Here is a 56,224-nt window from a genome sequence, read left to right as displayed (position 1 = left end):
AATTATCGCCCTAATGTGAGCGCGCGCAACCTGCGCACACAGCGTTCCATGGCCGTGCTCATGGTCGTGCGCGATGTCGGCAATCCCTTCTATCTCGACATCATGAAGGGCGTGGAAGCGGCGGCGCGGGAGGCCGGTTATTCCGTGCTCATGGGCAATACCGAGAACAATGCCGAGCGCGAGGTCGAGTATTTCGACATGCTGCGGGACGGCCATGCGGACGGGATGATCCTTATCACCGGAAAACTGCCGGAGCGGGAAGGCTTTCCGCAGGAGCTGGCGGACCTGCCGGTGGTGGTTGCCCTGGAGCCGATCGAGGAGAGCGGGTTTCCGCACGTCATGATCGACAATGCGGGCGCCGCGCGCGAGGCGGTGGCGCATCTGCTCTCGCTCGGCCATACGCGCATCGCCCATATCGCCGGGCCCATCCCCGAGCCGATGGCGGTGCTGCGCCGCGAAGGCTACCGGCAGGCGATGCGTGAAGCAGGCCTTCCCATCCCGCAAGGCTACGAAGCGGTGGGCGACTATCTGCTGCGTTCCGGCGAAACCTGCTGCCGGGAGCTTCTTTCGCTGGCGCAGCCGCCGACTGCCATCTTCGCCGCCAATGACGAAATGGCCTTCGGCGCCATCAACGAATTGCGACGCCTCGGCCTCGCCGTGCCCGAGAAGATATCGGTCGTGGGTTTCGACGACATATTCCTAAGTCAGGCTTTCTATCCGCCGCTTACCACGGTGAGCCAGCCACGGACGGAGATCGGCACGGAAGCCATGCGCCTGCTGCTCAAGGTGCTCGCGGGCGAGGACAGGACCGGGGAGGTGGTCATGATGCCGACCTCCTTCCGCGTAAGGGGCTCGACCGCGCCCGCCGGCTGAGCGCGCCAGGAGAATAGGAGAATGAGAATGACCGGTTTTCCGAAAGAAAAACTTCGCGTCGGCTTCGTCGGGTCGGGCTTTATCGCCCAGTTCCATCTGCGCTCCATGATCGGCGTGCGCAACGTGGAGGTGACGGGCGTGTACAGCCGCAGCGCGGAGCGCCGCGACCGCATCGTTTCCATCGTCGATGAGCTTGGGCTGGGAACCTGCACCGCCCATGAAAGCCTGGAAAGCCTGTTGCGGGCCGAAAATGTCGACGCGATCTGGATCCTGTCGCCCAACCACACGCGCCTCGGAGTCATGCGCAAGCTGCATGAGGAGGTGAAGGGCGGCCGCAGCCAGGTCTTTGCCGTCGCCTGCGAGAAGCCGCTCGCCCGCACGGTGGCCGAAGCGCGCGAGATGGTGCGGCTGGCGGAAGATGCGGGCCTCAACCACGGCTATCTGGAAAACCAGGTCTTCTGCACGCCCGTGCTGCGCGGCAAGGAGATCATCTGGCGGCGCGCGGCCTCCACCACCGGCCGGCCCTATCTCGCCCGCGCGGCGGAGGAGCATTCCGGGCCGCATGAGGCCTGGTTCTGGCAGGGGGACCAGCAGGGCGGCGGCGTGCTCTCCGACATGATGTGCCATAGCGTCGAGGTGGCGCGGCATCTGCTCACCGCGCCGGGCGCGCCGCGCAACTCGCTGAAGGTCAAGGCGGTGAACGGTACGGTCGCCACACTCAAATGGACGCGTCCACACTATGCGGACCTGCTGCGCGATCGCTACGGGGCCGAGGTCGACTACCGCAACCGCCCGTCCGAGGACTTTGCCCGCGGCACCGTCGAATTGGAAGACGAGAATGGCAACGAGCTGATGATCGAGGCCACGACCTCCTGGGCCTATGTCGGCGCCGGGCTACGCATCCAGCTCGAACTGCTTGGGCCGGAATACGCTATGGAGTTCAACTCGCTCGGGACGGGGCTGAAAGTATTCATGTCGCGCGCCGTCACCGGCTCGGAAGGCGAGGACCTGGTCGAAAAGCAGAATGCCGAACAAGGCCTTATGCCGGTGCTGGAGGACGAGGCGGGCGTCTACGGCTATACGGACGAGAACCGTCACATGGTCGAGTGCTTCCGGAAGGGCGAGAGGCCGCTCGAGACTTTCCATGACGGGCTCGCCGTGGTCGAGATCCTCATGGGGCTCTACCGCTCGGCCGAACTCGGCCAGACGGTGCGCTTCCCCGCGCCGGAGCTCGAGGACTATGTCCCGCCGGTGGCCCGACCGCGCCAGTAACCTGCAACACAATGCCCTCCGTCGCCGTCACGCGGAAGCAAGAGCAAAATTCAGCAGAGTTGTCTCTGGACGCCTCTTGAACGGGGGATATCTTGCCGCTATGCGTGTCGCACCAGGCCGGGCCCCTCTGGCAGCCTTCTCCAGGCTGTGATGTCGGACTGGATGTCCTTCGGGTGGCCTGATGCCGGTGGAGTCTGACTGACCCTCTGACGCCCAAGAACTGTGCCACTTATGTGGCCGTGGGCGCTTGGGTACGCGACTCCGCCGCATGGGCACCCAAACAGATCGGGTGCTAAATGAGCGAATTCCTTACCCCTGAAGCCCTCTCCGCACTGCTCCAGGTCATCATGATCGACCTGGTGCTTGCCGGCGACAATGCAATCATCATCGGCCTGGCGGCCGCCGGCCTGCCCAAGGACCAGCGGGCCAAGGCGATCCTGATCGGCATCATCGCCGCCACGGTGCTGCGCATCGGCTTTGCGGCCGTCACGACGCAGCTGTTGCAGATCGTCGGCCTGTTGTTCGCCGGCGGCGTGCTGCTCCTTTGGGTCTGCTGGAAAATGTGGCGCGAACTGCGCTCGGGCGGCCACCACGACGAGCTTGAGGGCACTGAGGCCGTCGCCGGTCAGGACCTGAACAGCGATGGAACCGTCGCCGGCGCGGCGCCGCGCAAGACCTTCGCCCAGGCGGCCTGGCAGATCGTCATCGCGGACGTGTCGATGTCGCTCGACAATGTGCTGGCGGTGGCCGGCGCGGCGCGCGAGCACCCGGGCGTTCTCGTCTTCGGCCTGGTCCTTTCCATCGCGCTCATGGGCCTGGCGGCAAGCTTCATCGCCCGGCTGCTCAACAGGCACAGGTGGATCGCCTATGTGGGCCTCGCCATCATCCTCTATGTCGCGCTGGAGATGATGTATCGCGGCGGCAACGAGTTGCTGGCGCAGCTCAACTGATCGAGGCGGCATGCGGAGCGGGGCGGGGAGGCCGGCAAGGCTCCCCCGCCCGTCCTATCCTTCCAGCACCAGGTCGGCGCCTTTCTGGGCAACCATGATCGTCGGCGCATTCGTGTTGCCGGAGGTGAGATTTGGGAAGACCGAGGCGTCGATCACGCGCAGGCCTTCCGTCCCGTGCACGCGCAGCCTCGCATCGACCACCGCGCCGTCGGGTTCCGCGCCCATCCGGCAGGTACCCGCGGGATGGAAAACGGTACCGCAGCGCTGGCGGAAGTCTTCCAGTATGTCCGCGTCGGACATGGCGCTGAGCACGGGGGGAATGGCCTCGGCTATGAGCTCCCGCATCGCGCTCGTCGCGGCAATGCGCTGCATGAAGCGTCCACCGGCGATCACGTCCTGAACGTCCTTCTCGGTTGCGAGGGAATTGGGCACGATTGAGGGCGGGTCACCGGCTTTCGGCGAGCGGATGTCGATGCGCCCGCGGCTCGTCGGCCGGGTCGGCTGAAAGCAGAGGATGAAGCCTGGATACGGGTCCAGCATCAGCCGCTCGCGCCGGCCGGCGGTCACTTTGGCGTAGGTGATCGGGTTGAAATAAAGCTGCAGGTCCGGCCGTGCCGCTGCCGGGCTGGAACGGACGAAGCCGCCGCACTGGTTGACGCTCAGGGAGAGCGGCCCGCGCCGCGTCAGCACATATCGCAGCCCTGCCATGACCTTGCCGTGCCAGGGATGGAGCAGGTCGTTCAGTGTCGGCTCCCTCGCCTTGAAATAGTAGCTGACGGCCAGATGATCCTGGAGATTGCCGCCGATATTGACGTTATCGAGGACCACGCCGATGCCGAGGCGCTGCAGGAGCGCTCCCGGGCCGAGGCCCGAAAGCTGCAGGATCTGCGGCGAGCCGACCGCCCCGGCGCTCAGGATGACCTCGCGGCGTGCCGACGCGCTCAGAATGCGGCCTGCGCATTCGTACTCGACCCCCGTGGCGCGGCGACCGGAAAAGAGGATGCGCCGCACAAGCGCATCGGTCCGCAGGCGGAGGTTGCGCCTCGTGAGGGCCGGGCGCAGGAATGCGTCAGCCGCAGAGCAGCGAAAGCCGTTGCGCGTGGTGATGCGATAGAAGCCCACCCCTTCCGGCTCCGGACCGTTGAAGTCCTCGCTGATACGAAGGCCGAGCTCTTCCGCCGCGGCGAAATAGTGGCGGCTCAGCGGGTGCATTTCGCGCGAGACATCGGCGACATGGAGCGGCCCGGTCCCTCGGCTCAGCGCGCCGTCCACCATTTTCTCCGAGCGTTCGAAATAGGGCAGCACGTCCTCCCAGCCCCAGCCGGGGTTGCCGGCATCGCGCCAATCGTCGAAGTCGCCGGGAAGGCCGCGGCAATAGACGAGGGCATTGATCGAGCTCGAGCCTCCGACGACGCGTCCGCGCGGCCAATAACCCTGCCGCCCAGCAAGGCCGGCATCGGGCTCGGTCGTAAAGCCCCAGTTCACGCGACGGTCGAGGAAGGTGCGGCCATAGCCGATCGGAACCTTGATCCAGACCCGCCGGTCGGATCCGCCCGCCTCGAGAAGCAGCACTCGGTGAAGGCCGGAGGCGGAAAGGCGGTCGGCTAGTACGCAGCCCGCCGACCCCGCTCCGACAATGATGTAGTCGAACTCCTCCATCCGGCAGCATGCTCCCACTGGCGCAAGGACCCTCGCCGCCGGCACGTTCGGCGGCCCCGTGTCCGGCGATAGCATGCGCGACGGGCGCGGGCGAGACCCGAGGCTTCTCAGACGATGCGATAGACCTGGCCGTTGCCGGCCTCGCGGTAGAAGTCCACGCGTGAGCCGTCCCAGTGATAGTCGATATGGCGGCCCTGGACGGGATTGGCCGCTCCGTCGGGATAGAAGAGGCCGACGCATTCTCCGCCTTCGCGGCGCACGCTCGGATAGACCACGCCCTCCGATCCCGCGGTGCGCAGGCGCGCGCCGAAAGCCTGGGCTTGCGAATAGTCGTCGGGGCTCAGCAGCGGCGCGTAGGCGTCGTCGCCTCCCCTGATATCGTGCAGGCGAGCGTTGATGTCGAGCACGATCTCACGGAACTGCGAGGTCCATCCGGGCGGCTCATTGGTGCGCGCCATGAACCGGGCGTGATGGTGGATCGTCTCGAACAGGGCGACTTCGAAGGTGTTGCCGGCATAGAGCACGCCGAAGGTGCCCGGGCTGAAGCGGCTCGGCCGGTCGGCGCTGACATGGGTGAAGGGCGCCATCAGATAGGTCGCGCCAGGTCCGGCGACCCGGCGCTCGGGCGGCACCAGGTCGAGATTGCCGATGCTCTCCATCAGCCGCGGATTGGTCTTCATCTCGGCAGAGACCAGAAGAGGCCAGTCGGCCGGATCGGCGATATCCTCGAACAGGTCGATCGGCGGAAAGATGCTGCGGATGATCCGCACCGCGCCCTGCCATTCGACATGGGAGACCGGCACGGCGGCAATGTCGATCACCAGGCGCCGCGCTCCCCGTCGAGATAGCGGCGCACCCGCATCAGGTCGGTAAGCTCGCCCCGCAGCATCACCTCGCGCGCCGAGCGGCCGGCAAAGGCTGAGTTGGGCGATCGTATCCAGTCATAGCCGCGCTGCGCCTCGCGGAAGATGATGCGCAGCGCCTTGTGAATGCCCATGATGTTGGAAAGCCGCGCCTTCTGGTCACGGTCGAGCCGACCCATCGCGCCGGCCTTCCAGCGCCGGTAGGTCCGCAGCGGCAGGTCCAGCAGCACCGCCGCCTCCTCGTCCGTCAGGCGCCAAAGCCGGAAGAGGTTGACGGCGGCGCGGAACATGGCGGCGCCTTCGTCGTCCGTGATCGGCTCTGGCGTGAAGTCCGGCGGCACGGTTTCTACTGGCTGCAATCGCGGCATTATTGTATCTCCTTTGGCAGTATATATCGTTGTTGATGCCAAATGGCAAGACAGGCACATCTGCCGATGGGAGCCCAACTGCCCCGCTTCGCCCTCCCGCGTCGGACACCTATATTGGTCGGAGTGAAGGTGAAGCGCGCCACGGGGACGAGGCATGACCAAGCAGACGCAGTTCAACATCTGGTACTGGATCGCTGCCTTTATCGGCCTCTTTATTTTCCAGTATCTCTATACGGCCAGCCAGCAGATCGCGCCCATCGCCTATAGCGAATTCGAGCAGTATCTGCGCGAGGGCAGGATCGCCGAGGTGGCCGTCTCGGACCAGTTCATGCAGGGGCGCTTCAAGGAGCCCCTTTCCAGCGGCCAGACGCAGTTCGTTACCACCCGCGTCGATCCGCAGATCGCCGAGGAGCTGCAGCGCTACGGCGTGCGCTATTCCGGCGAGGTCGAGAGCAGGCTGATCAGCAACATCCTCTCCTGGGTGATCCCCGTCGCGCTCTTCATCGGCGTCTGGATGTTCCTGCTCAGGCGCATGAGCGCTGGCTTCGGCGGCGGGCTGATGCAGATCGGCCGGAGCAAGGCGAAAATCTATGTCGAGCATGATACCGGCGTCCGCTTCGAGGATGTGGCGGGCGTTGACGAGGCAAAGGAAGAGCTGAAGGAGATCGTCGCCTTCCTGAAGAATCCCGGCGAATACGGCAGGCTTGGCGGCCGCATGCCGAAGGGCATCCTGCTCGTAGGTCCCCCCGGCACGGGCAAGACGCTTCTCGCCAAAGCGGTGGCCGGCGAGGCCCGCGTCCCCTTCTTCTCCATCTCCGGCCCCGAATTCGTCGAGATGTTCGTGGGCGTCGGCGCAGCGCGGGTGCGGGACCTCTTCGAGCAGGCGCGTGCAAAGGCCCCGGCCATCATCTTCATCGATGAGCTGGATGCCCTCGGCCGGGCCCGTGGCATCGGCCCGCTCGCCGGCGGCCACGACGAGAAGGAGCAGACCTTGAACCAGCTCCTCGTCGAGATGGACGGATTCGATTCGGCCGCCGGCCTCGTCCTGCTCGGGGCGACGAACAGGCCGGAGATTCTCGATCCGGCCCTTTTGCGCGCCGGCCGCTTCGACCGGCAGATCCTCGTTGACCGGCCGGACCGGATCGGCCGCATCCAGATCCTCAACGTGCATATGAAAAAGGCCAAGCTGGCACCGGACGTGGACGCCGAGAAGGTCGCCGCGCTGACGCCCGGCTTCACCGGCGCGGACCTGGCCAATCTCGTCAACGAGGCGACGCTGCTTGCCACGAGGCGGGGTGCGGACGCGGTCAGCATGGAAGGACTTCAACAACGCGGTGGAGCGTATCATCGCGGGGCTCGAAAAGCGCAACCGGCTGCTCAATCCGCGCGAGCGCGAGATCGTCGCCTATCACGAAATGGGTCATGCGCTGGTGGCGCTGGCGCTGCCGGGCGTCGATCCCGTCCACAAAGTGTCGATCATCCCGCGCGGCGTCGGCGCGCTCGGCTATACGATCCAGCGGCCGACGGAAGACCGCTTCCTGATGACGCGCGAGGAGCTGGAGAACAAGATGGCCGTCCTTCTCGGCGGCCGGGCGGCGGAATGGATCGTCTTCGGTCATCTGTCCACCGGCGCGGCCGACGATCTCGCCAAGGTCACCGACATCGCCCGCGCAATGGTCACGCGCTACGGGATGTCGGAGAAGCTGGGTCACGTGGCCCTGGAAAAGGACCAGCGGAGCTTCCTGACGCCCAATCCAATGGCCGGCGGCCCGCGCGAGCGCGATTTCTCCGACGAGACCGCGGCCACCGTGGACGAGGAGGTGCGGCGCATCGTGGACAGCGCCTTCGCCCGCACGGTCGAGCTCCTGCGCGAGCGCCGCCCGGTGCTCGATGCCACGGCGCAGAGGCTGCTGGACAAGGAGACACTGGACGAGGCGGATCTCAAGGAACTGACCGGCGTCAGGCCGAAATCGCCTGCGGACCGGGTTTTCGCCGCAAGTCCGTCCGCCTAGTACCCGAGCTTCTTCGCCCAAGCTTGCCGGTCCAACCTCTTGAATTCTAGGCATTTCTTCCTATCTCATCGGTGTCGGCGCCCATGAGGGGCCGACATACGGGACACATGTCCCGGACGCTTCGTATCCATGTTGCTCAAAGGAGGATGTGGACTATGAGGACTCTGGACTTCTCTCCCCTGTTCCGGTCGAGCATCGGCTTCGATCGGGTCTTCGACCTGCTTGAACGCGCCAGCACTGTCGAGCCCATCGACAACTGGCCGCCCTACGACATCGTCAAGACCGGTGATGACAGCTACTAGGTCAAGATGGCCGTGGCGGGCTTCATGCCCGACGAGCTGGACATCACCTACCAACCCAACATGCTGGTCGTGAGCGGCAGCAAATCGGCCGAGGATAGCGGCGACTATGTCCATCGCGGCATCGCCACCCGCTCCTTCGTCCGCCGCTTCGAACTGGCCGACTATGTCGAGGTGGTGAATGCCAGCCTGAACAACGGCCTGCTGATCATCGACCTGAAGCGGGAACTCCCCGAGGAGATGAAGCCGCGGCGCATCCAGGTGCAGCTCGCGGACGCTCTCCCCGCTTCCAACAAGACGATGCAGATCGAGGGCCAGAAGCAGGCTGCCTGACCCTGCTCGGCAGATCATGGCGGCGCCGGCCAGGCCGGCGTCCGCCTGGCAGATACCGGAAAGGAGGAACGACCATGACCATTCGTGATCTCATACCGTGGGGGCGCGGCAACAGCCAGACGCCCGCCGTCAATCCCTTCCTGGACCTGCACAGGGAGGTGAACCGCCTGTTCGACGAGGCATTCCGCGGCTTCAACATGCCGACTTCCTTCGGCAGCTTGTCGTCCTTCGCGACCTGGCCGTCCCTCGAGGTGAGCGAGACCGACCGCGACATCAAGATCACCGCCGAGGTGCCCGGGCTCGACGAGAAGGACATCGAAGTCCTGCTCCAGGACGGCGTGCTGGCGCTGCGCGGCGAGAAGCGGGCGGAGACCGAGGATAAGGACCGCCAGTTCAGCGAGCGCTTCTATGGGCGCTTCGAGCGGCGCATTCCACTTGGCGTCGAGATCGATGAGGACAGGGTGAATGCCCATTTCAAGAACGGCCTGCTCACCGTGACGCTGCCCAAGAGTGAGCGCGCGCAGAGCAAGGCAAAGCGCATCGCGATCAACGGCAGAAGCTGACTTTGCTGGGCCGGCCGTCACTGGCCGCGCCCGGTCCTTGATCGCAGGAGAGCGCAGATGATCGTGAAGAATTTTGCGGTCCCGGCTCCCGCTTCGGCGGCGAATGACAACCAGCCGGCAGCGCCGGCCCTTTCCATGGGACGCTCGCTGTTCGCGGAAGACGCGGTCGCACGCATCTGGAAGCCGGCCCGGTCGGTGATGACCTTGGCGCGCGGCGGGACCGGCGGGTGGCGCCTTACCTTCGAGCGGCGCACGCCGCCCTTCGTCGAGCCGCTGATGGGATGGACGGGCGGACGCGACACGCTCGTGCAGGTGGAATTGAGCTTCCCCACGCTCAACGCGGCCATCGCCTATGCCGAGCGGCAGGGGCTTGCCTATTCGGTGCTCGGCAGAGCTGACCGGCGGCCGGCCCAATCGCCCGCGATCCGTCCGCGGAAGGCATTGCAGATTGAAACCTCACTCCCTGCCTTGGCCGAGGTTGCAAGCCGCACGGCGGAACCGGCCGCGCCGGAGGACCTGCCGCGCCGGGCCGCCTGAGGAGGTGCAGCATGAACGTGTTCCTGCCTTTCGAATGCGAGCGGTTCATGGGCAACCGCTTCCTGCTGGCGGTGGCCGCCGCCGCGCGCACGCGCGCGCTCAATCGCGGCGCGGAGCCGCTCGTTTCGGCTGACGGCTCTACGAATGTGGAGATCGCCATGCGGGAGATCGCAGCGGGCAGCTGGCGGGAGGAGGAACTCCATGACCTCCTGACCGGCCGCGCGCAGGCCGAGGACAAGCCCGACAGCCTGCCCGTTTCGGACGATTTTGCAGAGCTTCGCGGCGGCGGAAAGGCTGCCGCCGCGATCGCTTCCCATTGAGGGAGGCGCTTGTCAGACTGGAAAGGAGACGAACCATGTGGAAGAACGTGACGAATAGCTCGATGGACATGGTCCTCGATGCTGCCAAGGTGATTGCCGGCCTTTGCCTCGCGCTCAGCCCGTGGATGGTCGGTTTCACCGGCACGGCGGCAGCCGCCTGGAACGCCTGGGTCATCGGCGCGATCATCGCGATCCTCGCCATCTGGGCGCTGGCGGCTTTCGATCCGTGGCAGGAATGGCTGAGCCTCGTGGCCGGCATCTGGGCGATCGCCGCGCCGTGGGCGCTCGGCTTCTCAGACCTCAGCGGGGCCGCAATGACCCATGTCGTGATCGGCGCGATCGTGGCCATCCTCGCGGGGGCCGAACTCTGGCACTCGCATGACCGCACCGTCTCGACGGCCTGAGCGGTCCGCCAGCGGAGTGCCGGCCAGTCCGGCACTCCCGCCGGTTCCCTGCGGGAAAGTATCTTCAGCTCCGGTAGCTCTCCCGCGCCACCGCCGAATAGGGGCAGGGCGCGACGGTGGCGCGCACTTCCATCTGCACATGGCGCTCGACGACGGGCCGTGGCGTGCCGCCGTCCTCCTCACCCCAGGTCAGGACGACCTTGGTGCCGGGTTCGGCATGGCGCTCGTCGATCATGGCGAGCGATAGCCAGGCGCGCTCATTGGCATTGTAGCCGGAATAGGTGGAGAGGCCGACGATCTCGCCACCGATCGACACCTTGTCATAGGGCAGGGTGGCATAGTGGGAGGCCGGCATCTCCAGATATTTGCCCGGTTCGCCCTTGCCGAGGAGGCAGATGCGGATGACGTCCTCGTCGTTCCAGACGAGGGTCACCTTCCTGCGGTGCGGCCCCTTCGCCTTCTCCTCCAGCGCCGCGCGGCCGATGAAATCATGGTCGAACTTCACCACATGGCCGTAGCCCAGGTCCCAGGGCGTGAGATAATAGTCCTCCACATTGTCCGAATAGAAGCTGCCGCCGAGCGAGGACATGGCTTCGAAGCCGTCGGCCGGCAGCCATTCCCGATAGGCCTTCATCTTGTCGCCGGAATAGATCGCCGGCATGGGCGAAGGTATCCAGCCCGCTTCCAGCACGCTGGTGGAATAGGCGCGGAAGCCGGAAGGCCGCAGCCCGAACTCGGCGCCCGCCTCCAGCACGGCCGCGCGGATCTCCGGCCCTTCCTCGGAAGGCCCCCAGAACTCCAGCCCCGGCTCGCCGGCCATGCCGTGCTTCAGGCAGCGCACCTTGCGACCGGCGATGCTGATCTCGCCCATGCCAAAGAATTTCATCTCCGGGAGCGGTCCGCCATTCAGCTTCTCAAGGATTTTCCAGGCGTTCGGCCCCTGGAGCTGGTAGCGGTAGGTCCTGCGGCCCCTCCGGTTGGCGACGGCGCGCTCGTCGCGGTCCACCGCCACGTCATAGCCGCCGGTCCTGGCCTGGAACTCCACCCAGTTCATCACCGGCGGCCGGCCGACCAGGCTCGCCCGGTCCTCCGCAAGGCAGAAAAGGATGGCGTCGCCGATCACATAGCCGTCATGGCTGCAGGGGACATACTGCTTCGCCTTGTTGGGGCCGAAGTTCCTGAAGCTGTTGACGCCGAGGTCGGAAAGGAGGCGCAGCAGATCCGGCCCCTCGAAATACACGTCCGTCATGTGGACGGACTGGTCGAAGAGGACGGCGGTTTCGCGCCAGGCCTTCTGCTCGTCGCGCCAGTTGGAGAATTCCGCCTGTATAGGATAGACATAGGCGCCCATCTGCGAACTGCGCATCATCCGCACCGGGGAGCCTGCCTCCGCGATCTTCTGCTCGAGGTTATCCGCGGCCATTCTTTCCTCCCGGACTTGCCGTCGCCAGCCATCCCGCTACGGTGCAGATCCTGGTCGCAGATGGCGGCGAATCCGCCAGCGGAAAGGTGGCGTCGCAATCCGCGGGCGAATTGACCGTTTCCTCGTTTTCACGTACTTGAAATTACATGATGATGAAAGACAAGTCCTCCGCCTCTGTCAAGTCGGCGGCCCGCGCGATGGATATCCTTGAGCAGGTCTCTCGCCGCGGCGCGGCCACGGCGCGCGAGATCAGCCGCGCGACGGGCATTCCCGAAAGCAGTCTTTCCTATCTCCTCACCACGCTCGTCAGCCGCAACTGGCTCGCTCCCGCTCCCGACCGCTCCTATGTCATCGGGCCGGCGCTGGCGCGGGTGGCGTCCGGCAATCCGCCGAGCCTTACCGAGCGAAGGGCTGCCATGGTGCGCGCCGTCGCGCGCGCGACCGGCGAGACGGCCTCGCTCTTCATCCGGCGCGATAACGACGTCGAGGTGGTCGAAGTCGAATTGTCGAGCCACGCATTGCGCTTCACCCCACAGCGGGGGATGCGCGTGCCCATGTACAGCTTCGCCTCCGGAAAGGCGCTGCTGGCCGCCATGCCGAGGGATGAGCTCGACGCCTATCTTGCGAAGGTGCCGCGCACGCGCTTCACGCCGCATACGCTGGCCGACGAACAGAAGCTGCGCTACGACCTGCGCCTTACGGCAGCGCGCGGCTATGCGCTGTCGCGGGAGGAACACACGATCGGCGTCATGGGCATCGGCGTGGCGCTGGATACCCAATACAGCGTCAGCGTCGCCATCCCGTCCCCCCGCTTCGAGCAATCCACCGAGAAAACGGTCTCGGGAGAGATCAACCGCATCATCGATGAGATGAGCTGCCGGGAAACCGAGGCGGCCTAGGGCCTTCTCAACCTGGTTCTTCCGGCGGGCGCACAGCTCTGCCGTGCCGCGCTTGACAGGGCGCCTTCCACTGTGTTTCATGAGTGTGGAATTACATATACATGAAATTGCACTCCACCTGGGAGGAAGCGTCGAATGGCAAAGCGCAGTCTCGAGGACCTGCTGCGGGAGAGCGGCAATCCGGCAAAACTTCTCCGCAACCAGAAGACCGGACCGAACGTCTATCCGGGCGTCCCGCCTGAATTCACCAACTGGCGTGACGAGCAGGCGGCCTGGCAGAAGACCTGCGTCTTGTTCAACCAGTCCTACCACATGGCGGATCTGGCGGTGGAAGGGCCGGATGCGCTGAAGCTCCTGTCGCATCTGGGCATCAACAGCTTTGCCAATTTCACCGTCGACAAGGCCAAGCAGTTCGTTCCATGCAGCTATGACGGATACGTCATCGGCGACGTGATCCTGTTCCATCTGGCCGAGAACAGCTTCAACCTCGTCGGCCGCATCCCCGCGCTGAACTGGGTCCGCTTCCATGCGGAGACCGGCGGCTACGACGTCAAGGTGGAGCTCGACGAGCGGTCGGCCGCGCGGCCCGATCCGTTCAACCGCAAGTCCTACCGCTTCCAGGTGCAGGGGCCGAACGCGGTCAAGGTGGTGGAAAAGGCGACGGGCCGTCCGGCGCCGGAACTGAAATTCTTCAACATGACGACCATCGAGATCGCCGGCAAGAAGGTGCGGGCGCTGCGCCACGGCATGGCAGGCCAGCCGGGCTACGAGCTCTTTGGCCCCTGGGCGGAAGGCGAGGCCGTGCGCGAGGCGCTCGTGAAGGCCGGCGAGGAATTCGGGCTGCTGCAGGTGGGCGGCCGCGCCTATTCCTCCAACACGCTGGAATCCGGGTGGGTCCCATCGCCGCTTCCCGCCGTCTACACGGGCGAGAGCATGAAGGCTTTCCGCGAGTGGCTGACGGAAGACAGCTACGAGGCCAAGGCCTCGATCGGTGGCAGCTTCGCCTCCGGCAATATCGAGGATTACTACCTGACGCCCTGGGATCTGGGTTACGGCCATGTGCTGAAATTCGATCACGACTTCATCGGACGCGAGGCGCTCGAAGCGCGCGCCAAGCAGCCGCACCGCAAGAAGGTGACGCTCGCGCTGGAGAACGAGGACGTCATCCGCGTCTTCGCCTCGCAGCTGGAAAAGGGCGACGGGCGCGGCAAGTTCATGGAATTCCCGTCCGCGGTCTATTCCATGCACCCTTATGACAAGGTGATCACCGGCAACGGCAAGACCGTCGGCATCTCCACCTGGGTCGGCTACAGCTCGAACGAGCGCAAGATGCTGACGCTGGCTATCCTCGAGGAGGAGTATGCCCAGCCGGGCCAGGAAGTGATCTTCGTGTGGGGCGAGGAGAATGGCGGCACGGCCAAGCCGACCGTCGAGCCGCACAGGCAGATGGAGATTCGCGCCATCGTGAGCCCGGTCCCCTATGTGGAGACCGTTCGCAAGACCTATGTCGAGGGTGGCTGGCGCGCGGCAGGCGGCCCGAGCGCATAGCAAAACGCCGTCCAGGCCGGAGGGCGTCGGTCCCTTCGGCCGGCGCGGGCGTCGCAACCCGAAAAGAAACCGTCGTGTCTCGCCGTGCTCCACGAGGGCGGACGCAGGCACCTTGCTCTCTCAAGCTTCTGGAGATGTTGATGACATTGTTTGCGCGGAGCATAGGAAGGGGCGAACAGCCCGCCGGCGAGGCCGCCGGCTTGCTCAAGGGATACTCGATTGAGATCACCGCGAAGGACGGGAAGGGCCTGGAGGAAGCTGCACCGCTTCTGGTGCCCGGAACCTCCGTATCGGTCACCTTCCTGCCCGGCGAGGAGGTCGACGCACGTGTCGCAGCCGCCGCGAAGGTGCGCCAGCTTGGCTTCCGGCCCGTCTCCCACGTTTCCGCCCGGCGCCTAAAATCCGAGGCGGAACTCAAGGGCTTCCTGTCTCGGCTGAAAAACGAGGCGGGGATCGACAGCGCCTTTGTAGTGGCGGGCGACCCGCCGCAGCCCGAAGGTCCCTATGAGGACGCGCTTGCCATCATAAGGACGGGCCTGCTTGCGGAGCACGGGATCAGGCGCGTCGGCATCTCCGGATATCCGGAAGGCCATCCGGACATCTCCGAAGAGAAGCTCTGGGCGGCGGTCAAGGAGAAGCACCGCATCCTCGGGGGCCTTGGCCACGAGTGCGAGATCACGACGCAGTTCGGCTTCGATGCCGAGCCGGTCTTCACCTGGCTCGAGCGGCTGCGCGAGGAAGGCGTCGACTCCAATGTGCGCATCGGCGTGGCGGGCCCCGCGAGCGTGAAGACGCTGCTGCGCTTTGCGGCGCGCTGCGGCGTCGGCGCCTCCGCCAAGGTGATGTCGAAATACGGCCTGTCGATCACGAAACTGCTCAACACCGCCGGTCCCGACCCGATCATCCATGATCTCGCCGCCGGGCTCGATCCGAAGGTGCACGGAAGCGTGACGCTCCATTTCTACCCGTTCGGGGGCGTCAAGGCGACGGCGGAGTGGATCAGGAATTTCGCCGCGCAGCACGGATAAACGGCCATGACCTCCTTTGTGCTCACCGCATTCTGCCGCGATCGGCCCGGGATCGTCTCGGCAGTCTCGACGGCGATCTTCGAGGGCGGCGGGGACATCCAGGACCTGCAGCAGTTCGGTGACACCCCGACCGGTCAGTTCTTCACGCGCATCCTCTTCAGGGGCGGCGGCCAGCATGAGGAAAACTTCCGCGCGGCCCTCTCGCCGGTCGCCGAGCGGTTCGGAATGACATGGTCGCTGAGGGACCACGATGCGCGGCGCCGCGTGCTGATCCTCGTGTCGCGCTTCGACCACTGCCTTGTCGACCTGCTCTATCGCTGGCGCTCGGGCGAACTCGCCATGGACGTGGCGGGCATTGTCTCAAATTATCCGCGCGAGACCTACAGCAACATCATGCTCAGCGACCTGCCCTTCTGGCATCTGCCGATCATGAAGGAGACGAAGGCTGAGCAGGAGCAAGAACTCAAGCGCGTGATCGAGGAGACCGGGGCAGACCTCATCGTGCTCGCCCGCTACATGCAGATCCTATCCGACGAGATGGCGGCGGAGCTCAGCGGCCGCTGCATCAACATCCACCATTCCTTCCTGCCGGGCTTCAAGGGCGCAAAGCCCTACCATCAGGCCTTCGAGCGCGGGGTGAAGCTGATCGGGGCCACGGCCCATTACGTCACCGGCGATCTCGACGAGGGTCCGATCATCGAACAGGATGTCGAGCGGATCAGCCATCTCGACACGCCGGACGACCTCGTGCGCAAGGGACGCGACATCGAACGGCGTGTGCTCGCCCGCGCCGTGCGCTATCATCTCGACGACCGGGTGCTTATCAACGGCAGCAAGACCATCGTCTTTCCGGAATAACGACGCGGGCTGCCGGGTCGGGGAGGGCAGGCCATGCATATCGCATTCATCGGGTTCGGAGAGGCGGCGCGCGCTTTCGCCGGAACGCTGCGCGAAAAGGACTCAACTCTCACTTTCTCCGCTTATGATATCCTACTCGGGACGGAGAAGGAGGCCGGCATCCTCGCCGCCGCCGAACAGGCCGGCGTGAGGATGGAGCCTACGGTCGCCGAAGCGGTCGCAGCGGCCGACTGGGTGATCGCCGCCGTGACCGCGGCTTCCAGCCTGGCGGCCGCCAAGTCGGTAGATCAGGCGCTTCGCCCTGGCCAAGTCTATATCGACATCAATTCGGTTTCCGCAGGGGTGAAGCGGCAGACCGCGGCACTCCTCGCCCCCAGGGGCGCCGTCTATGTGGACATGGCCGTCATGTCGCCGGTCCATCCGCGCGGCCACCGCTCGCCGGTCCTGGTAGCGGGCGAGTTCGATCGAGATCTGCTGGATCTCTTCGCGAAGCTCGGCTTCGATTTAGAGTTCGTAGGCGCCGAAACGGGCATGGCCGCCACGATCAAGATGGTGCGCAGCCTGTTCGTGAAGGGGCTGGAGGCCATCACCGTCCAGGCCATGGTGGCTGCGCACAGGGCGGGGTGCCTGGACCGCGTTTTCGCCTCGCTCGCCAAGTCCTTCCCGCAGTTCGAATGGGAGCGCTTCGTCGGCTACCAGTTCGAGCGCGTGGCGACGCACGGGGTCAGGCGCGCAGCGGAGATGCGCGAGTCGGCGCTCGCCATGAGGGAACTCGGCCTGCCGGAAGGGGAGGCGCTGGCCGCGGCGATCGCCGAGCTGCAGAGTGCCGTGGGAGAAAGGCAGCTTCCCATCCGCGCCGGCAAGGAGCCCGCCGAACTGGCGGCCCTGGTCTCCGAGGCGCTCGGCGAGCGCGAGGGGTGAGCGATCCGCATCAGTCCGGACCGAGGCCACATCAGCCATGATTTCCAAGGGTCTGAGCTGAGGTTGCTATAGGCATCTGTAGGAGAAACTTATCCCGGCGGCAGAGTTCGAATTGGCCGAGCAGCAGGCTCGGGACTAACAATCCGGAAGGACTGCAGGGGGCTGAACGGCCGACCGGCAGCGCCGCTGTTTGGGAGGAATTGATGAACGCTCTTCTGAAGCATTCGATCGGTTTGCTCATGCTGGCTTCGAGCATCTCGGCGCCGGCGGTCGCAATGGCCGAGGAACTGTCGCTCGCGCATTTCGTTGCGCCGAGCCACGTCGTCACGGCTTCGGTCGTGGAGCCGCTCGCCAAAGGCGTGGAGGCCGACAGCGGCGGCGATCTGACCATCCGCGTCTATCCGGCCGGCGAACTGGGCGCCGGGCCCATGGAGCAGTATGTGCGCGCCGTCCAGGGCGTCGCCGACATCACCTGGGGCCTCGCCGGCTACACCTCCTCGCAATTTCCCAAATCCATGATTGTCGAGATGCCCGGCGCCATCCCCGAGGGCGTGACCGGCTACGACATGCTCTGGAACGCCTTCGAGCAGCATCTCGCCGGCGAATTCCCCGGCACGCGCCCGCTGGCGCTCTGGGTTTCCGAACCCAGCATCTTCATCATGAAGGACCGCGAGATCCGCAAACCCGAGGATCTCAGGGGCTTGCGCATCCGTGTTTCCGGCTCCGTGCCTGGCGCGCTGGTGGAGGCGCTCGGCGCCACGCCGGTGCAGATGCCGGCGGGCGAGATGTACAACGCCCTGCAGACCGGGCTGATCGACGGCATCGTCACCGGCGCCAGCGCGATCAACGATTTCAAGCTGGACGAGGTGGCGAACTCCTACACGGTGGGGGCGCCGCTCGGCCATATCCTGTTCTATCTGGTGATGAACCAGGCGCGCTATGACGGGCTTAGCGACGAGCACAAGGCCATCCTGGACAAGCATACCGGACGCGGCCTTTCGCAGAAGGGTGAGGAAGGGTGGAACGCCTCCGCCGAGCGCACGATGGAGACTGTGCGCGCGGACACCAACAACAACGTGATCGACCTGACGGAGGAGGAGATCGCCCCGTTCAAGGAGATCGCCGACAATCTGCGCGAGAAGCTGATCGCCGATATGGACGCCCAGGAGATCCTCGACGCAATGGTGGCGAAGAACTGAGCCGGCCCGGCCAAGCGATCCGATGATGGCCTTGCGCAAGCTCGTGGACAGGCTGATCGGCCTGGCCAACATCCTGGGGAGCGCCGCGCTGGCGCTCGTCACGGCCATCATCCTGTTTGACGTGATCGGGCGCTATTTCGGCGCGCCGCTGCGCGGAGCGCAGGATCTCGGCCAGATGGGGATGGTGATCATCGTGTTCGGTGGCATGGCCTATTGCAGCCGCCAGGGCGGGCATATCGCCATCGACATCTTCGAGAACTCCTTCCCGCCGCGCCTTAATCAGGCGATCGATATCGCCGTGGCCTTCCTTGGCGCCGTGCTGTTCGCCGCCATCGCCTGGAAAGTGATCCAGTCGGCGCAGCTTTCGCTGATGCTCAACCTCGCCACCAACATCATCCACCTTCCAAAAGCCTGGTTCCAGTGGGCGCTCGCCGCCTTCTCGGTCCTCACCTCGCTAACCATGCTGCTGCGCGGCATCGAGCTCATCCTCGTCGGCGGCATCCGCGAGGAGCGCAAGGAGGCGATGCTGTGAGCACGACGGCCATCGGCCTCCTGGGCCTTGTTGTCCTTTTCGTGCTGTTCGCGCTGCGCGTGCCGGTCGCCTTCGCCATGTTCACGGTTGGGCTCGTTGGCGTCTCCATTCTCTCCAGCCCTAGCAACGCCTTGAACCTGCTGGCGAGCGAAACCTTCACGCTCGCCTCCAGCGCCGAACTGATCGTGGTGCCGCTCTTCATCCTGATGGGCAATGTGGCGACAGAGAGCGGCATGAGCCGCCGGCTCTATGATGCGGCCTATGCGCTGATCGGCTCCATCAAGGGCGGCCTCGCCTCCGCCACCATCATTGGCTGCGGCGGCTTTGCCGCGCTCTGCGGGTCGTCGGTCGCGTCGGCGCTGACAATGGGGCGCGTCTCGCTCGGGGAAATGGAGCGGTTCAACTACAGCCCGAAGCTGTCGACGGGCGCGGTGGCCGCGGGCGGCACCCTCGGCATCCTGATCCCGCCCTCGACCGGCTTCGTCGTCTACGCCATCCTCACGCAGCAATCGATCGGGCGTCTTTTCCTGGCGGGCGTCCTGCCCGGTCTGATGCTGCTCGTCATGTTCATCATCCTGATCACGGCGCTGTCCTATCTGTGGCCCGATTACGGCCCGCCGGGCCCGCGCACGAGCCTCAAGCAGAAGTCGGCGGCGCTGGCGGGCGCCATCCCGATCCTGATCATCGTGCTTTTGACCATCGGCGGCATCTATCTTGGCTTCTTCTCGCCTGTGGAGGCGGCGGCGGTCGGCGCGGGGCTGGTGATCCTCTTCGGTGTCCTGACCGGGCAGCTGAAACCCGACGCGCTTTATCGAGCGCTGCGCGATTCCATCGTCACCACGGCCACGGTGATGCTGATCCTGATCTCGGCACACCTGCTGAACCCGTTCCTCGCGCTGAGCCGCATACCGCATGAGGTGGCCGGATTCCTGACCGGGCTCGATATCGGCACGACGGCGGTGCTCGCCCTCATCCTGGCCTGCTACATGGTGCTGGGGCTCTTCCTCGAGGGCTTCGCCATGCTGGTGCTGACCATGCCCATCTTCTTTCCGGCGGTCATGGCACTCGGCTTCGACCCGATCTGGTTCGGCGTCCTCGTCGTCATCACGCTGGAAATGGGGCTGATCAGCCCGCCGGTGGGCGTCAATGTGTTCATCGTCAAGTCTGTGGCGCCCAATGTGCCGCTGCGCGACATCTTTATCGGCGTGGCGCCATTCTGGTTCGTGATGCTGCTTGCCGTCATCATCCTGGTGCTCTTCCCGCAGATCGCGCTCTATCTGCCCAACACGATGATCGGATAGGAGGGCGAATTGGCCAAACGACCGTTCTTCCGCGCGGACCAGGTGGGCAGTCTCCTCCGCCCGCCTTCGGTGCAGGCCGCGCGCCGCCGCTGGCGTAACGGCGAGATCGGCCGCGACGAATTGCGCGCTGCCGAAAACGAGGCGATCGGCGAGATGGTGCGCCGGCAGGAGGAGATCGGGCTCCTCTCCGTCACCGACGGCGAGGTGCGGCGCGAGAATTGGTGGATCGATTTCGCGCGGGCAATCCCCGGCATCTCGATCGAGCAGCCGGCGGTGTCGGAGAGCTTTGCGGGCAACCGGCACGTGCCGCTCAATGTGACGGCGCGGGAGCGCATCGTCTGGCGGGAGCCGGTGATGGCGGCGGATTTCCGCGACCTGGCCGCGCTCACCAAGGTGACGCCGAAGATCACCATCCCTTCGCCGAGCCGGCTGCATTTCCATGCCGGGGACGGCGTGGCCGATCCGGCCGCCTATCCGGACATCGACGCCTTCTGGTCCGATGTCGTCGCTTTCTACCGGGCCGAGATACGCGCGCTGGAGGAGGCCGGCTGCCGCTATATCCAGCTCGACGATCCGGTGATGAGCTATTTCGTCGATCCCCGCCACCGGGCGCATATGCAGGAGAGGGGGCTTGACCCCGACACCACGCTGTCTCGCTATGTGGAGGTGATCAACCAGGCGATCGCCGAACGGCGGGACGACACGCTCCTGTCGCTGCATATCTGCCGCGGCAATGCACGTTCCAGCTGGGTGGCGAGCGGCGGCTACGACGCCATCGCCGACCTTGTCTTCCCGACGCTCAAGGTGGATGCGCTCTTCCTCGAGTTCGACGACGACCGCTCGGGCGATTTCGGCCCGCTGAAGAAGACGGACGGCCAGAAGATCATGCTCGGACTGCTCACCACCAAGACGGGGGCGCTGGAGGACCGCGACCTGATCCTGCGTCGGATCGACGAGGCGAGCGCCGTCATGCCGCTGGAATGGCTGGCCGTCAGCCCGCAATGCGGCTTCGCTTCGACGGAGGAGGGCAATGTGCTCACCGAAGAAGATCAGTGGAAGAAGCTGAAGCTATGCGTGGATCTGGCGTGCGAGGTCTGGGGCCGCATCGACGGATGACCCGCGCCCGGCGGCGCAGGACGTGATTGCGGACAAGAAGAAGGAAAAAGACGATGGCTGAACCCTGCTTCGACGTAGCCCATCTTGGCCATGTGGAGGTGCTGACGAACAAGTTCGACGAGAGCCTGAACTTCTTCGTCAACATCTACGGCATGACCGAGAGCGGGCGCGACGAGAACTCCGCTTATCTGCGCGGCTGGGACGACTACGAATTCCATTCGCTGAAGCTGACCCGTTCCGACACCACCGGCATGGGCCACGTGTCCTACCGCGCGTCCTCGCCGCAAGCGCTGGAGCGCCGGGTCGCCGCGATCGAGAAGATGGGGCTCGGGATCGGCTGGGTGGACGGTGACCTCGGCCACGGCCGCGCCTATCGCTTCAAGAGCCCGGACGGCCATGTCTTTGAGCTCTATTACGACACCAATCTCTATGTGGCCCCGCCGCATGAGCGGCCGGCGCTGAAGAATGTGGCGCAGCGCTATCACGGGCGCGGCGCCTGCGTGCGGCGCATCGACCATATCAACCTGCTCGCCAGAGACGTCGCCGCGATCCGCGACTTCATGCTCGAGGCGCTCGGCAGCCGCATCACCGAGCAGGTGGTGCTCGACAATGGCCGGCTTGCCGGCTGCTGGTTCACCGTCAACAACAAGAGCTACGACCTTGCCTGCACGGAAGACCATTACGGCGCTTCCGGCCGCTTCCACCACCTCACTTACGCGGTTGATACGCGGGAGGAGATCCTGCGCGCGGCCGATATCTATCTGGAGAACGGCGTCTTCATCGAATCAGGCCCGCACAAGCACGCGATCCAGCAGACCTTCTTCCTTTACGCATACGAGCCGGCCGGCAACCGGGTCGAGATCGCCAATGCCGGCGCGCGGCTGATCCTCAGGCCCGACTGGCAGCCGATCACCTGGACCGAGGCCGAGCGCAGGAAAGGGCAGGCCTGGGGCATGAAGACGATCGAGACATTCCACACGCATGGGACGCCGCCCTTCGACCCGGCGACGCAGTCCTGAGGAGCACAGCGATGAGCAACAAGACGGCCCTGGTCATCAGCGCCCATTCGGCGGATTTCGTCTGGCGCTGCGGCGGCGCCATCGCCCTGCACCAGAAAAAGGGCGTGGACGTCACCGTGGTCTGCCTCTCCTTCGGCGAGCGCGGCGAGAGCGCCAAGCTCTGGAAGAGCTCCGGCGCGACGCTGGAAGGCGTGAAGGCGGCACGGCGCGGCGAGGCGGAGAGTGCCGCCAAGGCGCTCGGGGTGCACGACATCCAGTTCTTCGATCTCGGCGACTACCCGCTGGAGATGGACCGCGAGGCGAAATACCGGCTGGTGGACGTGATCCGGAAGGTGCAGCCGGCCTTCATGCTCTCCCATTCCATGGAGGACCCCTACAACACCGATCACCCTTACGCGACGAGGATGGCGCTCGAATGCCGCATGATCGCGCAGGCCTGGGGCCACAATCCGGGCGAGAAGGTGCTCGGCGCGCCGCAGCTCTATCTCTTCGAGCCGCATCAGACCGAGCAGTGCAACTGGAAGCCGGACACCATCCTCGACATCACAGAAGTGTGGGAGCAAAAGCGCGCCGCCATCGAATGCATGGAAGGCCAGCAGCACCTGTGGGAATACTACACCAATGTGGCGGAGAACCGGGCCAACCAGTTCCGCCGCAATTCCGGCGGGCAGGCGGGCGGCCGCGAGGCCAAATATGCCGAGGCCTTCCAGTCCATCTTCCCGCGAACCGTGGATGAACTGTGATGGGTGTCGTCGTCCAGAACATCGCGCGCGCCGAGCCGGACGTGATCGCCGGTCTCGCCGAATGCGGCGTTGCGACGGTGCATGAGGCGCAGGGGCGCACCGGGCTTCTCGCCTCCTATATGCGGCCGATCTATTCGGGCGCGCGGATCGCCGGATCGGCGGTGACCATCTCGGCGCCACCCGGCGACAACTGGATGCTGCATGTGGCAATCGAGCAGGTGAAGGATGGAGATATCCTGGTGCTTGCGCCCACCTCGCCGTCGGACGCCGGCTATTTCGGCGACCTTTTGGCCACATCGGCCATGGCGCGCGGCTGCAAGGGCCTCGTCATCGATGCCGGTGTCCGCGACATCGCCGATCTTACGAAAATGCGCTTTCCCGTCTGGTCGCACTATGTCTGCGCCCAGGGGACGGTGAAGGAGACGCTAGGCTCGGTCAATGTTCCGGTTGTCTGCGCCGGCGCGCTTGTCAATCCGGGCGACGTGATCGTCGCCGACGATGACGGCGTCTGCGTCGTGCCGCGCGAGAAGGCGGCCGAGGTGTTGAAAGCCTCACAGGCGCGCGTCGCGAACGAGGAAGCCAAGCGCCAGCGCCTAGCGGCCGGCGAACTCGGCCTCGATATCTACAAGATGCGCGAAAGGCTGAAGGAAAAGGGCCTGAAATATGTCTGAGGGCATTCGCGCGATGTGGATGCGGGGAGGAACCTCGAAAGGAGGCTATTTCCTCGCCTCCGACCTGCCGCAGGAGCCGCAACAGCGCGACGCGCTGCTGCTGCGCATCATGGGCTCGCCCGACCCGCGCCAGATCGACGGGCTGGGGGGCGCCAACCCGCTCACCTCCAAGGTGGCCGTGGTGAAGCCCTCGGAGCGGGAAGGCGTCGACGTGGATTTCCTCTTTCTGCAGGTTTTCGTGGACCAGGCGATCGTCACGGACTCGCAGAATTGTGGCAACATCCTCGCCGGCGTCGGCCCTTTCGCCATCGAGCGGGGGCTCGTGCCGGCAAAGCCTGGCAAGACCGATATCCGCATCTTCATGGAGAACACCAGTCAGATCGCGGTCGCGACGGTAGACACCCCCGGGGGCACGGTCAATTACGCGGGCGACGCGCGCATAGACGGCGTGCCCGGCAGCGCGGCGCCCATTCCCATCGTCTTCCAAGATACTGCCGGCTCCTCCTGCGGAGCGCTCCTGCCTTCGGGCAAGCCGGTCGATGTGATCGACGGCGTCGAGGTGACGCTGATCGACAACGGCATGCCCTGCGTCATCCTCGATGTGGCCGATTTCGGCGTCTCCGGAGAGGAGTCGCCGAAGGAGCTCGAGTCGAATGCGGAGCTCAAGGCAAGGCTCGAATCCATCCGCCTCAAGGCAGGGCCGATGATGAATCTCGGCAAGGTGGCGGAAAAATCCGTGCCGAAGATGGTGCTGGTCAGCCCGGCGCGGCAGGGCGGCGTGATCTCGACGCGCAGCTTCATCCCGCATCGCGTTCATGACGCGATCGGCGTCTTCGGCGCGGTGAGCGTCGCGACCGCCTGCCTGCTCTCGGGCGGGCCGGCGGTGAAATACGCCAAAGTTCCGGACGGCCGCACCAAATCCATGTCGGTCGAGCACCCGACCGGCGAATTCACCGTGATCGCCAATCTCGACGAGAGGGGCGAGGTTCAGTCCGCCGGCGTGCTGCGGACGGCGCGCAAGCTTGCGGACGGTTTCGTCTTTCCGTGAGCGGGCGGTGCCGGAACTAGTTCAGCGCGTGGAGCAGGCGCTTCCCGAATTCTCCGATGCCGTCGTAGATTACGGCATGCAGTCTTATCCCAATCTGCGCCACATCCGTCTTTTCGATGCGGCGGTCGTGCTCGGCTCGCTCTCCCGGGCCGCCGAAGCGGTCCACATCTCCCAGCCGGCCGCCTCGCAGGCCATCTCGAAGCTGGAGGCGCTGTTCGGCGGATTGCTGCTCAACCGGCAGGGCGCCGGCGTCTTCCCCACCGAGCGGGGCGCGATCCTTGCGCGGCGCGCGCGGCGGAGCCTTGAGCTTCTGCGCGAGGCGAGCGTCAGCCTTGCCCGCCAGTCGCGCATCGGCAAGGGCCTGGCGGCTGACCTGCTGGAGGTCCATGCGACGATCGCGCAGCTGAGGGCGCTCGCCGCCTTCGCCGATGCCGGCAGCTTCCTGGCCGCTGCGCGCCTTCTCGGGCAGGCGGAGCCGTCCGTCCAGCGGGCTGCCCGGCAATTGGAGAGGGTCGGCGCCGTGCCGCTGTTCGACGGCGCCTACCGCTCGCTGCGCCTCACGCCCTCGGGCGCGATGCTGGCGAGCCGGGCGCACCTGATCCTGAGGGAGCTCGACAGCGCCCGCGAGGAGGTGCGCGAATATGAGGGCTTGTTCGATGGGAGGGTGGTGATCGGCACACTTCCCCTGGTGCGGACCAGGATCATCCCGGCCGCAGTCGCAAAACTCTGCAGTTTGCGCCCGCAGGCAAGCGTGGAAATCCTGGACGGGGACTATGACAGCCTTGCGGGGGCGCTGCTGACCGGAAAAATAGATCTCCTGGTCGGCGCACTGCGGCGGCAGACCGTCGAAAAAGGACTCGTCCAGGAGACGCTGTTCAGCGACGGCGTGTCGATCATAGCCCGTGCGGACCACCCGCTGCTCGCCAAGCGGAGGATCACGCATCGGGACCTGGCCGACTATCCGTGGGTCCTGCCGCGCGAGGGCACGCCCACGCGCGCGATCTTCAACGCGCTGGCAGAACAATTCCCTGCGGAATGGAGGTCGAAGGGAACGATCGTCACGGGATCCCTGGTGGCGATCAGGGGCATATTGCTGCAGACGGACCGCCTGACGATCCTCTCGCGGCAGCAGATCGAGTATGACGAGCGCGCCGGTCTCCTCAGCGTTGTCTCCTTCGCGCTTCCCCATTCGGAGCGGCCAATCGGCATGACCCGGCGCAGCAACTGGGAGCCGACGGCGCTGCAGCGGGATTTCATTGAGGCGCTGCGCGAGGCATCATGCATCTGAAGTTTCACATACGTGAAGGGTAATCTCCGCCGGCTCGAAGGCGTGCGTGGATGATGAGCTCAGTCGTAAGAGCGCCGCCGCTATTTCGGCGCCATCCGAATGGCTCCGTCGAGCCGGATCGTCTCGCCGTTCAGCATCTGGTTCTCGACGACATGGCAGGCAAGGGCCGCAAATTCCTCCGGATCGCCAAGGCGCGGCGGGAAGGGCACCTGCGCGCCCAGGGATTGTTGCGCCTCCTCCGGCAGTTCGTCGAGCATCGGCGTGCGGAAAATACCCGGCGCGATGCTGACGACGCGGATGCCCGAGCGGGCGAGGTCGCGGGCGATCGGCAGCGTCATGGCGACGATCCCGCCCTTGCTCGCCGAATAGGCGGCCTGGCCGATCTGGCCGTCGAAGGCGGCTACGGACGCGGTGTTGACGATCACTCCGCGCTCGCCGCCATCCAGCGGGTCGGCATCCTGCGCCTGCGCCGCGAAAAGCCGGACCATGTTGAAGGTGCCGACCAGGTTCACCTCGACCGTCCTGCGGAAGAGATCCAGCGGGTGGGCGCCGTTCTTCCCCACCGTGCGCCCGGCAGTCGCAATCCCCGCGCAGTTGACGAGGATGCGCGGCGTGCCCAGGTCAGCCTCAATGTGGGCGAAGGCTGCCTCGCCCTGTTCGGCATTCGACACCTCACACGCAATCGCGATGCCGCCGATCTTCCCGGCGGTTTCCTCGGCGCGCGCTGCATTGAGGTCGAGCACCGCCACTCGCGCGCCGCGCGCTGCGAGCGCGCGCGCCGTGGCCGCGCCGAGCCCCGATCCGCCGCCTGTGACGACCGCCACCACGCCTTCGGGTTTCATTCTATCTCCTCAGCCCAGCCAGCCGCGTGCCGCGGCTCAGATCTCTATCACACGGTCGGATCCCGAATAGACCTCCTCCACCCACTCGTTCCGGTGGCGCAGGATGGCGCGCTGGTTGATCGAGCCCTTGTCGGTCATCTCGCCCTTGTCGAGGGAGGGGGGCGGATCGACCAGGATCACGCGGCGCACGAGGGTGGAGGATCCGGTGCTCTTGGCAGCCAGGGTCCTCAGCTTTTCCTGGAAATGTGCGCGCACGGCGGGATGGGCGAAGAGTGCGAGAGGTTCGGATGGCGCGTCAACGCCGGCAAGCCGCGCCAGAATCGCGTAGTCCGGGAATACAAGGGCAGCGATGAAAGGCCGGTCGGCCCCGGCCATCGCCACGTCGCGCACGGCTTCCCCAAAGTGGTTGATGAACTGCGTCCTGAGCGCGCCGGTGCTCACCCAGGTGCCTGTGTCGAGCTTGAAATTCTCCGCCGTCCGCCCGTCAAAGAAGAAGCCGGCCGTCATGTCGTCCGGGTCGGCGAAGCGGAGCGCGTCGCCGAAGCGGTAATAGCCTTCTTCGTCGAAAGCGTCGGCCGTGAGGGCAGGGGCGTTCCAATAGCCCGGTGTGATGTTGGGGCCCTTCACCCGAGCGTCGAGCTTGCCGTCCATGGGGACCAGCTTCAGCGAGACGCCGTGGCACGGCAGGCCCACATTGCCAGCCTTCTCCTGCGGCCAGGTGCACATCAGCGCGGCAGGCGCCGTTTCGGTAGCCCCGAGGCCCGTCGCCAGCAGGATGCGCTCGCCGGTCGTCTCCTCGGCAATCCGCTCCAGCGCATCCCAGGTATGCTGCGCCATGCCCGCGCCCGCATACCAGAGCATCTTGAGGTCCTTGAAGAAGTTCTGCCGAACCTTCTCGTCGGCCTCCAGATGCGGGATCAGCGCCTCGAAGCCCTTCGGCACGTTGAAATACCAGGTGGGCGAAATCTCCTTGAGATTGCGCACAGTCTTGGCGATCTCCCCGGGTGTGGGGCGGCCGTCGTCGATATAGAGCGTGCCGCCGTTGAAGAGCGGCATGTAGAAGACCTTGTTGCCGCCCGCCGTATGGTGCCAGGGAGCCCAGTCGAGCAGGACCGGCGGCTCGTCCTTGAAATAGATGAAGGTCTCGCGCGTCATGATCTGGTTTGAGCAGATCATGCGGTTGGTGTTGATCACCGCCTTGGGCGAGCCAGTGGAGCCGGAGGTGAAGAGGAATTTGGCGATCGTATCGCCGGAAACGCTGCGATAGGCCTCGTCCACTGCCGGTGTGGGCTCCGTCGTCAGCGCCCGCGCGAACTCTTCCTCGGGTCCCCGCGCGCCGCGCGTGAAGAGCCGAGGCGTGTCCGAGGCGACCGCCTCGATGGCCGGCGCGAACTGCTTCGCCTCGCAGGCGAAGATCAGGCCCGGGCGGATCGCCTGGAAGGTGTCGCGCAGCCGCGCGTAGTCCGTGGAGATCAGCGAATAAGCCGGAGAGATCGCCGCGTAGGGAATGCCGGAATAGGCGCAGGCGAGGCTGAGCAGCGCATGCTCCAGATCGTTGCCGGACAGGATAGCCAGCGGCGCGTCGACCGAGAGGCCGCGATCGATCAGGAACTGTCCCAGCCGCCGCGCCTTGGCGAGCGCGTCGGCATAGGTGAGCCGGCGCCATCCGCCGTCCGGCGCGCGTTCGGCATAAAGGGTTCGCTCCGGCGCCCGCTCCGCCCAATGGACCAGCATGTCGGCAATTCGCTCGGGATAGGGCGGGAGCGGCTCGGCCTGCTCCAGATAGAGGACGCCACCTTCCCCGTGCCGCACCACGATGTTCGGCTCCCAGAACCGCACGGGCCGATAGCGTGCCGTCGGTTTGGACGCCGGTGCGAGCGCCGCCTGGTCCATCGCTTGTCCTCCCCTGGAAAGCCGCCGCAATTCTAGCCGTCGCGAGACATCCTTGACAGCCATGATCGGGTTCGTTCAAAAAGTAATAATTGAATGTCGTACAGTGTCAATTTGCATAGTTGGCGCTCCAGAGGGCAGGCATGGCACTGGTAAGCTACGAACTCGCCGACGACATCGCGGTCCTGACGCTCTCCCGACCGGAGAAGCGGAACGCGATGAGCGATGCCATGCTCACCGATCTCGCGGTGGCCGTGGATCGGGCCGCGCGCGAGGCAAAGGCGGCGGTGCTTAGGGGCGAAGGAAAGCATTTTTGCGCGGGGCTGGACCTTGCCGAGCATGTGGAGAAAACGGTGATGCAAGGCATCGCCGGCTCGCGCGAGTGGCATGCCGTGTTCACCCGCATCCAGCGCGGGGCCATCCCCTATTTCGTCGCGCTCCACGGGGCCGTCGTCGGCGGCGGGCTGGAGCTTGCGGCGGCTGCGCATGTGCGGGTCGCCGACGCGAACACCTATTTCGCCCTGCCGGAAGGCCAGCGCGGCATCTTCGTCGGCGGCGGCGGGTCGGTCAATGTCAGCCGCCTGATGGGCGTCTCGCGCATGATGGATCTGATGCTGACGGGACGCGTGCTTTCAGCCGACGAGGCCGAGCGCTACGGCATCGTCAACTACCTCGCCGAGCCGGGAGGGACATTCGAGAAGGCGATGGAGCTTGCGCGCATCGCGGCCAGAAACGCGCCCCTGTCGAACTATGCCATCATCAACGCGCTGCAGCGCATCCATGACAGCGGCTATGACGAGGGGCTCTTCTTCGAGTCGATGATCGCGTCGCTGACGCAGGTGACGCCCGAAGCCCATGAGAGGCTGCGCGCCTTCCTGGAAAAAAAGGCCGCCCGGCTGGCCATCCCTGAAGCGGAGTCCTGACATGTCGCTGGCACGGGCGATCCAGACGGGACCGGTCGAACAGGCGGACGGCAAGGCCGGGCTCTCCTTCGGACCGTTCGAGCGCTCGGTGGGCTTCCTCCTGCGCATCGCCCAGCTCACCGTCTTCGAGCGCACTTTTGCCGAGCTGCAGCGCCGGGACGTGAAGATCGGCGAATTCACCATCCTGCTGGCGATCTCGGAAAATCCGGGCGTGCGGCAGGGCGTCATCGCCGACGTGTTGAAGATCAAGTGGCCGAACATGACCAAGCTCGTGCGTTCCCTGGAAGAGCGCGGGCTGGTGGAGCGCTTCGTGCCGCCGCACGACCGCCGCTCGGTGGAACTGCGGGTGACTGCCGCCGGGCGCGAACTGGTCGACGCCTTCGTGCCGCTGATGCAGGACGCCGACCAGCGGGCGCTCGCCATGCTCTCGGACGAGGAGTATGTGCAGTTCCAGCTTCTGCTCCGGAAGGCAGCGGGATGGCCGCCCCTATGAAAACCGCTGCCGCAATCGCGAGGGTGCCATGTTCGATCCTGATGCGCTGATCGCCATCGATTTCCACACCCACGCGGAAGAACCGTGCGGCACGCATGCCGATGACGGCTATGACGACTTTCAGGCGGCGATGCACACCTATTTCCGCTCGCCCTTCAAGCATCCGCCGACCATACCGGAGACGGCTGCCTATTACCGCGAGCGCAAGATCGGTGCGGTGATCTTCCCGGTGGACGCCGAGCGGGAGAGCGGCTATCGCCGCTACAACAACGAGGAGATGGCCGAGCTCGCGGCGGAGCACCGCGACGTCCTGATCCCCTTCGCCAGCATCGATCCAGCCAAGGGCAAGATGGGGGCGCGCGAGGCGCGGCGGCTGGTCGAGCATTTCGGCATACGCGGCTTCAAGTTCCACCCGACCTTTCAGGGATTTTACCCCAACGACCGCAGCGCCTATGTGCTCTACGAGGCGATCGCCGAGGCGGGCGTGCCGGCGCTCTTCCACACCGGGCAAACGGGCGTTGGCGCGGGCATGCGTGGCGGCAACAATATGCGCCTCAAATATTCCAACCCCATCTATCTGGACGATGTCGCCGCCGATTTTCCGGACATGCAGATCATCATGGCGCATCCCTCCTTCCCCTGGCAGGAGGAGGCACTGGCGGTGGCCACGCACAAGCACAATGTGTGGATCGACCTTTCCGGATGGTCGCCAAAATATTTCCCGCCGATCCTCGTGCGCTACGCCAATTCGCTGCTGAAGGACCGCGTGCTGTTCGGCTCCGACTGGCCGGCGATCCTGCCGGACCGCTGGCTCGCGGATTTCGAGAAGCTCGACATCAAGCCCGAAGTAAGGCCGCTCATTCTGAAGGAGAACGCCCGCCGGCTATTGAAGATCTGAAAAGGCCGTCGGGAGGTTGGCCTTCAATAACACGTGCGATCAGGGGATCGCGCATAAAGGAGGAGACGTCATGAAATCAGTACTAGCAACCGCCGCACTGGCACTTACCCTATGCGTATCCGGCTTCGCGGCTGAAGCACGCGACCTGAGGCTTGCTCCCGGCGCGCCGCCGGCCCACCCGGCCCATACGCCACTTTATTCCACGCTTATCGAAGAGCTGCCCAAGGAGACGAACGGCTCGCTGACCGGGACCATGCTGGGAACGGAGGTCGTCAATATCGGCGGCATGAAAGGGGCGCTGCAATCGGGTGTGGCCGAGGTCGGCAACCTGCTGCCGCTCTATTTCCCCGGCGACCTGCCCAATTCGGCACTGGTGGGCGATCTCGCCTTTCTTGGCCGCAACCCGCATGTGATGGGCGCGGCGACGACCGAATACATCGCCACCTGCGAGGACTGCCAGGCCGAGTTCGCCAAACTGGGCGCCGTCTTCCTGGGTGCAGGTTCCTCGGACGTCTACGTCCTGCTCACCACCAAGCCGGTGCGCACGCGGGCCGATCTGCAGGGGATCCGGCTCAGAAGCGGCGGTGCGCCTTTCGCCCGCTGGGCGGAATATGTCGGCGCCTCGCCGGCGAGCATCCCCGTCAGCGATACGTTCGAAAGCATGTCGCAGGGCGTCATCGACGGAAGCATGGGTTCGATCTCCGATCTCGTCTCCTATCGGCTCGTGGACCTCGCCCGTTATGTCATCGAGCTGCCGCTCGGCACGTATCACGCGACCTCCAACTTCACCGTGAATTCCGACACCTGGAAGGCGCTGACGGCCGAGGAGCGGCGCGGCTTCGTCCGGGCGGCGAACAAGGCCAATGCCGCCTTCACCCAGAACTGGGGCTTGGACAGGCCCAGCAAGTCGCGCGAGGCGGCGAGAGAGGCGGGGCTCGAGTTCATCCAGCCGGAACAGGAGCTGGTCGATCTCACCGCCGCATTCGTGGAGGAAGACTTGAAGGCCGCCGCCGGGATCGCCGAAAGCCAGTACGGGATCAGCGACGCCGAAGCCAAGATTGCCCGCTTCCGCGAACTCGTCGAGAAATGGACCGGCCTCGTGGACAAAGCCGGAAACGATCCGCAGGCCATCGCCGAGGTTGTCCAGGCGGAGGTCTGGGACAAAGTCGACTACGAAAAATACGGGATGTAGGCGCCGCGCGGCGCGGAGTTCCCCCGCGCCGCTACCCTCTTGCGGAAGAAATCTCGATGCGCGCGCGTATCCTCACCCTTGCCCGCCATCTCACCGACTTCCTGGCGCTTGTTGGCGCCGTGGGCGTGCTCGCCATGCTCGTCCACGTCACCGCCGACGTCGCGGGGCGGCAGCTCTTCTCGCGCGGCTTGCCGGCGACGGTGGAGATCGTATCGCGCTATTATATGCTGCTCATCGCCTTCCTGCCGCTCGCCTGGACGGAGCGGCGGGACGAGATGATCAGCGTCGACATCCTCGAGAGCCTGTTCAAGGGGCCTTTGGACCGGGTCAACCGGGCCTTGGTGCATCTCCTCAGCCTCGCCGCCTTTCTGTTCCTGGCCTACACAACCTGGTTTGCCGCCATGCGGGAATATGAGGCCAAGAGCTTCGTCCTGTCGCTGAGCGTCGCCATACCCGTCTGGCCGGGTTTTTTCATATTGCCCGTGGCTTTCGCGCTGGGCAGCCTCGTCTCGGTCCTTAAACTTTATCTCTGCCTGGCCGGGCTGGACGATACCCAGGAAGCCAAGGCCTTCACGGAAAAGAGCGAACAGGGATCGGCACCGTGAGCGTCACGACCGGGTTTTTGGGGATAGGTGCGCTTCTCGTCCTCCTGGCTCTGCGGGTGCCGGTCGCCGTGGCGCTGATCATCGTTTCCTTCGCCGGCATCTGGCTGATGCTTGGCTTCACGCCGGCGGTCGGGATTCTCACCACCACGCCCTATGATTTCATTGCCAGCTGGACGCTCTCCGCCGTTCCGATGTTCCTTCTGATGGGCTTCGTGGCCTATCACGCCGGGCTCACGACGAGCCTGTTCGGCGCCGCCGACAGGCTGCTGCGGCGCGTGCCTGGCGGGCTGGGTATGGCCGGCGTGCTTGGCTGCACCGGCTTTGCCGCCGTCTGCGGGTCGAGCCTTGCCTGCGCGGCCGCGATGGGGCGGATCGCCATACCCGAGATGATCAAGGCCGGCTACCGCCCGAGCTTTGCGACGGGAACGCTGGCGGCGGGCGGCACAATCGGCGCGCTGATCCCGCCCTCCATCCTCATGATCATCTATGGCGTGTTCGCCGAAACTTCCGTGACGAAGGTGTTTCTGGGCGGCATCTCGGTCGGCGTGCTGACGGCCGTGGCGTACTGCCTGCTCATCTACAGCGTCGCCAAGCTGCGTCCCGACATCATCCCCCCGGCGCCGAAGGACCTTCAGCCCTCTTCGCAGGTGAGCCTGTTCAGGGCCGTGTGGCCGCTCCTGGCGCTCATCCTGCTCGTCTTCGGCGGCCTGTTCAGCGGCTTGTTCACGGCCACAGAAGCGGGGGCGATCGGTGCGGCAGGAGCCATCGTCATCGGCCTCGCCGTGCGCGAACTGAGCTGGCCCCGCTTCCGCCTGGCGCTGCTCGAAACCGTCGGCACCTCGGTCTCGCTCTTCATCATCGGCGTCGGCGCGGTGATGTTCACCCGCTTCCTGGGGCTTAGCGGCGCGGCCGGCTTCATCAGCGCCGCAATCAACGCCTGGGATCTCAACTATGTGGAGCTGATGACGATGATCGTCATCCTCTACCTGATCCTCGGCATGTTCATGGAGCCCTTCGGGGCCATGCTGGTCACGCTTCCCGTGCTCCTGCCGCTGCTCAATGCGGCATCCATAAACCTCGTCTGGTTCGGCGTGCTCCTGGTGAAGCTGCTCGAGGTCGGCATGATCACGCCGCCGCTCGGCATGAATGTCTTCGTCATCCGCAACGTCGCCGCGAGATATGCCAGCCTCAACGACGTGTTCCGCGGCGTGACCTTCTTCATCCTGGCAGACCTGGTGATCATCGTCCTCCTCATCGCCTTCCCCGAGCTGGTGATGGCGATCGCGGACCTGCGGGCGCACTGAACGCCTACGCTGGGCGGGGGTGGTGGTGCCCCGTTCCATTTTCTGACCTGCCGGCTCTCTCTCTCCGCACGAAAGGGACCGGCTGTGGTGATGAGCGCGCGCTTAGTCCTCCATCGGTGTATTTTACCTTCCGGGGGGGCATTGCATGCTGCAAACAACATATTGTATGCAATGTCAGGCGAAGGATCGGAGCCATGTGGTCGCAAGCGCGTCTTGGAAAGCGGCTGGAATTTTCCACATTCGTGGCGGACCTGATCCAGGCGCTCACGGATCGTCGCTGGCCCTCGCTCAGCCTGCCCGGCAAGGCCAAGGAGGCCGATCTCGGCGCGATGTGCGAGATCCTGCTGTCGCGCCGGGGAGAGGCCTCGGGCGTGGCGCTCGCCTCGATCATAATCGACACCTATGCAAAGGCCGATCCGGAAGCGCAGCATGCCTTCCTCCAGACGCTGCTACGGCGCTTCGACGTCGACCAGGGGGCGCTCGCGCAAGCCATTCACGCCTATGGCGAGGAGCAGGGGCCGGAAAGCGCCGGCAGGCTGCACAAGGCTGCCGAGCCGATGCGTCAGGAGCTTTTCCGTCGGCTGAACATGGCGCCGGGCGGGACGCTGGCGCTGGTGCGCATGCGCGAGCATCTGCTTCAGCGCCTGGACGAGGAGCCGGAACTTGCGGCGGTCGACGCCGACTTCGTCCATCTTTTCACCTCCTGGTTCAACCGTGGCTTCCTGACCCTGCAGGCGATCGATTGGCGCACCCCGGCCAGCATCCTCGAAAAGATCATCCGCTACGAGGCGGTGCACGAAATCACCGACTGGGATGAGTTGCGCCGGCGGGTGCAGCCGGTCGACCGCCGCTGCTTCGGCTTCTTCCATCCGCAGATGCCGGACGAGCCGCTGATCTTCGTCGAGGTGGCGCTTGCACGGGAGATCGCCACCTCGATGGACAGTTTGCTCTATGCGGAGCGGACGCCGATCCCCGCCGAAACGGCGGCGACGGCGGTCTTTTACTCAATCTCCAACTGTCAGGTGGGGCTGAAGGGCATTTCCTTCGGCAACCTCCTGATCAAGCAGGTGGTCACCGACCTTCAGCAGGAATTGCCGAACTTGCGGACGTTCGTCACACTGTCGCCCGTCCCGGGCTTTGCCGACTGGCTCGGCGGAGAACTGGCCAGACCTTCGTCGCGGCTGATCGGCAATGGCGACCGGGATGTTCTCGCCGCGGCCGATCTCCTCGACCCTGCAGCGCAGGATGCGGATGTCCGCGCCGCACTGCTGCGGGGGGCCGCCGCCTATCTCCTTCATGCAAAGCGCGGCGACGGCCGGCCCCTCGACCCGGTCTCCCGCTTCCATCTGGGCAATGGCGCCCGGCTTGAGCGCATCAACCTTTTGGCCAACAGGTCCGCATCGGCCATGAAGCAGTCCTTCGGCATCATGGTGAATTATCTCTACGACCCAAGGGCGATCGAGGAGAACCACGAGCGCTTCGCCGAGAACGGGGAGGTGATCGCCTCGCCGGAGGTGCGCCGGCTCATCCAGCTCGGCATTGTCGAAATCGAGAAAGCATAGCCCATGGCGGACAATCTATTCTCGCATCTGATCTCGAATGCTGACGCCGACCGCACCGCCCTCATAATCCCGGGCGGGGGCGTGGTGAGCTATCGCGACCTCGACCGGATGTCGGCGCGCCATGCCAACGCGCTCGGCGCGCTTGGCGTGAAGCGGGGCGACCGGGTGGCCGTGCAGGCGGAAAAATCCCTGGGCGCCGTGCTGCTCTATCTCGGCGCGCTGCGCCTGGGGGCGGTCTACCTGCCGCTCAACACCGCCTACACGACGGCGGAGACTTCCTATTTCCTGTCGGACGCGGAGCCGGCGCTCTTCGTCTGCGATCCCGCTCGCGAAGGAGCCGCCCGGGACCTTTGCCGCGACGGGCGGACAACGGTGGCAAGCCTCGGCGGGAGCCTTGATCCTGTCGTCGACGAACAGGAGGACCGCTTCGAAACCGCAGCGGTTTCGGCGAGCGATCTGGCGGCGATCCTCTACACCTCCGGAACGACCGGGCGCTCCAAGGGAGCGATGCTCACCCATGGCAACCTTCTCTCCAATGTGGCGGCGCTGAAGGAGTGCTGGCGATACACAGCCGAGGACACCCTGATCCACGCGCTGCCGATCTTCCACACGCATGGCCTGTTCGTGGCCCTCAACCTGACCTTCTTCTCCAAGGCTTCCGCCATCCTGCTGCCGAAATTCGATCCCGACGCGATCATGCAGGCACTGCCATCCGCCACCGTTCTGATGGGCGTCCCCACCTTCTATACGCGGCTCCTTTCCCATCCCCGCCTGACGGCGGAGGCCTGCCGGCATATGCGAGTATTCATCTCGGGCTCCGCGCCACTCCGCGCGGAGACCCACGAGGGATGGCGGCGGCGCACCGGCCACGCCATCCTGGAGCGCTACGGCATGACCGAAACGAATATGAACACCTCCAATCCCTATGACGGCGAGCGCCGCGCGGGCACCGTCGGCTTTCCGCTGCCGGGGGTGAGCGTGCGCATCGTCGACCCAGCGACGAACGTGCCGGCGGGCACGGACCAGATCGGCATGATCCAGGTCAAGGGCCCCAACGTCTTCAAGGGCTATTGGCGCATGCCCGAGAAAACCGCAGCCGAATTCACCCCGGACGGCTTTTTCATTACCGGCGATGTGGGAAAGGTCGACGGCGACGGCTACATCCACATCATCGGGCGCCAGAAGGACTTGGTGATCACCGGCGGATATAATGTCTATCCGAAGGAGATCGAGACCGAGATCGATGCCGTTCCGGGCGTGGCTGAAAGCGCCGTCTTCGGCGTCGAGGACGCGGATATGGGCGAGCGCGTCATTGCCGCCGTCGTGCCGGACGGCAGCCGCGATATCAAGGCGGAGGACATCGAGGCGCATCTCTCGGAGCGCCTCGCCCGCTACAAGCGGCCGAGCGACATCATTTTCCTTACGGAACTGCCCCGCAACACGATGGGCAAGGTGCAGAAGGACGTGCTGCGCCGGCACTATGCGGAAGGATGGGCGCCGGTCGCGGCACGCCCGAATGCCAGGGAGGTCGAGAATGCTCGCTGAACAGGAACGCGTATCCACCAGTTCGAAGATCACGGTGCTCGACCCGCGCGGCTACCCGCCTGCGGTTACCGGCAAGACTCCCGCCCCGCGTCTCGGCACGCTCGACGGCAAGACCATCTATCTCGTCGACAGCCGCTTCGACGACTCCATCGAACTCCTGAAGCAGATCGAGATCTGGTTCCGGGAGTTCATGCCCGGCGTGAAGACCAAGATCGTCCAGATGGCGAGCACCTATGCCAAGGACGATCCGCAGCTCTGGGAAGAAATTCGCGCCAACGGACACGGCGCCATCCTGGGAGTCGGCCATTGCAGCACCTGCGCGCCCGCCGTCTGCACCCACGCGATCACGCTGGAGACGAAATACGGCGTGCCGACCGTAGCCGTGCACACGGACAAGTTCGAGAAAGTGGTGAAATCGGTCACCCGCATGGGCGGGCTGCCGCAGCTTCCCCTGGTCTTTGTGCCCCAGCCGGTCATGGGCAAGAGCCCGGCGGAGCTGCGCGACTATGTCATGGGAACCGATCCCGTCCGCGGCGCACCGGTCATGCGGGAGATCGTTGAGGGTATGACGGTGGGGCTGGTGCAGACCACCTCGGCGGACCTGGTCGCCTCGAAGTCACCGACCGACCGCCTCCTTCCGCCCGACACGGAAGAGAACCTGCACGAGCTTTTCCTGCGCAACAACTGGACCGACAAGCTGCCGATCGTCCTGCCCACGGAAAAGCGCGTGGCGGAGATGCTGAAGGGCACGAGCCGCCGTCCCGACGAGATCGTCGGCAAGATGCAGCCGACGGCCAATCGCGGGGCCTGGAGCTATACGGTCGAGAAGGTGGCGGTGAACGCCGTCATGGCCGGCGCGCGGCCGGAATATTTCCCGGTCATCCTAGCCCTTGCCGCAACCCAGGTGAGCGCGCGGGGAAGCACGTCGAGCTCCGGCGCCGCCATGGCCGTGGTCAATGGACCGATCCGGCACCAGATCGGCATGAACACGGGCATCGGCGCTCTCGGGCCCTACAACCACGCCAATGCGACGATCGGCCGGGCCTACGGCCTCCTGTCGCAGAATCTGCAGGGCGGGTCCGTGCCCGGCGAGACCTTCATGGGCTCGCTCGGCAACAACTACGCCTATAACAGCGTGACCTTCGCCGAGAACGAGGAGCGCTCCCCCTGGGAGCCGTTGCATGTGCAGAAGGGCTTTGAGGCGGACACCAGCACCGTCAGCGTCTTCTTCGGCTGCCGCTCGACCACCTTCTCTCTCGGCCTGCGCGAGAAGCATTGGCGCGAGCATGTGCGGGACATGCTGCTCGGCACGGACGCCGTGACTGCGCCGGTGCTGCTGCTCGACCCGATCGCCGCGCGTCAGTTCGTGGAGCGCGGCGGCTTCAGCAAAAAGGCCGACCTCATCGCCTGGCTGCATGAGACGGCGCAGATGCCGGGCAGCCGTTACTGGGACCTGCAGCTCATCCAGAACTATGTCTACCCGCGCGCCACTTTCGGCGAGGAACCGATGGCGGGCGAGCTGAAGAAGGGCCCGGACGCGATGGTGCACATCTTCCGGCTGCCGGAGATCAATGTGATCGTCGTGGGCGGCGAGAGCAACGGCTACTGGCAGATCATGGGCGCCCGTTACCAGACCACCATCTCCGTGGACGAGTGGCGCTAGGAGAGGACGATGCGGGAGTTCGACGTAGCGGTGATCGGCGCCGGCGTTGCCGGCCTGACGGCGGCGGCGACTGCCGCGCGCCACGGCGTGCGGGTGGCCGTGATCGAGAAAATGGGAGCCGGCGGGCAGATCATGACCGTCGAGCGGATCGAGAATTTTCCAGGTGCCGCCGAACCGATCGCCGGCTTCGAGCTTGGACCTGTCATGCAGGAGCAGGCCGAGCAGGCTGGCGCCGAGTTCATCCTCGACACGGTCGAGGGGCTCGCGCTGGACGGCCCCGTGCCCGTACTGAAATGCGGCGAAGGGGAGATCGCCGCACGCAGCCTGATCATCGCCGCCGGGTCAAACCGCAGGAAACTCGGCGTTCCCGGCGAGGAGGAATTCGCGGGGAGGGGCGTTTCCCACTGCGCTTCCTGCGACGGGCCGCTCTACCGGGGTATGACCGTGGCGGTTATCGGCGGCGGCGATTCGGCTTTCGACGAGGCGCGCGTGCTCGCGGCACATGCGGGCAAGGTCCTCATCATCCACAGGGGTGAAAAGCTTCGGGCGGCAAGGCCCCTGGTGGACGCCGTGTCCGGCCTTGCCAATGTGAAGATCTGCCTCGGCACGACAGTCGAGGAAATCATCGGCGAGGACGTCGTCAGGGCGCTATCGCTGCGGGAGGGCGCATCGGGAGCGTCCCGGAGAGAGCCGGTCGATGGGGTCTTTGTCTATGTGGGCCTGGAGCCTAACATCGGATTCCTTGGCGGGCAGCTCGAGCTCTCGGAGCATGGGCGGATCGTCACCGACCGCTTCATGCAGACCTCGGCGCCGGGCATCTTCGCAGCGGGGGATATCCGGCAGGGCTCGGCCGCTCTCCTCGCAGAGGCGGCGGGCGATGGAGCCACGGCGGCCGTTGCCGCCCTCAGGCATCTCGGCGCACGGTTTGAGTCCCTCGATGCTGCGGAGTAGAGCTTGCTCGCGGGGTCGGCGGTCGATCCCGGGCAACGAAATGGAAAGCCGATGAAACAGAGCAGAGCCGCGCTCCTGCGCGACGCCATCGAGGAAGACATCGTCACCGGTGTCTACAAGCCGGGCGAACGTCTCGATGAGACCAGCCTCGCCGCCCGCTACAAGGTTTCGCGCACCCCCATCCGCGAGGCGCTGACGCAGCTCGGCGTCATGGGCGTCGTGAAAATCCAGCCGCACCGGGGCGCCTTCGTGAACCAGATCACGCTGCCCGAGATGATCGGCATGTTCGAGGTGATGGCCGAGCTTGAAGGCATGTGCGCACGCCTCGCGGCGCGCCGCATAACGGCGCGCCAGCTCGACGAGCTTGTCGCTGCGCAGGCGGATTGCCAGGCGGCGCTCGGCAAGGGCGATTCGGACGACTACTACTATGCCAACGAGCGCTTCCATCTGCTGCTCTACGCGGCGAGCGGCAACAGCTTCCTCGCGAATATGGCGACCACGCTGCACAAGCGCCTGAAGCCGTATCGCCGGCTCCAGCTGCGCGTCCCCGGGCGGCTGGAAAAGTCGGCTGCCGAACACGAGACGGTCATCCAGGCCCTCAGGGCCCGGGACGCGGCAAAGGCGGAAGACCTCATCGAGAAGCACATCCTCGTCCAGGGTGATATGTTCAGCGACTTCCTGTCGGCCATGAGTTCTTTGTCGATCGACGATGGCCGGATCGCTGCGGAGGCTTGATCCGGCCGGGAAATCTGCGCATGCAAATGCGCAAGCATTGCATACAATTCGGGAGTGCTGTATGCAATTTGCGACGGAACACAGACCTTGGGAGGAAGGAAATGTTGAGGAACGTCCTGGCAGCGGCCGCTTTGGCCATGTCTCCGTTCTGCGCCCACGCGCAGCAGGCGGAGCTTACGGATTCGGAGCGGCAGCTCTATGAGGCGGCGAAGGCCGAAGGCGAGGTGATCTGGTACACCTCGCAGTTCACCACCGAGATGTCGGAAGCTGCCTGCGGGCTCTTCATGGAGCGCTACGAGGGGATCAAATGCAGCCCCGTGCGGGCTACCGGCGGCGTGACCTTTCAGCGCGTCATGCAGGAGGTGCAGGCAGGCGCGGTGCAGGGCGACGTCTTCAGCACCAACGACCAGTCGGACCTGATCGAGCTCAAGAAGCTCAACGCGCTGGAAAAGTTCATGCCGCAGAGCGCGGAAGCCATGTCGCCGGTTCTGAAGCCGATGAACGACAGCGATGGTTACTTCTTCGTCTCGAGCGTCTCTCCCTACGGCATCGCCTACAACACCAATCTGGTTTCCGCCGAAGAGGCGCCGAAGAGCTGGGCCGACCTTAACGATCCCAAATGGAAGGACCAGATCGCCATCGCCCATCCGAGCTTCTCCGGCAGCGCCGGGCTCTGGACGCTGGCGATGAGCGACCGTTTCGGCTGGGAGTATTTCGACACGCTTGCCGAGCTCAACCCACAGATCGGCCGGTCCATCGCGGATGGCTACAATCTGATCGTCTCGGGTGAACGGAAGGTCGCCGTCACGGCGATCGCGCTGTCGCGTCAGGGCGAGGCGGAGGGGCAGCCGGTCGCAACCGTGGTGCCCGAGGAAGGCCTCATGTTGCCGCCGAGCGGTACCGCGGTTCTTGCCGGAGCCCCGCACCCGAACGCGGCCAAGCTCTTCGCGGAGTTCATGCTGAGCCAGGAATACTCGGAATGGCTCGTCAGCCTCAAGCGCTACCCGCTGCGCTCGGGCGTGCAACCGGCGGAAGGCATCGACCCGCTCGATACCGGCAAGGTCATCACCGTGCCGGCCGAAGAGGCAATGCAAGGCCTCGTGGACATCCAGGAGAAGTTCCGCGAGACCTTCGGCATCTGAACGACCTCGCAACACTGAGGGGCTGGCCCGCGCCGGCCCCTTTCTGCAGAGGATCGAGGCCGCCAAGACCATGTCATCCGTTCTGAGTTCGTCATCACATACGGAGATCGGCACCGCCGAACCCGCCGCGCGTGTCGCATGGTTCCGCCGGCTGCAGCCAAGCACGTTCCTCTGGATCGTCCTGGCGATCATCCTTGCCCTCCTGATCGTCGCGCCGGTCGGGATGCTGGTGACGAAAAGCTTCACCGATCCGGTGACGGGCGGCTTCACAGTCCAGAACTATATCGACGCGTACGGGAAGGCACGGCACGTCCAGGCGCTGGTCAATACCCTCTATATGAGTGCGGCGGTCGTGGTGCTGTCGCTGCTCTTCGGAGTCCCTCTCGCCTGGGCCTGTACGCGGACCGACATGCCGTTCCGCAACATCATCCGTCTTGGCATCTTCGGCGCCTTCGTCATGCCGCCCTATCTCGGCGGCGTCGGCTGGATCCTGCTCGCCGGCCCCAATTCCGGATGGATCAACGTGGCGTGGGAGTCGCTCACCGGGTCCCCCGAGCCGCTCGTGAACATCTTCACCTTCTCCGGCCTGGTGCTGGTGATGGCGATCAACACCTATTTCACCATCTTCATCCTGGTGAGCGCTGCCTTCGAGATGATCAACTCGGAGATGGAGGATGCGGCGAACATCCTTGGCGCCGGCCCGTTCACCACGGCCATGAAGGTGACGCTGCCGCTCGTCCTGCCTTCGATTCTGGGTAGCGCGCTGCTGACCTTCCTGATTTCAATCGCCCTTTACGGCGTGCCGGCGCTCATCTCGATCCCCGCCCGGTTTCCAGTCGTTGTCATACAGCTCACCGAGTTCTTCAGCTTCCCGCTCCGCGTCGAGGTTGCCGCCGCCTATTCGATCCCGCTGCTGCTCATCACTGCCGGATTGATGGCGTTGCAGCGGAAGATCCTCGCCCGGAAAGGCTATACCGCGGTGAGCGGAAAGGGCGGGGAGCGGCGCATCGTCAAGCTCGGCAGGTGGCGCTGGGTGGTGTTCGGCTATAGCTTTTTGGTTGTCGTCATCTCCGTCATTCTGCCGCTCCTGGTGCTCATGATGGCAGCGTTCAGCCGCTCGTGGGTCGGCGGCCTCTCCCTCGACAATCTGACGCTGCAGAATTTCCACTACGTGCTTTTCGAGCATTCGAGCTCGCAGCAGGCGCTCGTCACCAGCCTCGTCACGGGGGCGGCCGCGGCCACCGCCGCAATCCTCCTTGCGCTCGCCATTGCGTATGTCGTGCAGCGAAAACTCCTGCCCATGAGCGAGGTGCTGGGCTTCCTGGCCATGTCGCCTTTCGTCATTCCCGGCATTGTTCTTGCGATCGGCTTCTATGCCGTCTACGCGCTGCCGCCGGTCGGGCTCTACGGCACCTATCTTCTCCTGATCCTCGCCTTCACCACGCGTTTCCTGCCGATCGCCTATACGACGAGCCAGGCGGGCGTGCGCGCGATCCATCCGGAGATGGAGGAGGCCGTGCGGATCCTCGGGGGCGGCAGGCTAACGGCGATCCGCAAGGTCGTGGGCCCGCTTCTGAAGCGCACGCTGGCCAGCGGATGGCTGCTCATCTTCGTGCCGGCGGCGCAGGAGCTTTCGACGGCCGTCTTCCTGGTCGGGCCGAACACGCGCGTCGTGTCCGTGGTGCTGCTCGACATGAGCGAGGAAGGGCTGCTCGAACGCCTCTCGGCGCTCGGCAGCGTCCTGCTCCTGATCATCGTCGGGGTGATGGCCATCGGCGTCCGCTTCCTTGGGCGCGACTTCATGTTGAGGAGGACGTGATGGAAGGGCTCGTGCTGAGCGGCCTCGGCCGCAAATTCGGCGAGGTCGACGCGGTCATCGACGTCGACCTCTCGCTCAAGCCCGGAGAGTTCGTCTCCCTGCTTGGTCCGTCCGGCTGCGGCAAGACGACGACACTGCGCATGATCGCCGGCTTCATCGACCCGACCAGCGGCACGATCTCCCTCGACGGGAAGGTGCTGTCGGCGCCGAGCGGTTCGCTGCCGCCGGAAAAGCGCGGCATGTCCATGATCTTCCAGAGCTATGCAATCTGGCCGAACATGACTGTGGAGGAGAATGTCGCCTTCGGGCTCAAGCTGAGAAAGCTTCCCTCGGAGGAGATCAGGCGCCGCGTCGGGGAGATCCTGGAGGTGGTGCGGCTAGGCGCCCTTTCCGGGCGCTATCCAGCGGAGCTGTCGGGCGGCCAGCAGCAGCGCGTCGCCCTGGCGAGGGCCGTGGTCGTCCGCCCGGCCGTCCTGCTTTTGGACGAACCGCTCTCAAATCTCGACGCGAATCTGCGCGAGGAGATGCGCTTCGAGATCCGCCGCATCCATGACGAGTTCCGGATTACCTCGGTTTATGTCACGCACGACCAGGGCGAGGCCATGGTCACCTCCGACCGCATAGCGGTGATGAACCAGGGCCGGATCGAGCAGGTGGACGAACCCTACAAGCTCTATACGAAGCCCAGGACGCGGTTCGTGGCCAGCTTCATCGGCCGCACGAACTTCCTGAGCGGCCGGAAGGAAAGCAGTTCGGTCATATTCGAGGGCTTTTCCCTCCCGAGCGACATTCTCGGCCTGCCGCCATCCTCCGGAAAAGAGATATCGGTGTCCATCCGGCCGCAGTCGCTGCGGCTTTGCGGAAAGGAGCCGGACGCTCCCGACCAGGTGAAGCTCAAGGGCAGGGTGGTGGAACGGGCATTCCTGGGCGAGACCTGGGACTATGTGTTCGCAGGAGAAAACAGCCTGCGGCTGCGGGTCGTTGCGCCGCCCGCCGACGTGTTCGAGATCGGCTCGGAGGCATGGGTGCAGATGGACCCGCACCAGGTCGTACCGATCTCGTAGATACCCCGCTTTATCGCTTCTGCGAGCTGGCGCGGACCACCACCCGCGGCTTCACCATGAAATGCTGCGCCTCACCGCGCCCCTTGATGCGCTCGATCAGGAGCCGCGCGCATTGCAGGCCCAGCGTCTCCCCGGATTGGTCGACGCTGGTGAGGTCGTTCTGCGCGAGATCGCATAGAAACGTGTTGTCATAGCCGACCACCGCCAGGTCGTCCGGGATGGACAGGCCGAGTTCGGTCGCCACACTGATCACCTCCAGCGCCACGAAATCGGTCCAGCAGAACAACGCCTCCGGCCGGTTCGGACCCTCGAGCATATGCCGCGCAGTGGTCTGGATCTCGCGCAGCGTCTGGGCGGCGCGGACGACATTGATGTGCTGCTTGAGCCCGAGCCCGGCCATGGCGCGCCTGTAGCCCGTCTCGCGGCGCCCGTTCACCGTCGCCTCGACCGACCCGGCGCGGTCAAAAGCAAGGCTCAGCATGGCGATCCTGGCAAAGCTCTGTTCCGCCAGATGCCGAACCACCAGTTCTGCGCCGAGCTCGTCGTCATTGTTCACCGTGTCGAACTCCGTGGCATTCGGCTGATGCTGGCCGACGACGACAATCGGGATGCGGCGGGCGAGGTCGGCGAGGGGCGCGCCGGTAAGGTGGGGCGCCACGAGAATGAGCCCGTCCATCTGCCGGTCCATCATGGATTCGATCAGCCCCGCCTCGATGGCGCTTGTGGAATGGCTGATGCCGACAAGCGGCTGATATTGCGTGCGCTCCAGGGCGGCATTGATACCCGCCATGAGGTCGGTGAAGAACGGGTTGCGGATGTCGGAAAGGGTCACGCCGAGCGTATAGGTCTGCCCGCGCATGCCGCGCGCCGCCGCCAGGGGACGGTAGCCCAGCCGTTCCATCGAGTCGCGGACCTTTGCCCGCAGCGCATCGCTGACCCCATAGGCCTCGCGCAGGACCTTGGACACGGCGGCAACCGAAACGCCGGCGTCGCGCGCGACATCCCTGATGGTCACGCGTTGGGCTCTTCTGCCGTTTCCCGACAGGTCCAAGATGAATCCTCCTTTGCTACGCTCCCCAGCCTGACCCTGCAGTTTTCCGGTTGTCAAATGGATGGAAATGTAGAACGATACACATAGCACTCTAAGTCGCGGTCGGAGGAGGATCGGCGGATGAACGACGTCGCACGCGCCCGTTCGGAGGTCGCGGGATCGAGCCGCTGGTCGGCGCAGATGATCCGGCCGCTGGCGGACAAGGGAGTCGGCACGCCCTCCTCTTTCCTGCGCAAGGATTTTTCTCTCGATGCAGTGAGGGGCGACGAGGTGCTGAGGATCAGCGCGCTCGGCCTTTACTGCTGCTTCATCAACGGCAGGCGTGTGGGCGATGATCTGCTCACCCCGGGCTGGACGGTCTACGACAAGCGCCTCTCCTACCAGTCCTATGTGGTGGGCGACCTCCTTCTTCAGGGCGATAACCGCATCGAGATCTGGCTCGCCGACGGCTGGATGCGCTCGCAGATGATGTGGCGTGATCTCGCCATCTACAACACCTGGGGCGACAAGATCGGGGCCATTGCCGAATTGCGCGGCGAGGGCGGCGGCTCGGTCCTGCTGCGAACGGACCCCAGCTGGCAGAGCGGCGAACTGCCGGTGCGCAGATCCGGCATCTATTTCGGCGAGATCTATGATGCGCGCGTGACTCCTGAGGCGTCGGCCGGCAGCGAGACGCTCCCCTTCGACACCTCGATCCTCATCCCGCACGAGACGCGGCCGGTGCGCGAGCGCGCGGCCCTGCCGGTGGTAAAGTCCTGGGAGGACGAGGAAGGCCGCATCATCTACGACTTCGGCCAGAACAGCGCGGGCTATGTCAGCTTCAAGGTGAGGGGCGAGGCCGGAGCCCGCGTGCTCGTCGAGCATTCAGAGATCCTGGACGGCGAGGGCCGTTTCAACAACGCCAATTTCCGCACGGCAGCTGCCCGGCTCGAATACACGCTGAAAGGCGGGGCTGAGGAGTCCTACCGTCCGCTCTTCACCTTCCAGGGCTTCCGCTACGCACGCGTCACGCTTGATGGCCGGGCGGAGATCATTGAGATCGAGTCGATCCCCATCACATCCGTCGGCGAGCCCGCCGGCAGTTTCACTTCCGGCCATCCGCTGGTGAACCGCCTGGTGGAGAACACGATCTGGTCGCAGCGCGCCAATTTCATCGAGGTGCCCACGGACTGTCCGCAGCGCGACGAGCGCCTGGGCTGGACCGGCGATGCCCAGGTCTTCGCCGGCGCCGCCTGCTACCTGCACGAATGCCAAAGCTTCTTCCGCAAGTATCTGCGCGACGTCATGGCGGACCAGCGGCCGGACGGCGCCGTCCCGCATGTCTCGCCGGACCCGACGCGCCTCAATCCGGAGAATTTCCCCAACTTCGCCGGCTCGACCGGCTGGGGCGACGCGATCGCCATCATTCCCTGGCAACTCTGGCTGCACTACCGAGACCGCGCGATGCTGGAGGAGGCGCTTCCGGCCATGGTCCGCTGGGTGGACTATGTCTGGTCGATCAGCGACGGGCCGATCGTCATGCCGCCGCGCGAGCGGCACATGCGCGGCTTCACCTTCGGCGATTGGCTGCAGCCGAGCGGGCCCACGGAAAAGCCCTGGCCCACCATCGGCGACGACGCCGCCGCCACGATCTATCTCTACATCGCCTCCGAACTGACCGGCAGGATCGCCGGCATGCTTGGCGAGGCCGAGACGGCCAGGCGCATGGGAAGCATGGCTGAGGAGGTGAAGAAGGCATTCGCCAGCGAATTCGTGACGGCCACGGGCCGGCTCGTCTATGACGACCAGACCTCCTATGCGCTTGCGTTCCTGCACGACCTCATCCCCGAAGAGCATCGCGAGGCGGCGAAGCGCTATTTCAAGGCGACCATCGCGCGTGCCGAAGGGCGCGTCGGCACCGGCTTCATCGGCACGCCGGCGCTGCTTCCGGCCCTGGTCAAGATCGGCGAGCGGGAGCTTGCGGCCAGGGTGTTCCTGCAGGAGGAGGTGCCCGGCTGGCTCTATCAGGTGAAGATGGGCGCCACCACCATCTGGGAGCGCTGGGACGCCATCAAGCCGGACGGCACGATCTTCGAGCCGAAGATGAACTCCTACAATCACTATGCCTATGGCGCCGTATGCCAGTGGCTGTTCGAGGGCGTGGCCGGCTTCCGGCCCGATCCCGAGCAGCCGGGCTTCAGGCGCATCATCTTCGAGCCGGTGATCATCCCGGCGCTGTCTCCGGTCGCCGCCCATCACGACACGTTGGCGGGCCGGGTGACCGCATCCTGGGAGGTGAAGGGCGACCGGGTCACCTACTCGGTCACCGTACCGGAAGGGGCCGCGGGCACGCTGCGCCTGCCGCCCGATTATGCCGACATCCTCGTGGACGGAACCCCGCTCCGGCACGGAGGAACGGGAAGCGCCGGCCATGAGCTTGCGCCCGGAGCCCATACGATCACGTTCCGGCTGGCGCGAGGGGAGGAGTAAGGGCCGCCCGTCGGCGGAAGCTTGCGTCCCGGACGGGAGGTCCGGAAGAACAGGGAGGGAACCACGATGAGAATGAGTTTTCGGCCGCTGCTGGCCGGGATCGCCGCGGGAGTCTTCGCCGCGAGCCTTTCGGCGGCAGCCCATGCACAAACTGAGTTGACGCTGCTCACCTCCAGCTCGCCGAACAGCTTGAAGCTGGCGGAAGGGCTGGTCGAGGCCTTCGAGGCCGCCAATCCGGACATCAATATCGAGATCGAGACCCGGCCGGGCGGAGCGGAGGGCGACAATACCGTCAAGACACGGCTCGCCACCGGCTCGATGACGGACATCTTCTACTACAATTCCGGTTCGCTCTTTCAGGCCATCAACCCGCAGAACAATCTCGTCGACCTGACCGACGAGCCGTGGCAAGCCGACATCCACGAGAATTTCAAGGCGGTGGTTACCTCGGGCGGCCGCGTCTACGGCGTCCCGGCCGAGACCGCGATGGCTGGCGGCATCTTCTACAACCGCAAGATCTACGAGCAGTTGGGCCTCCAGGTCCCGAAGACCTGGGACGAATTCATGGCCAACAACGAAAAGATCAAGGCCGCGGGGACCACGCCGGTCATCCAGACCTATCGCGATACCTGGACTTCGCAGCTCCTGCTGCTTGCCGACTACTACAATGTGCAGTCGGTCGAGCCGGATTTCGCGGAGCGCTACACGAACAACCAGGCCAAATTCGCTTCCACGCCGGCCGCGATGAAGGGGTTCGAGCGCCTCGAGGCGGTCCACAAGGCCGGCTATATGAACGAGGATTTCGGCGCGGCGGGGTACCAGGACGGCTTGCGCATGCTCGTCGAAGGCGGGGGCGCGCACTACCCGATGCTGACCTTCGCCATCGGCGCGATCCGCGCCACCTATCCGGAAAAGCTCGGCGATGTCGGCTTCTTCGCCCAGCCCGGGGACGACGCGGAGAAGAACGGGCTGACCGTGTGGATGCCGGCCTCCTTCTATATCCCCGCGGCGAGCCCGAACGTGGACGCGGCCAAGAAATTCCTCGCCTTCGTGGCGAGCCCCGCCGGATGCGAAGCGAACCTCAAGGCCCTCGGCGCGACCGGGCCCTTCCTCATCAAGGGCTGCACCCTTCCCGCCGACGTGCCGCCGTCCGTCAAGGACATGCTGCCCTATTTCGAGGAGGGCGGGCGGAACGCGCCGGCGCTCGAATTCGTCTCGCCGATAAAGGGTCCCGCGCTCGAGCAGATTACGGTGGAAGTCGGCTCGGGCATTCGGCCCGCCGCCGAGGCGGCTGCCCTTTATGACGAGGACGTGCGCAAGCAGGCCCAGCAGCTCGGCCTCAAGGGCTGGTAGCGAAAAGCCGGCCAGCCCGGACGACAAGTCCGGGCGGCCGGGACGGAGGCGACGACAATGGCCGTGATCACCGGAACGGCGCCGCGCTCCATGCCTTCCGCCGCGCGGCGCAATATCCAGTCCTTCTATCCGGCATGGTTCTATCTGCCGGCGGCGATCATCTACGGCATCCTCTACCTGCTGCCGACCTTTTCCTCCGTCTATTTCAGCCTCACGCGCTGGACGCTCTTCGATTCCACCTTCATCGGACTTGAGAACTTCGCCCAGTTCTTCCGCGAGCCGTTCCTGATCAAGGGGCTGGTCAACACGGTGATCTTCGCCGTCGTGACCTCCGGTTCGAAGGTCGTGCTCGGCCTCCTGCTTGCCGTTCTCCTGACCTCGAATGTAGTGGCGCGCGGCCTCCTGCGCTCCATCGTCTTCTTTCCGGTGCTGGTGTCGACCGTGGGTGTCGGCATCACCTTCGTGGCCATGATGCATCCGACGGAGGGCGTCATCAACGAAGGGCTGGAGCTCCTCGGAATCGACGGGCCGGGATGGCTCACCAACCCGCGCCTGGCGATCTTCTCCGTCGCTATTGTCGATATCTGGAAGGGTGTGGGGCTGGCCACCGTCATCTTCATGGCCGGCATAGCGGCCATCCCGCAGGACTATTACGATGCCGCCCATGTGGACGGGACCTCTCCCTTCCAGAGCTTCCGCTACATCACCCTGCCGCTCAGCCGGCCTGCCACGGTGACGGTCATCACGCTCAGCTTCATCGGCGGCCTGCGCACCTTTGAGCTGATCTGGACCATGACGCGGGGCGGGCCGGGCTTCTCCTCCGACGTGATCGCATCGGTGATCTACAAACAGTACCAGGCAGGCTTCTATGGCCTGTCCACGGCCGGCAATGTCGTGCTCTTCATCCTCATCGCCGTACTCGCGGTGCCGCTCTCCATCTACCTCAACCGCAAGGAGGGGCATGAATGAGGGGAGCGACACGTTACGCGGTCAGCGCTGCCGCCTATCTGATCGCCACCTTTGTCTTCATCGTGCCGTTTGCATTCATCGTGCTCACCGCGGTGAAGGACCAGCGGCAGTCCTCGGTGCTCGATTTCTCGTGGCCGACGGAATTCCACGTCTGGGACAATCTCGTTGAGGTGATCACCACCCGCAACTGGATGGTGGTGACCGCCTTCATCAACTCCACCATCCTGACCGTTTCGAGCGTCGCCCTGCTGGTGGTGTTCTCGGCAATGGTCGGCTTTGTCCTGCAGCGGCGCAAATCCCCCTGGAACGGGCTGATCAACTTCCTGATCCTGGCCGGGCTGATGATGCCGCCGGCCGTAGTGCCGACCATCTGGCTCATGCAGGGGATCGGCCTCTTCGGCAAGCTCTACGGCCTCGTCCTCATCGAGGTGGCCTACCACCTTTCCTTCTGCGTGCTGCTCTACCGCGCCTTCATCGCCACGATCCCGCGGGAGCTGGACGAAGCGGCGATCATCGACGGCGCGGGTCCGCTCGGCGTCTTCTTCCGGATCGTATTGCCGCTGCTCTGGCCGGTCACCGCCACGGTCATCGTCGTGCAGTCCGTCGCCATCTTCAACGATTTCGTCAATCCGCTCTACTACCTACCCGGCAACAAGAATGCGACCATCCAGCTCACGCTCTACAATTTCCAGAGCCAGTATCAGACCGCCTACAATCTTCTCTTCATGAACATCGTGCTGATCACCATTCCCCCGCTTTTGGTCTTCCTCTTCTTCAACCGCCAGATCATCGCTGGTATGACCGCGGGTTCCGTGAAGGGCTAAAGGCCTTCTTCCAAGCAGGATCTTTCATAGGGCATGGGCATGCAGCGATTTGCGAACAAGACAGTCCTCGTGACCGGAGGCGGCAGGGATATCGGCCGGGCCTGCGCGCTGCGCTTCGCCGAGGAGGGCGCCCGCGTCGCGCTCAGCTATAACCGCGCCGAGGAAAGCGCCAGAGCCGTCGTTGCCGAGATCGAGGCGGCGGGCGGCACCGCGCGGGCGTTCCGGGCGGATCTGACGCGCAAGGCCGATGCCGACGCCCTGGTTGCGGCCGTGAAGGAGGAGTTCGGCACGATCGACGCGTTCGTGCACGTCACCGGCGGGCTGGTGGGGCGGAAGACGATACCGGAAATGGACGAGACCTTCTGGCACGAGGTGCTGGATCTCAATCTGACCTCGCTCTTCCTCGCCACCCAGGCGGTCCTGCCGATGCTTTCGCATGGCGGAGCGATCGTGACGTTCTCCTCGCAGGCAGGCAGGGACGGCGGGGGGCCCGGCGCGGTCGCCTATGCCACATCGAAGGGCGGCGTCATGACCTTCACGCGCGGCCTTGCCAAGGAACTTGGCATGCGCGCCCGGGTCAACTGCGTCTGCCCGGGCATGATCGCCACCACCTTCCACGACACTTTCACCAAACCCGAAGTGCGCGAGCGCGTGGCGGCATCGGCGCCGCTCAAGCGGGAAGGGCACTCGGAGGATGTCGCTGCGCTCGTCGCCTTCCTCGCCTCGGACGACGCCGCCTATATCACCGGCGCCTGTTTCGACATCAATGGTGGCGTGCTCTTCTCCTGATCGCGCGCCGGGTGGGGAGGGCGGTCAGCGGGCCGCCCAGTTCGCGCCGCGCCGGAAGATGGTGCGCATTTCCGGCACCGAGAATTCCGCCGCCCGATGGCCAAGCGAGGAATAGAAGACACGGCCATGCCCGTGCCTGCGCTTCCAGACCACCGGCATGACGACGCCCTCAATCCACCAGGCATGCTCCCCCGAGAAGGTGGTCGTGGCGAGCACCTCGTTGGCCGGGTCGACATGCATGTAATATTGCTCGGACGTGTAGGGAAATGAACTGATCCCCTCCATGATCGGGTCGTCCGGCTGCGTGATGTCCACCCGGTAATCGATGATGTTGCCGGGATGGGCCACCCACTGGCCTCCGACGATGAACTGGTATTCCACGCTGTCGCGGAAGGCGTCGCCCGCCCCGCCGTGATAGCCGGCAAGACCGACCCCGCTTTCGATAGCCGCCGACAGGTTCTTCACCTCCTCCTTCTCGATCTTCGACATGGTCATGATCGGGATGATCAGGCTCAGATCGTGGATCGAGGGGTCGGCGAAGGCTTCGGTGCTGTGCTCGAGATAGACGGTGAAGCCGTCCTCCTCCAGCATGCCCTTGATGATGTGGGCGCATTCCTCCGGGTCGTGCCCGCTCCATCCGCCCCAGACGATCAGCGCTTCGCGCATGAAGTTCCTCCTTTTGCTTACCTGGCGATGCGCCCGTCGACGAGCGAGGCGCGTAGCGGCTCCGGCCGCTCGACGGTGGTCGTCATGCTTACGGTCCTGCCCGTCCCGGCCGCGGTGTGGAACGCCTCCATCACCTCCAGCACATGGAGCGCCAGCGCGCCGTTGGCGCGGTGCGGCCGGCCGGAGCGGATGGCGTGCGCCATGTCCGCCACGCCCAGCGAGCGGTAATTGCCATCGTCATAAGGCTCTGTGGTGGGGACCGGTTCGAAGGTGCCGCCCTTCTTCAGAAGCTCCACCTTGCCGCCGAAATGGTTCGGGTCGGGCACGACCAGCGTGCCCTCGGTGCCGTAGATTTCGAGCGGCAGATGCGCGTGGCCGGCGACGTCGAAGCTCATGGTGATCTGCACCACGGCGCCGCATGCGAAGGCCATCACCCCCGCCACATGGGTCGGCACATGAACGGGAATGCGCTCGCCCTTGCGTGGCTCGCTGGTGATGACGCGCTCGCGCCGCAGCATGGTGGCAAATCCGGCCACCTGCTTCACGGGACCGAGCAGGTTTACGAGATCGGTGATGTAGTAGGGGCCCATGTCGAGCATCGGGCCGCCGCCCACCTCGTAGTAGAAGGCGGGGCTGGGGTGCCACCGCTCGTGGCCGGGGCACATGAAGAAGGCCGTGCCGCCCACCGCCTGTCCCAGCACGCCGGAATCCACCAATGCGCGCGCCGTCTGGTGCGAGCCGCCGAGGAAAGTGTCGGGCGCCGCGCCGATACGCAGGTTGCGGCGCTCCGCCTCCTCGGCAAGCTTTTTGCCTTCCGCGAAATTGATGCCGAGCGGCTTTTCCGAATAGGTGTGCTTGCCCGCCGCAAGCGCCATCAGCCCCACCTCCACATGCGCTTTCGGCACGGTCAGGTTGACGATGATCTCGATGGCGGGGTCGGAGAAGAGTTCGTCGATCTCCCTCGCCTTGAGCCCGAATTCGGCCGCCTTCGCTTCGGCGGCGGCGCGGTTGAGGTCGGCAAGACCCCGGATGTCCAGGATCGGGAAGGAGGCCATGGCTTTCAGATAGGCGCTGGAAATGTTCCCGCAGCCGACGATGCCGATGCCAACTTTCTCCATCCTTTCCTCCCCGTGCGTTGGTCTAAAGGGCCGGGCCCGTGGTGCTCCAGGGCGATTCATAGAGCTCACGCAATGCCACCGCCGCGGCTCCGCGCGCCCAGAATTCGTCGGCCGGGTTGTCGATCACAAGCTCGGTCACGCCGGCCAGCGAGGCAGGCACGGCCCGATGATAGGCTTCGCTTAATGCGGCGATGAAAGGCTCGCCCAAGGAGAGGGTCGAGCCGACGAGGATCACGCGCGGCGGCGCGAATAGGGTGACGATATTGGCCACCGCCGTACCCACCGCCTGGCCGGCCGCCATCACTGCGGCGACGAGGCGATCGCCCTCAGTGGCGAGCAGCGCCGGCGCATGGGCCATGCCGCGTCCCAGGCGCACGGCCTCGGCAAAGCGGGTGTTGGCGTGATCGGAGGGGATCAGCGCCCGCTCGCCGGCCTGGCTCGCCAGACGAATCGGCCCGTCGGCGCTGTTTTCCAGCACGAGGTCGCCCAGATTGTGGCTCAAGCCCCGGGCGCCTCGGAAGAGCTGCCCGCCATGCAGCACGGCAAGGCCGAGCGCCTGCTCCAGCGACACCAGCACCATGTCGTCCAGGTCGCGCGCGCGGCCGAACCAGTGATGGGCCATGGCGACGGCATTGGCATCGTTCTCGATGATGACCTCTGTGCCGAGCCGGTCCGCCAGTTCCTTGCGGAAATCGAGATCCGCCTCGCGGAAGATCGGGCTGCTGCGCACGCGCCCCGTGCGGTGCTCCACCACGCCGGGCAGGCCGACGCAGATCGAGTCGATCTCGTTCAGCGACAGGCCGGCATCGACCACGCAGCGGCGAATGCCGTCCTCCACGAGGTCGGCGATCACCGCCACCGGCTGCCTGTCCACCCGGACGGGCAGGGAGAGCGAGGAGATCACCTCGCCGCGGAAATCGGCAAGCACGAAGACGAGGCAGTTCGGCATGATCTTGGCGCCGACCACGCGCGCGGCGTCGGCGGCCAGCTCCAGCATCACGCGCGGCCGGCCGCGGGTCGCCGCATTGCGCAGGTCCCCCTCGTGGCGCGGCGAAATCAGCCCGTCATCGAGAAGGGAGGCGGTGATGGCGGACACGGTAGTCGTGGAGAGCTGCGTCCGTTCCGAGATGTCGATGCGCGCCATAGGCCCGTACCGGCGGATCGTGTCCAGCACCGCATAGCGGTTGATGGCCCGCATCAGTTCAGGATCACCGGTTTTCATTGGCTTGTCAGGGTGCGGGCCACGGCGGAGAAAATCAGGGTTGCGGAATAAATAGCCCGCCTCCAAGGGCGCATGTCAAGGGTGCGCCATGTGAAAAGCCGCGTGGAACGATTGACATCGGCGCCTGCTCGGCGAATTATTCCGCATCGGGGATTAAATCGGGTGGAGGACCCGAGCCCAGGTGAGGAGGAGGAAAATCCATGTCCAGCAACGTTGAAAGCCTATCGTTCGGCCGCGTGTCGCAGCTTGTCTGCACGACCGCGCTCGCCGTGACCATCGCCACCGCAGCAAGCGCGCAGACGGTGGTCAGCTTGATGCACCCGCAGTCCACCCCATTGGTGCTCGAAGTGTGGGACCAATTGGTGGCGGAGTACGAGGCGCAGCATTCCGGCGTCGATGTACAGCTGCAGTTCCTCGAAAACGAAGCCTTCAAGGCCAAGATGCCGACGCTGCTCCAGTCTGAGAACGCGCCGCACATCTTCTACAGCTGGGGCGGCGGCGTCTTGAAAGCACAGTCGGAGACAGGCGCGCTGATGGACCTCACCGAGGCCATGAACGCCGATGGCGGCGCCTGGAAGAATTCCTATGTCCCGGCTTCGTTCGAAAGCCTCACCTTCGACGGCCGCATCTGGGCCGTGCCCTACCAACTCGGCACCATCTCCTTCTTCTACAACAAGGAACTGCTGCAGAAAGCCGGCGTCGACGGTGAGAACATCAAGACTTGGCCCGATTTCCTCGCGGCGGTGAAGAAGCTGAAGGAGGCCGGCATCGTCCCGCTGGCGGGCGGCGGGGGCGAGAAGTGGCCGATCCACTTCTACTGGAGCCTTCTCGTCATGCGCAGCGGCGGCAAAGAGGTATTCACCCAAGCCAAGAACGGGGAGGGGGAAGGCTTCATGCATCCTGCGGTCGTCAAGGCTGGCGACCACCTGGCCGAACTCGGCACGCTCGAACCTTTCCAGGCAGGCTGGCAGGCCGCCACATGGCCGGAGACGCAAGGTGCGTTCGGCGACGGCAAGGCGGCGATGATCCTGGGCTTCCAGAACACCGAGATCGGCCAGGCAAACGCCGCCGCTGATGGCAAGGGCCTG

At 65.2% G+C, this 56,224-nt stretch carries 51 protein-coding genes and 2 pseudogenes (2 of these 53 only partly in view); 43 read left to right on the top strand and 10 right to left on the bottom strand.

Annotation, left to right across the window (positions count from 1 at the left end):
* The 3 genes from RIN79_RS02530 to RIN79_RS02520 all read left to right on the top strand — a co-directional run.
* Positions 1-873: the 3' portion of a LacI family DNA-binding transcriptional regulator gene (locus RIN79_RS02530; protein ID WP_309083037.1), read on the top strand. It extends 135 nt beyond the left edge of the window; only the last 873 of its 1,008 coding nucleotides appear in the window; its start codon lies off the left edge, out of view; its stop codon occupies positions 871-873.
* Positions 874-900: 27 nt separating this feature from the next.
* Positions 901-2,145 carry a Gfo/Idh/MocA family oxidoreductase gene (locus RIN79_RS02525; RefSeq protein WP_309083036.1) on the top strand — a complete coding sequence of 415 codons (1,245 nt, stop codon included), beginning with the start codon at positions 901-903 and terminating at the stop codon, positions 2,143-2,145.
* Positions 2,146-2,441: 296 nt separating this feature from the next.
* Positions 2,442-3,095: a TerC family protein gene (locus tag RIN79_RS02520; RefSeq protein ID WP_309083035.1), complete on the top strand. Its 654-nt coding sequence runs from the start codon at positions 2,442-2,444 to the stop codon at positions 3,093-3,095.
* Between the two features lie 54 nt (positions 3,096-3,149).
* Here the strand turns inward: RIN79_RS02520 and RIN79_RS02515 are convergent, their stop codons facing one another.
* The 3 genes from RIN79_RS02515 to RIN79_RS02505 form a co-directional block, all read right to left on the bottom strand.
* The gene (locus tag RIN79_RS02515) at positions 3,150-4,754 is read right to left on the bottom strand and encodes a GMC family oxidoreductase N-terminal domain-containing protein (RefSeq protein ID WP_309083034.1); all 1,605 of its coding nucleotides are present in this window, start codon (positions 4,752-4,754) and stop codon (positions 3,150-3,152) included.
* 107 nt (positions 4,755-4,861) lie between these two features.
* Positions 4,862-5,578: an RES family NAD+ phosphorylase gene (locus RIN79_RS02510; protein ID WP_309083092.1), complete on the bottom strand. Its 717-nt coding sequence runs from the start codon at positions 5,576-5,578 to the stop codon at positions 4,862-4,864.
* The gene (locus RIN79_RS02505; RefSeq protein WP_309083033.1) at positions 5,572-5,985 is read right to left on the bottom strand and encodes an MbcA/ParS/Xre antitoxin family protein; all 414 of its coding nucleotides are present in this window, start codon (positions 5,983-5,985) and stop codon (positions 5,572-5,574) included. The genes RIN79_RS02510 and RIN79_RS02505 overlap by 7 nt, the downstream gene beginning before the upstream one ends.
* A gap of 154 nt (positions 5,986-6,139) precedes the next feature.
* On the opposite strand from RIN79_RS02505, the pseudogene ftsH reads away from it, so the two are divergent.
* From ftsH to RIN79_RS02475, 6 genes and pseudogenes are all read left to right on the top strand, one after another.
* Positions 6,140-7,997, top strand: a pseudogene (ftsH, locus tag RIN79_RS02500) (ATP-dependent zinc metalloprotease FtsH).
* A gap of 155 nt (positions 7,998-8,152) precedes the next feature.
* Positions 8,153-8,629, top strand: a pseudogene (locus tag RIN79_RS02495) (Hsp20 family protein).
* A 74-nt stretch (positions 8,630-8,703) separates the two neighbouring features.
* A complete protein-coding gene (locus tag RIN79_RS02490; protein ID WP_309083032.1) occupies positions 8,704-9,192 on the top strand; it encodes an Hsp20/alpha crystallin family protein in 489 nt (162 codons plus the stop codon).
* A 57-nt stretch (positions 9,193-9,249) separates the two neighbouring features.
* Positions 9,250-9,729 carry an NADH dehydrogenase ubiquinone Fe-S protein 4 gene (locus RIN79_RS02485; protein ID WP_309083031.1) on the top strand — a complete coding sequence of 160 codons (480 nt, stop codon included), beginning with the start codon at positions 9,250-9,252 and terminating at the stop codon, positions 9,727-9,729.
* Between the two features lie 11 nt (positions 9,730-9,740).
* Positions 9,741-10,049, top strand: a complete 309-nt coding sequence (gene rpoZ / locus RIN79_RS02480) for a DNA-directed RNA polymerase subunit omega (RefSeq protein ID WP_309083030.1) — start codon at positions 9,741-9,743, stop codon at positions 10,047-10,049.
* 35 nt (positions 10,050-10,084) lie between these two features.
* A complete protein-coding gene (locus tag RIN79_RS02475) occupies positions 10,085-10,453 on the top strand; it encodes an SPW repeat protein (protein ID WP_309083029.1) in 369 nt (122 codons plus the stop codon).
* A gap of 64 nt (positions 10,454-10,517) precedes the next feature.
* Here the strand turns inward: RIN79_RS02475 and RIN79_RS02470 are convergent, their stop codons facing one another.
* On the bottom strand, positions 10,518-11,876 hold the full coding sequence (locus RIN79_RS02470; protein WP_309083028.1) for an aminomethyltransferase family protein: 1,359 nt from the start codon (positions 11,874-11,876) through the stop codon (positions 10,518-10,520).
* Between the two features lie 146 nt (positions 11,877-12,022).
* On the opposite strand from RIN79_RS02470, the gene RIN79_RS02465 reads away from it, so the two are divergent.
* The 14 genes from RIN79_RS02465 (at position 12,023) to RIN79_RS02400 (ending at position 26,047) form a co-directional block, all read left to right on the top strand.
* On the top strand, positions 12,023-12,775 hold the full coding sequence (locus RIN79_RS02465) for an IclR family transcriptional regulator (RefSeq protein WP_309083027.1): 753 nt from the start codon (positions 12,023-12,025) through the stop codon (positions 12,773-12,775).
* A 135-nt stretch (positions 12,776-12,910) separates the two neighbouring features.
* Entirely contained in the window at positions 12,911-14,323 is a 1,413-nt protein-coding gene (locus RIN79_RS02460) for an aminomethyl transferase family protein (protein ID WP_309083026.1), read from the top strand.
* A gap of 140 nt (positions 14,324-14,463) precedes the next feature.
* Positions 14,464-15,351, top strand: a complete 888-nt coding sequence (locus tag RIN79_RS02455) for a methylenetetrahydrofolate reductase (RefSeq protein ID WP_309083025.1) — start codon at positions 14,464-14,466, stop codon at positions 15,349-15,351.
* A 6-nt stretch (positions 15,352-15,357) separates the two neighbouring features.
* The gene (gene purU, locus RIN79_RS02450) at positions 15,358-16,209 is read left to right on the top strand and encodes a formyltetrahydrofolate deformylase (protein WP_309083024.1); all 852 of its coding nucleotides are present in this window, start codon (positions 15,358-15,360) and stop codon (positions 16,207-16,209) included.
* Positions 16,210-16,242: 33 nt separating this feature from the next.
* On the top strand, positions 16,243-17,130 hold the full coding sequence (locus RIN79_RS02445; protein WP_309083023.1) for a DUF1932 domain-containing protein: 888 nt from the start codon (positions 16,243-16,245) through the stop codon (positions 17,128-17,130).
* A 203-nt stretch (positions 17,131-17,333) separates the two neighbouring features.
* The gene (locus RIN79_RS02440; protein ID WP_309083022.1) at positions 17,334-18,329 is read left to right on the top strand and encodes a TRAP transporter substrate-binding protein; all 996 of its coding nucleotides are present in this window, start codon (positions 17,334-17,336) and stop codon (positions 18,327-18,329) included.
* Positions 18,330-18,351: 22 nt separating this feature from the next.
* Entirely contained in the window at positions 18,352-18,861 is a 510-nt protein-coding gene (locus tag RIN79_RS02435) for a TRAP transporter small permease (protein WP_309083021.1), read from the top strand.
* Positions 18,858-20,162, top strand: coding sequence for a TRAP transporter large permease (locus RIN79_RS02430; protein WP_309083020.1), 1,305 nt, complete (start codon positions 18,858-18,860; stop codon positions 20,160-20,162). The genes RIN79_RS02435 and RIN79_RS02430 overlap by 4 nt, the downstream gene beginning before the upstream one ends.
* A gap of 9 nt (positions 20,163-20,171) precedes the next feature.
* Positions 20,172-21,278: a 5-methyltetrahydropteroyltriglutamate--homocysteine S-methyltransferase gene (locus RIN79_RS02425; protein WP_309083019.1), complete on the top strand. Its 1,107-nt coding sequence runs from the start codon at positions 20,172-20,174 to the stop codon at positions 21,276-21,278.
* Positions 21,279-21,331: 53 nt separating this feature from the next.
* Positions 21,332-22,297 carry a catechol 2,3-dioxygenase gene (locus RIN79_RS02420; RefSeq protein ID WP_309083018.1) on the top strand — a complete coding sequence of 322 codons (966 nt, stop codon included), beginning with the start codon at positions 21,332-21,334 and terminating at the stop codon, positions 22,295-22,297.
* 11 nt (positions 22,298-22,308) lie between these two features.
* On the top strand, positions 22,309-23,040 hold the full coding sequence (locus tag RIN79_RS02415; RefSeq protein WP_309083017.1) for a PIG-L deacetylase family protein: 732 nt from the start codon (positions 22,309-22,311) through the stop codon (positions 23,038-23,040).
* On the top strand, positions 23,040-23,711 hold the full coding sequence (locus RIN79_RS02410; protein ID WP_309083016.1) for a 4-carboxy-4-hydroxy-2-oxoadipate aldolase/oxaloacetate decarboxylase: 672 nt from the start codon (positions 23,040-23,042) through the stop codon (positions 23,709-23,711). The genes RIN79_RS02415 and RIN79_RS02410 overlap by 1 nt, the downstream gene beginning before the upstream one ends.
* Positions 23,704-24,759 (top strand): 4-oxalomesaconate tautomerase, encoded by a 1,056-nt coding sequence (locus tag RIN79_RS02405; protein WP_309083015.1) that lies wholly within the window; start codon positions 23,704-23,706, stop codon positions 24,757-24,759. Before RIN79_RS02410 ends, RIN79_RS02405 begins: the two co-directional genes overlap by 8 nt.
* Positions 24,760-24,766: 7 nt before the next feature.
* A complete protein-coding gene (locus RIN79_RS02400; RefSeq protein ID WP_309083014.1) occupies positions 24,767-26,047 on the top strand; it encodes a LysR family transcriptional regulator in 1,281 nt (426 codons plus the stop codon).
* 80 nt (positions 26,048-26,127) lie between these two features.
* Here RIN79_RS02400 and RIN79_RS02395 read toward each other — a convergent pair whose 3' ends face one another.
* Both RIN79_RS02395 and RIN79_RS02390 read right to left on the bottom strand, forming a co-directional pair.
* Positions 26,128-26,889, bottom strand: coding sequence for an SDR family NAD(P)-dependent oxidoreductase (locus RIN79_RS02395; RefSeq protein ID WP_309083013.1), 762 nt, complete (start codon positions 26,887-26,889; stop codon positions 26,128-26,130).
* Between the two features lie 36 nt (positions 26,890-26,925).
* Complete coding sequence (locus RIN79_RS02390; RefSeq protein ID WP_309083012.1) at positions 26,926-28,782, bottom strand: feruloyl-CoA synthase; 1,857 nt, start codon at positions 28,780-28,782, stop codon at positions 26,926-26,928.
* A 140-nt stretch (positions 28,783-28,922) separates the two neighbouring features.
* Between RIN79_RS02390 and RIN79_RS02385 the strand changes: the two genes are divergently transcribed.
* The 14 genes from RIN79_RS02385 to RIN79_RS02320 all read left to right on the top strand — a co-directional run bounded on the left by RIN79_RS02385 (position 28,923) and on the right by RIN79_RS02320 (position 44,675).
* Complete coding sequence (locus tag RIN79_RS02385) at positions 28,923-29,702, top strand: crotonase/enoyl-CoA hydratase family protein (protein WP_309083011.1); 780 nt, start codon at positions 28,923-28,925, stop codon at positions 29,700-29,702.
* Position 29,703: 1 nt separating this feature from the next.
* Positions 29,704-30,195 carry a MarR family transcriptional regulator gene (locus tag RIN79_RS02380; RefSeq protein ID WP_309083010.1) on the top strand — a complete coding sequence of 164 codons (492 nt, stop codon included), beginning with the start codon at positions 29,704-29,706 and terminating at the stop codon, positions 30,193-30,195.
* 28 nt (positions 30,196-30,223) lie between these two features.
* Positions 30,224-31,093 carry an amidohydrolase family protein gene (locus RIN79_RS02375; protein WP_309083009.1) on the top strand — a complete coding sequence of 290 codons (870 nt, stop codon included), beginning with the start codon at positions 30,224-30,226 and terminating at the stop codon, positions 31,091-31,093.
* A gap of 70 nt (positions 31,094-31,163) precedes the next feature.
* Positions 31,164-32,285: a C4-dicarboxylate TRAP transporter substrate-binding protein gene (locus RIN79_RS02370; protein ID WP_309083008.1), complete on the top strand. Its 1,122-nt coding sequence runs from the start codon at positions 31,164-31,166 to the stop codon at positions 32,283-32,285.
* Between the two features lie 56 nt (positions 32,286-32,341).
* Positions 32,342-32,890, top strand: coding sequence for a TRAP transporter small permease (locus RIN79_RS02365; RefSeq protein WP_309083007.1), 549 nt, complete (start codon positions 32,342-32,344; stop codon positions 32,888-32,890).
* On the top strand, positions 32,887-34,194 hold the full coding sequence (locus tag RIN79_RS02360; RefSeq protein ID WP_309083006.1) for a TRAP transporter large permease subunit: 1,308 nt from the start codon (positions 32,887-32,889) through the stop codon (positions 34,192-34,194). The genes RIN79_RS02365 and RIN79_RS02360 overlap by 4 nt, the downstream gene beginning before the upstream one ends.
* 194 nt (positions 34,195-34,388) lie before the next feature.
* Positions 34,389-35,756: a malonyl-CoA decarboxylase gene (locus tag RIN79_RS02355; RefSeq protein WP_309083005.1), complete on the top strand. Its 1,368-nt coding sequence runs from the start codon at positions 34,389-34,391 to the stop codon at positions 35,754-35,756.
* A 3-nt stretch (positions 35,757-35,759) separates the two neighbouring features.
* On the top strand, positions 35,760-37,301 hold the full coding sequence (locus RIN79_RS02350; protein ID WP_309083004.1) for a malonyl-CoA synthase: 1,542 nt from the start codon (positions 35,760-35,762) through the stop codon (positions 37,299-37,301).
* Positions 37,291-38,964 carry a UGSC family (seleno)protein gene (locus tag RIN79_RS02345; protein WP_309083003.1) on the top strand — a complete coding sequence of 558 codons (1,674 nt, stop codon included), beginning with the start codon at positions 37,291-37,293 and terminating at the stop codon, positions 38,962-38,964. The genes RIN79_RS02350 and RIN79_RS02345 overlap by 11 nt, the downstream gene beginning before the upstream one ends.
* 9 nt (positions 38,965-38,973) lie before the next feature.
* Entirely contained in the window at positions 38,974-39,915 is a 942-nt protein-coding gene (locus RIN79_RS02340; RefSeq protein ID WP_309083002.1) for an FAD-dependent oxidoreductase, read from the top strand.
* A gap of 51 nt (positions 39,916-39,966) precedes the next feature.
* Positions 39,967-40,650 carry a GntR family transcriptional regulator gene (locus tag RIN79_RS02335; protein WP_309083001.1) on the top strand — a complete coding sequence of 228 codons (684 nt, stop codon included), beginning with the start codon at positions 39,967-39,969 and terminating at the stop codon, positions 40,648-40,650.
* Positions 40,651-40,751: 101 nt separating this feature from the next.
* Positions 40,752-41,792 (top strand): extracellular solute-binding protein, encoded by a 1,041-nt coding sequence (locus tag RIN79_RS02330; RefSeq protein WP_309083000.1) that lies wholly within the window; start codon positions 40,752-40,754, stop codon positions 41,790-41,792.
* 70 nt (positions 41,793-41,862) lie between these two features.
* Entirely contained in the window at positions 41,863-43,611 is a 1,749-nt protein-coding gene (locus RIN79_RS02325; protein WP_309082999.1) for an iron ABC transporter permease, read from the top strand.
* On the top strand, positions 43,611-44,675 hold the full coding sequence (locus RIN79_RS02320) for an ABC transporter ATP-binding protein (protein WP_309082998.1): 1,065 nt from the start codon (positions 43,611-43,613) through the stop codon (positions 44,673-44,675). The genes RIN79_RS02325 and RIN79_RS02320 overlap by 1 nt, the downstream gene beginning before the upstream one ends.
* A gap of 10 nt (positions 44,676-44,685) precedes the next feature.
* Here RIN79_RS02320 and RIN79_RS02315 read toward each other — a convergent pair whose 3' ends face one another.
* On the bottom strand, positions 44,686-45,726 hold the full coding sequence (locus tag RIN79_RS02315; protein WP_309082997.1) for a LacI family DNA-binding transcriptional regulator: 1,041 nt from the start codon (positions 45,724-45,726) through the stop codon (positions 44,686-44,688).
* A gap of 120 nt (positions 45,727-45,846) precedes the next feature.
* Here RIN79_RS02315 and RIN79_RS02310 point away from each other — a divergent pair, with 120 nt between their 5' ends.
* The 5 genes from RIN79_RS02310 to RIN79_RS02290 all read left to right on the top strand — a co-directional run bounded on the left by RIN79_RS02310 (position 45,847) and on the right by RIN79_RS02290 (position 52,130).
* Positions 45,847-48,195, top strand: a complete 2,349-nt coding sequence (locus RIN79_RS02310) for a family 78 glycoside hydrolase catalytic domain (RefSeq protein ID WP_309082996.1) — start codon at positions 45,847-45,849, stop codon at positions 48,193-48,195.
* 66 nt (positions 48,196-48,261) lie between these two features.
* A complete protein-coding gene (locus RIN79_RS02305; RefSeq protein WP_309082995.1) occupies positions 48,262-49,548 on the top strand; it encodes an extracellular solute-binding protein in 1,287 nt (428 codons plus the stop codon).
* 90 nt (positions 49,549-49,638) lie between these two features.
* Complete coding sequence (locus RIN79_RS02300) at positions 49,639-50,517, top strand: sugar ABC transporter permease (RefSeq protein ID WP_309083091.1); 879 nt, start codon at positions 49,639-49,641, stop codon at positions 50,515-50,517.
* On the top strand, positions 50,514-51,341 hold the full coding sequence (locus RIN79_RS02295; protein ID WP_309082994.1) for a carbohydrate ABC transporter permease: 828 nt from the start codon (positions 50,514-50,516) through the stop codon (positions 51,339-51,341). Before RIN79_RS02300 ends, RIN79_RS02295 begins: the two co-directional genes overlap by 4 nt.
* A 39-nt stretch (positions 51,342-51,380) precedes the next feature.
* The gene (locus RIN79_RS02290) at positions 51,381-52,130 is read left to right on the top strand and encodes an SDR family NAD(P)-dependent oxidoreductase (RefSeq protein ID WP_309082993.1); all 750 of its coding nucleotides are present in this window, start codon (positions 51,381-51,383) and stop codon (positions 52,128-52,130) included.
* Positions 52,131-52,154: 24 nt separating this feature from the next.
* Here the strand turns inward: RIN79_RS02290 and RIN79_RS02285 are convergent, their stop codons facing one another.
* Genes RIN79_RS02285 through RIN79_RS02275 form a run of 3 tightly spaced genes read right to left on the bottom strand, consistent with a single transcriptional unit; the run spans position 52,155 to position 55,136 of the window.
* Entirely contained in the window at positions 52,155-52,796 is a 642-nt protein-coding gene (locus RIN79_RS02285; protein ID WP_309082992.1) for a ThuA domain-containing protein, read from the bottom strand.
* A 17-nt stretch (positions 52,797-52,813) separates the two neighbouring features.
* Positions 52,814-53,914, bottom strand: a complete 1,101-nt coding sequence (locus RIN79_RS02280; RefSeq protein ID WP_309082991.1) for a Gfo/Idh/MocA family oxidoreductase — start codon at positions 53,912-53,914, stop codon at positions 52,814-52,816.
* A 22-nt stretch (positions 53,915-53,936) separates the two neighbouring features.
* A complete protein-coding gene (locus RIN79_RS02275; protein ID WP_309082990.1) occupies positions 53,937-55,136 on the bottom strand; it encodes an ROK family transcriptional regulator in 1,200 nt (399 codons plus the stop codon).
* Between the two features lie 200 nt (positions 55,137-55,336).
* Between RIN79_RS02275 and RIN79_RS02270 the strand changes: the two genes are divergently transcribed.
* Positions 55,337-56,224 carry the 5' portion of an ABC transporter substrate-binding protein gene (locus tag RIN79_RS02270; protein ID WP_309082989.1) on the top strand. 414 nt of this gene lie beyond the right edge of the window, so only the first 888 of its 1,302 coding nucleotides appear in the window; the start codon lies at positions 55,337-55,339; its stop codon lies off the right edge, out of view.

The organism is Chelativorans sp. (assembly GCF_031180965.1).
Classification (GTDB): domain Bacteria; phylum Pseudomonadota; class Alphaproteobacteria; order Rhizobiales; family Rhizobiaceae; genus Chelativorans.
The sequence above is the reverse complement of the archived record's forward strand: the minus strand, read 5'-3'. Positions and strand labels throughout refer to the sequence as shown.

Bases quoted from the DNA above. Each gene is read 5' to 3' on its own strand.
- RIN79_RS02305 (WP_309082995.1), top strand. From the start codon at position 48,262: ATGAGAATGAGTTTTCGGCCGCTGCTGGCCGGGATCGCCGCGGGAGTC.
- RIN79_RS02415 (WP_309083017.1), top strand. From the start codon at position 22,309: ATGAGCAACAAGACGGCCCTGGTCATCAGCGCCCATTCGGCGGATTTC.
- RIN79_RS02335 (WP_309083001.1), top strand. From the start codon at position 39,967: ATGAAACAGAGCAGAGCCGCGCTCCTGCGCGACGCCATCGAGGAAGAC.
- RIN79_RS02490 (WP_309083032.1), top strand. From the start codon at position 8,704: ATGACCATTCGTGATCTCATACCGTGGGGGCGCGGCAACAGCCAGACG.
- RIN79_RS02525 (WP_309083036.1), top strand. From the start codon at position 901: ATGACCGGTTTTCCGAAAGAAAAACTTCGCGTCGGCTTCGTCGGGTCG.
- RIN79_RS02310 (WP_309082996.1), top strand. From the start codon at position 45,847: ATGAACGACGTCGCACGCGCCCGTTCGGAGGTCGCGGGATCGAGCCGC.
- RIN79_RS02275 (WP_309082990.1), bottom strand. From the start codon at position 55,136: ATGAAAACCGGTGATCCTGAACTGATGCGGGCCATCAACCGCTATGCG.
- RIN79_RS02340 (WP_309083002.1), top strand. From the start codon at position 38,974: ATGCGGGAGTTCGACGTAGCGGTGATCGGCGCCGGCGTTGCCGGCCTG.
- RIN79_RS02370 (WP_309083008.1), top strand. From the start codon at position 31,164: ATGAAATCAGTACTAGCAACCGCCGCACTGGCACTTACCCTATGCGTA.
- RIN79_RS02345 (WP_309083003.1), top strand. From the start codon at position 37,291: ATGCTCGCTGAACAGGAACGCGTATCCACCAGTTCGAAGATCACGGTG.
- RIN79_RS02280 (WP_309082991.1), bottom strand. From the start codon at position 53,914: ATGGAGAAAGTTGGCATCGGCATCGTCGGCTGCGGGAACATTTCCAGC.
- RIN79_RS02435 (WP_309083021.1), top strand. From the start codon at position 18,352: ATGATGGCCTTGCGCAAGCTCGTGGACAGGCTGATCGGCCTGGCCAAC.
- RIN79_RS02470 (WP_309083028.1), bottom strand. From the start codon at position 11,876: ATGGCCGCGGATAACCTCGAGCAGAAGATCGCGGAGGCAGGCTCCCCG.
- RIN79_RS02350 (WP_309083004.1), top strand. From the start codon at position 35,760: ATGGCGGACAATCTATTCTCGCATCTGATCTCGAATGCTGACGCCGAC.
- RIN79_RS02295 (WP_309082994.1), top strand. From the start codon at position 50,514: ATGAGGGGAGCGACACGTTACGCGGTCAGCGCTGCCGCCTATCTGATC.
- RIN79_RS02520 (WP_309083035.1), top strand. From the start codon at position 2,442: ATGAGCGAATTCCTTACCCCTGAAGCCCTCTCCGCACTGCTCCAGGTC.
- RIN79_RS02320 (WP_309082998.1), top strand. From the start codon at position 43,611: ATGGAAGGGCTCGTGCTGAGCGGCCTCGGCCGCAAATTCGGCGAGGTC.
- RIN79_RS02410 (WP_309083016.1), top strand. From the start codon at position 23,040: ATGGGTGTCGTCGTCCAGAACATCGCGCGCGCCGAGCCGGACGTGATC.
- RIN79_RS02460 (WP_309083026.1), top strand. From the start codon at position 12,911: ATGGCAAAGCGCAGTCTCGAGGACCTGCTGCGGGAGAGCGGCAATCCG.
- RIN79_RS02465 (WP_309083027.1), top strand. From the start codon at position 12,023: ATGATGATGAAAGACAAGTCCTCCGCCTCTGTCAAGTCGGCGGCCCGC.
- RIN79_RS02395 (WP_309083013.1), bottom strand. From the start codon at position 26,889: ATGAAACCCGAAGGCGTGGTGGCGGTCGTCACAGGCGGCGGATCGGGG.
- RIN79_RS02285 (WP_309082992.1), bottom strand. From the start codon at position 52,796: ATGCGCGAAGCGCTGATCGTCTGGGGCGGATGGAGCGGGCACGACCCG.
- purU (WP_309083024.1), top strand. From the start codon at position 15,358: ATGACCTCCTTTGTGCTCACCGCATTCTGCCGCGATCGGCCCGGGATC.
- RIN79_RS02505 (WP_309083033.1), bottom strand. From the start codon at position 5,985: ATGCCGCGATTGCAGCCAGTAGAAACCGTGCCGCCGGACTTCACGCCA.
- rpoZ (WP_309083030.1), top strand. From the start codon at position 9,741: ATGAACGTGTTCCTGCCTTTCGAATGCGAGCGGTTCATGGGCAACCGC.
- RIN79_RS02330 (WP_309083000.1), top strand. From the start codon at position 40,752: ATGTTGAGGAACGTCCTGGCAGCGGCCGCTTTGGCCATGTCTCCGTTC.
- RIN79_RS02380 (WP_309083010.1), top strand. From the start codon at position 29,704: ATGTCGCTGGCACGGGCGATCCAGACGGGACCGGTCGAACAGGCGGAC.
- RIN79_RS02420 (WP_309083018.1), top strand. From the start codon at position 21,332: ATGGCTGAACCCTGCTTCGACGTAGCCCATCTTGGCCATGTGGAGGTG.
- RIN79_RS02405 (WP_309083015.1), top strand. From the start codon at position 23,704: ATGTCTGAGGGCATTCGCGCGATGTGGATGCGGGGAGGAACCTCGAAA.
- RIN79_RS02325 (WP_309082999.1), top strand. From the start codon at position 41,863: ATGTCATCCGTTCTGAGTTCGTCATCACATACGGAGATCGGCACCGCC.
- RIN79_RS02385 (WP_309083011.1), top strand. From the start codon at position 28,923: ATGGCACTGGTAAGCTACGAACTCGCCGACGACATCGCGGTCCTGACG.
- RIN79_RS02375 (WP_309083009.1), top strand. From the start codon at position 30,224: ATGTTCGATCCTGATGCGCTGATCGCCATCGATTTCCACACCCACGCG.
- RIN79_RS02355 (WP_309083005.1), top strand. From the start codon at position 34,389: ATGTGGTCGCAAGCGCGTCTTGGAAAGCGGCTGGAATTTTCCACATTC.
- RIN79_RS02390 (WP_309083012.1), bottom strand. From the start codon at position 28,782: ATGGACCAGGCGGCGCTCGCACCGGCGTCCAAACCGACGGCACGCTAT.
- RIN79_RS02440 (WP_309083022.1), top strand. From the start codon at position 17,334: ATGAACGCTCTTCTGAAGCATTCGATCGGTTTGCTCATGCTGGCTTCG.
- RIN79_RS02445 (WP_309083023.1), top strand. From the start codon at position 16,243: ATGCATATCGCATTCATCGGGTTCGGAGAGGCGGCGCGCGCTTTCGCC.
- RIN79_RS02365 (WP_309083007.1), top strand. From the start codon at position 32,342: ATGCGCGCGCGTATCCTCACCCTTGCCCGCCATCTCACCGACTTCCTG.
- RIN79_RS02515 (WP_309083034.1), bottom strand. From the start codon at position 4,754: ATGGAGGAGTTCGACTACATCATTGTCGGAGCGGGGTCGGCGGGCTGC.
- RIN79_RS02290 (WP_309082993.1), top strand. From the start codon at position 51,381: ATGCAGCGATTTGCGAACAAGACAGTCCTCGTGACCGGAGGCGGCAGG.
- RIN79_RS02300 (WP_309083091.1), top strand. From the start codon at position 49,639: ATGCCTTCCGCCGCGCGGCGCAATATCCAGTCCTTCTATCCGGCATGG.
- RIN79_RS02455 (WP_309083025.1), top strand. From the start codon at position 14,464: ATGACATTGTTTGCGCGGAGCATAGGAAGGGGCGAACAGCCCGCCGGC.
- RIN79_RS02475 (WP_309083029.1), top strand. From the start codon at position 10,085: ATGTGGAAGAACGTGACGAATAGCTCGATGGACATGGTCCTCGATGCT.
- RIN79_RS02485 (WP_309083031.1), top strand. From the start codon at position 9,250: ATGATCGTGAAGAATTTTGCGGTCCCGGCTCCCGCTTCGGCGGCGAAT.